The sequence below is a fragment of the Bradyrhizobium sp. TM102 genome (assembly GCF_009176685.1).
In the GTDB taxonomy this organism is placed as follows: domain Bacteria; phylum Pseudomonadota; class Alphaproteobacteria; order Rhizobiales; family Xanthobacteraceae; genus Bradyrhizobium; species Bradyrhizobium ottawaense.
Genome location: NZ_AP021855.1, coordinates 7,024,512 through 7,078,743 on the forward strand (window position 1 = coordinate 7,024,512; position 54,232 = coordinate 7,078,743).

A 54,232-nucleotide genomic window follows, 5' to 3' on the forward strand; every position below is an offset into this window, starting at 1 on the left:
GGGCGAGGCGCTGGTGCAGAAGCTCGCCGGTCTGCAGACCACGCGGATCACCAAGGCGCTCGCCGAAATGGGTCCGCAGGATGCGGAAACCGTCAAGCGCTTCTTGCGCGCGATGATCGATCGCGACGATCCGGACAAGGTGCTCGAGACGATCTTCGCTTCCGTCAACCACGACGCCAAGGAGTGACCGTGACGCTCGCTGCCACTCTCGCCCGCCCGCCGGCGCGCCCGGCCGATGACGCGCCGCATCTGCTGCTCGTCGACGACGACCGCCGCATCCGCGATCTGCTCTCGCGCTTCCTCGCCGCCGAGGGCTACCGCGTCACCACCGCCGCGAGCGCCGGCGATGCACGCTCGAAACTGCTGGGCCTGCATTTCGACCTCTTGATCCTCGACGTGATGATGCCCGGCGAGACCGGCTTCGATCTCGCCCGCTTCATCCGGACATCCTCCTCCGTGCCGATCGTGATGTTGACGGCACGACACGAGGCGGAAGCGCGCATCGAGGGCCTGCAGATCGGCGCCGACGACTACGTGGCGAAACCGTTCGAGCCGCGCGAGCTGGCGCTGCGCATCAACAACATCCTCAAGCGCGCCGCGCCGCCGCCGCAGGCCACGACGGTGGAGAAGATCGCGTTCGGTCCCTACGTCTATCATCTCGATCGCGGTGAACTGCGCCAGGGCGAGGAGGTCATCCACCTCACCGACCGCGAGCGCGAGATGCTGCGCATCCTCTCGGAGACGCCGGGCGAGACCGTGCCGCGCAGTGCGCTGACCGGCAACGGCAGCGTCAACGAGCGCGCCGTCGACGTGCAGATCAACCGCCTCAGGCGCAAGATCGAGACAGACCCCGCCAATCCGCTGTTCCTCCAGGCGGTGCGCGGCATCGGCTACCGGCTGGTAGCCTCGCCATAAATCAGTGAAGCGCGACCGATGAGCACGATCGATACCGGCCTGACGCTGCTCCGAAGCGCCGCCGGCCGCGTCTCCGCCGTCAACGGCTGGATGGGCAACGCGTTCAAGGGGTGGATGCCGACCGGCCTCTACGCCCGCGCGCTGCTCATCATGATTGTGCCGATGGTGGTGCTGCAATCGGTCGTGGCCTTCGTGTTCATGGAGCGGCACTGGAATACGGTGACGCGCCGACTGTCGGCCGCCGTGGTGCAGGACATCGCCGCGCTGATCGACGTCTACAAGGGGTATCCGCAAGACCGGGATCGCGAGCAGATCCGCCGCATCGCCCAGCAGCGCCTCGGCCTCGTCGTCGATTTCCTGCCCGCCGGCGACATGCCGCCGCCGGGACCAAAGCCGTTCTTCTCGCTGCTCGACCAGACGCTGTCGGTGCAGCTCGGCCGCCAGATCGGGCGCTCGTTCTGGATTGACACGGTCGGCCGCTCCAATCTCGTCGAGATCCGCATCCAGCTCGACGATGCCGTGATGCGCGTGTTCGCGCAGCGCAGCGCCGCCTATGCCTCCAACTCGGAGATATTCCTGTTCTGGATGGTCGGCACGTCCTCGATTTTGCTGATCGTGGCCGTGCTGTTCCTGCGCAACCAGATCAAGCCGATCCTGCGTCTTGCCGACGCCGCCGAAAGCTTCGGCAAGGGCCGCGAAGCGCCGAACTTCCGCCCCAGGGGCGCGCGCGAGGTGCGGCGCGCGGCGGTCGCCTTCCTCGAGATGAAGTCGCGCATCGAGCGCACCATGGAGCAGCGCACCGCGATGCTCGCCGGCGTCAGCCACGATCTGCGCACCATCCTGACCCGCTTCAAGCTGGAGCTGGCGCTGATCGGCGACAGCCCCGAGCTCGAGGGCATGCGCAAGGACGTCGACGAAATGTCGATGATGCTGGAGGATTACCTCGCCTTCGCCCGCGGCGATTCCGGCGAGCAGTCGCAGCCGACCGACATGGCGCAGGCGCTCGAGGAGCTGCGCGGCGACGCCGAGCGCCACGGTCACACCGCGACCGTCGCCTTCCACGGCCTGCCCGTCGTGACGGTGAAGCCGGCCTCGTTCAAACGCTGCCTCGCCAATCTCGTCACCAACGCGGCGCGCTACGGCAAGGCCATCGCCATCACCGGCCAGCGCGATCACCGTTATTTGACCGTGACGATCGACGACGACGGCCCCGGCATTCCCGCGCATTTGCGCGAAGAAGTGTTCAAGCCGTTCCTGCGGCTCGACAACGCCCGCAACCAGGATGAAGGCGGCACGGGCCTTGGCCTTGCCATCGCCCGCGACATCGCCCGCTCGCATGGCGGCGACATCACCCTCGGCGACAGTCCGATGGGGGGACTGCGGGCGAGCGTGCGGATACCGGTGTAGCTGTAGCTGTAGCTGCAGCCTCACCTCTCCCCGTAAGAACGGGGCGAGGGAGCGCACCGGTTTCGGGGCAACGCTTACCTACTTCGGCAGCAGCGCCTTCAGCTTATCCATGTCGCGCACGTTCATCTTGAAGCCGCCGGGCATCACGATGTCGCCGGGCTTCTGGTCCGGTTTGCAGGCCCCAAGCCATTTGGCTTGCAGCGTCATGGTGGTATCGCGTCCCGCAGCGCCGGCGACACCGCCTTGTGCGTGCGAGGAGGTCTTCACCGTATAGGCCGAGTTGAAATCGCCCGTGATCTCGGCATGCGAGGTCGTGCTGACGCCGGCGACGCTGCACTCGGAATCGCTGACATAGCCGGTCGCGGTCTTCTTGATCTCCTGCTTGGCGCAGATCTGCTTGGCCATCGGGGAGACGTTGTTGCTCATCTCCTTGTCGACGGTCTCGTCGGTGCAGTGCTGCATGGTCATCTCGGGCACGGGCGAGCCGCTCGTGACCAGCTTCATCTCCCAAAGACCAGCCTTGCGCACCGGCAGGTCGTCGGCAAAGGCACCGCCTGCCGAAACCACGAGGCAAAGGGCCGAGCCGAGCAAAGCGAGTTTGCGCGTCATGTGAAAAGGCTCCCGGCTGAGAGAGTGCGGCGTTACGACAGCGCCTCAGTAGAGCGTGCGGATCGGCTGGTCGGCGGCGCCATAAGGCACCCAGCGGCAGGAGAACGAGATGTAACCGCCCTCATAGGCCTGCACCGCCAGGAATTTCACGACCTTGCCGTAGCGCGCGCAGTGGTCGACCGCGGCCTGCCGGGCGTCGACCTGGGTGGCCATCGAATAGGCGATGATGCCGCCGGTGTCGTTGCCCTTGAACGGCGGCACATAATCGGCGCGCGCCGACTGGCTCGCCATCAGACCCGAGACAACCAGGCTGGCGAGAAGACCCGCGGCCGCAATGATTCGCATTCCCGTCACTCCAATTGGCTGGTCGCCAGTTTACGGTGCCGGAAGGAAAGTGGAAAGAACCCAAGCCCTGCCAACCACGAAGTTGTGGTCAACTCCTGGCGAAGTGTTGCCGCGCTGCACTTGACCTCCCCCGGCCTTCGCGGCACCGTCCAACCTTCGCAAGACTTTAGCTGTCCGGATTGACCATGCGCGCCCCCCTCCTGAAATTGCTCCGCTATGCCGCTGTGCTCGGCCTCATGTTCGGAGCGATGTCGCTCGGTGAGGCCAGGGCCGCCAATCCGCTGGAGCTGAACTTCTGGCTGAGCGGACCGCGCTATGACGGCGCCGTCGCCGATTGCGACAGGGCGCTACCGACCATCGCTACCCAGTTCTGGGAAAAGGAAAGCACGTTCTGGAATTCCTCGTTGAGGATCACCGGCTTCTCCGCCGTTCGCGAGACCGCATTCCGGCCCTGGCAGTCCGACAACATTCCGCGCCGCTATTGCACCGGCGAGGCCATGCTCAATGACGGCAAGGTGCGCAAGGTGCACTTCTCGATCATCGAGGATGGCGGCTTCGCCGGCTATGGCAACGGCGTCGAATGGTGCGTGGTCGGGCTCGACCGCAACTGGGCCTACAATCCGGCCTGCCGCGCCGCCAAGCCCTGATGGGGAGCCCTGATCAGGAAGCCCTGATTAGGAAGCCCTGATTGGTCGCTCGAGGCGCCGAACGGCGGCCGCCGGAATTTTGTTCTTGAAATGTTCCCATCGCCTGCTAGGCTTCCTCGCACAGTCTAGTTGAGGGGCGTCGCCATGTTTCATTCCAGATTGCATTTGTTTTCCCGTCTCGTGATCTCCCTGACCCTTGCCGCCGGACTGGCCTTGCTCGCCGGCAGCGCAAGCGCCCAGGACAAGCGGCAGAACGCGCCCGGCGAATTCGACTTCTATGTGCTGTCGCTATCGTGGTCGCCCTCGTTCTGCGAGGAGGCGGCCGAGCGTGGCGGCCGCTCGCAGATCCAGTGCAGCGGTCGGCCCTACGCCTTCGTGGTGCATGGGCTGTGGCCGCAATATGAGAACGGCTTCCCGGAATATTGCCAGCGGCCCGCACCGCGGCTGAACCGCAGCATCGTCTCCTCGATGCTCGATTTGATGCCGGCGCCGGGCCTGATCTTCAACGAATGGGACAAGCACGGCACCTGCTCGGGCCTCGAGGGCCGCAGTTATTTCGAGACGATCCGCAAGGCGCGCGCTGCGATCAAGATCCCGACCGAATATCTCGATTTGCCGCAGGCCAAGTCCGTGGCGCCGGCGGAGGTCGAGGAAGCCTTCCTCAAGGCCAATCCGGGACTGAGCAATGCCGCCGTCTCGGTCACCTGCAACCGGACGCGGCTGTCCGAGGTCCGTATCTGCCTCAGCAAGGACCTGCAATTCCGCGCTTGCGACGAGATCGAACGCCGCACCTGCCGCCGCGATCAGGTGACCATGCCGCCGATCAGGGGCGGATAGGCCGACTTCTCAGACCGTCATTCCGGGGCCGCGAAGCGCGAAGAATCCATTGTCCCGTATAGCCGGTGGCGAAATGAATTCCGGGCTCGGTGCTGCGCACCGCCCCGGAGAATGACGGCAGTTACTTTCATCGCGCGATGTCGTAACTCTCCGCCATGAATTATCGTCACGCCTTCCACGCCGGCAACTTCGCCGATGTCATCAAGCACATCGTGCTGGCGCGCATCATCACCTATCTGCAGGACAAGCCGGGGGCGTTCCGCGTCATCGACACCCATGCCGGCGCCGGCCTCTACGATCTCGACAGCGACGAGGCGCGCCGGGGCGGCGAATGGCTGACCGGCATCGCGCGGCTGATGCAGGCACGCCTGTCGAACGAGACCCTGGCGCTGGTACAACCCTATCTCGATATCGTCCGCGCCTTCAATCCGAAGGGTGAGCTCAAAGCCTATCCGGGCTCGCCGTTGATTGCGCGCGGCCTGCTCCGGCCGCAAGACCGACTCGTCGCCTGCGAGCTCGAGCCGAAGGCGCGGAAAGCGCTGATCGCCGTGCTGCGCCGCGACGAACAGGCGCGCGTGGTCGACCTCGACGGCTGGGTGGCGCTGCCGGCCTTCGTGCCGCCGAAGGAGCGGCGCGGCCTCGTGCTGATCGATCCGCCCTTCGAGGCCAAGGACGAGTTCGAGCGGCTGGGCGAAGCCTTCTCCACCGCCTTCGCGAAATGGCCGACCGGCATCTATGTCATTTGGTATCCCGCCAAGAACCGGCGTGCCACCGACACACTGGTCCAAACGGTGGCGCGGCTCGCAGCTGCAGCAAAGCCGCCGGGAAATTGTCTGCGCCTCGAGTTCAGCGTCGCGCCTCAGCTCGATGGCGGGGCTCTCGCCTCCACCGGGCTCCTGATCGTCAATCCGCCCTACACGCTGCAGGGCGAGCTCAAGACGATCCTGCCCGAGCTGGAAATGCCGCTCGGCCAAGGTGGTGCTGCCAGATTCCGATTGGAGGTGCCCAAGCCCTAGAGCCAAGAAGCCGTAACACTCCGGCATTCTTGGGAAAAATATGCAGGAGCGGTAGTCAATCTGCAGAGAACCGTATTATGCTGTTTCCGTGACTGGCTTTACGTTCCGCTTCCGCGAATGGTTGCGGCGGAGTGAAGGCCTAAGAAAGATCCGGCCGGACCGCCAGCGGTCCGCCCAAGGATGGCCAGCTCCCGGGCTCCGTAGTGCCCGGTCATGTCGTGACGTGAGTCTGCGTCGCGGCGGAGGAGCAATGAGGGGGAGTTTCCCGATGGCCATGACGGGAACGGTCAAGTTTTTCAACGGCGAACGCGGCTACGGTTTCATCAAGCCTGACGACGGCGGCCGCGACGTATTCGTACATATTACTGCTGTGGAGCGAGCCGGACTGAAGGACCTTGCGGAAGGACAGCGTATTACTTTCGAAGTCGAACCCGACAAGAAGGGGAAGGGACCGAAGGCGGTCAATCTGGTCATCCTGTCCTAGCGGGCCTGACGCACAACATTCGGCGCAATACTTGGCGCAAAAAATACCTGGCGCAAAAAATTCCCGGCCGCGAGCGGCCGGGAGGTTGTGGTCCGGTATTTTCTTCTTCAGCTATCAGAAACGATAGTTCACGCCTGCGCGCACAACGCTGGCGCTATAGCCGTTTGACACCCCTGTAATTGCGAACTGTGTCGTCGACAGATCGATGTAGAGATATTCCAGCTTGGCGCTCCAGTTGGGGGCCAGACCGACTTCCGCACCGGCGCCGATGGTCCAGCCGGCGGTGGTGTGCGATTCCGTCCAGCCGAAGGTCTGCGCACGCAGCTCGCCGAAGGCGAGGCCGGCGGTGCCATAGAACAGCACGTTGCTGAAGGCATAGCCGGCGCGGCCGCGCAGGGTGCCGAACCACGGATTGGAGAATTTCCACGGTGCGAAGGTGTCGTCGGCACCGGCGGCCTGGATGTCGCCCTCGACGCCGAACACAAACGGGCCATTCTGGAAGTTGTAACCGGCTTGCACGCCGCCGACGAAGCCCGACGGCTTCGAGGGGTTGTTGTCCACCGAGCCCCATTCATAGCCGATGTTGCCGCCGAGATAGGGGCCTGCCCAGCTATACGCGTTGAGCGGCTGGTTGACGGTATAGGGCGCGCGCTGACCGTAATTCATGTCGGCGGCCTCCGCCGAAGCTGTCCAGCCGGCGGCAACCAACGCGGCTGCGCCCACAACGAGCCTCTTCATCACACACTCCAACGCAACTGCCGTCACCGGTGCGGCGCCCGCGCCGCCGCGCCAGGCAAACCGCATCGTTACGGAACCACGACCTTTTCGGGTAAGATTTATCGAGAGTTTTAAGTTAAAGGGCTGTTAAGCCGGGTTACCGCGCTGTTAACAGGCTTAAGCAAGCGTTACCGGGAACTGCGCCGCCATCCTGTGCGTGCCGCACGGCCGGAACTTCAAATCGGCACCCCCAGCGCCTAAATTCGCTCCATGGTTCACGATTCCACCGACAATCCGGACGACCGCGCGCCCAAACCCGTGCTTGGCACCGCGCCGGACGTCCCAGCCGAGACGCCTCCGGATCTCGATCCCGCCACCAGCGGCGGCGATGACGAGGACGATGCGCGGCTGCCCGATATCCTGGAAGAGAGCGGCGCCGTCGGCGAAGGCCCGCTGGCGTCCGGCCATGAGGCGATCGAGCGCGCGGTCCGGCTCGCCCCGACCTCGCCCGGCGTCTATCGCATGCTCAATGCGAATGCCGACGTGCTCTATGTCGGCAAGGCCAAGAACGTCAAAAAGCGCCTCTCCAACTATGCGCGCCAGAATGCGCCACAGCCGGCCCGCATCCTGCGCATGATCGCGGCCACGGTCACCGTGGAGATCGTCTCGACCAACACCGAGACCGAGGCGTTGCTGCTGGAAGCCAACCTCATCAAGCAGCTGCGGCCGCGCTTCAACGTGCAGCTGCGCGACGACAAATCGTTTCCCTACATCCTGATCACCGGTGACCATTGGGCGCCGCAGATCCTGAAACATCGCGGCGCGCAGAGCCGGCCCGGGCGCTATTTCGGTCCGTTCGCCTCCGCCGGCGCGGTCAACCGCACCATCACGGCGCTGCAGCGCGCCTTCCTGATCCGCTCCTGCACGGATTCCTTCTTCGAGAGCCGCAGCCGGCCCTGCCTGCTCTACCAGATCCGCCGCTGCGCCGGCCCCTGCACCCGCGAGATCGACTTTCCCGGCTATACGACCCTGGTGCGCGAGGCGAGCGACTTCCTGTCCGGCAAGAGCCATGCGGTGAAGCAGGAGCTTGCGGGCGAGATGGAGAAGGCGTCCGGTGAGCTCGAGTTCGAGCGCGCCGCACTCTACCGCGACCGCCTCGCCGCTTTGTCGGCGATCCAGTCGCAGCAGGGCATCAATCCGCGCACCGTCGAGGAAGCCGACGTGTTCGCCATCCATCAGGAGGGCGGCTTCTCCTGCGTCGAGGTGTTCTTCTTCCGCACCGGCCAGAACTGGGGCAACCGGGCCTATTTTCCGCGCGCGGAGAAGACGTACACCCCCGAAGAGGTGCTCGGCTCCTTCCTCGCCCAGTTCTACGACGACAAGCCGCCGCCGAGGAACATCCTGCTCTCGCACGAGATCGAGGAGAGCGAGCTGCTCGCCAATGCGCTCTCGATCAAGGCCGGCCACAAGATCGAGGTCACCGCGCCCAAGCGCGGCGAGAAGAAGGAACTCGTCGCCCACGCGCTGACCAATGCGCGCGAGGCCCTCGGCCGCAAGCTCGCGGACACCGCCACGCAAAGCCGCCTGCTCGACGCCATCGCCACGACGCTGAGCCTGCCGCATTCGCCCAAGCGCATCGAGGTCTACGACAACAGCCACATCCAGGGCACCAATGCGGTCGGCGCCATGATCGTCGCCGGCCCCGACGGTTTCGTGAAGAACCAGTACCGCAAGTTCAACATCAAGTCGGAAGGGATCACGCCGGGCGACGACTTCGCCATGATGCGCGAGGTGCTGGAGCGGCGCTTCAAGCGCCTGATCAATCCGCCCGAGGAAGGGGCGGCCAAAGCCAAGGACGACGATTTCCCGCAATGGCCCGATCTCGTCATCATCGACGGCGGCCGCGGCCAGCTCAACGCCGTGCGCGAGATCTTTGCAAATCTCGGCCTGACCCAGGTGTCGCTGATGTCGGTCGCCAAGGGACCGGACCGGGATGCCGGCCGCGAGACCCTGTTCATGCCGGAGCGTGAGGCGATCAAGCTGGAGCCGCGCGATCCCGTGCTCTATTTCATCCAGCGGCTGCGCGACGAGGCCCACCGCTTCGTCATCGGCTCTCACCGCAAGCTGCGCAAGAAGGATATCCGCGAGGCTGGTTTGCAGGAAATTCCGGGCATCGGCCCGTCACGCAAACGTGCCTTGCTGCATCATTTCGGAACCCTGAAGGAGATCGAACGGGCCTCGATCGCCGATCTCGGCAAGGTTCCGGGGGTCAGTGCCGAGAGCGCGCGCAGGATTTTCGAGTATTTCCATCCCCAGCCGGGATGAATTAAAGGGGGACCGCAGTCATATGATCGTCGTGTCCGCACCTCATTTGGGGCGCGGGACGGTTGACGTTCAGGCAGCAGCGGTATTGGTAGGACGGATGAACATCGCCACCACACGAGGGACGACCAGCCGCGCGATGTCCCTCCCCAACATCCTGACCTATGGCCGGATCGCCGCGATCCCGGTTGTCGTCGGATGCATCTATGCGCAGTCGATTCTGGATCAGCCGCTCTGGCTGCGCTGGGTGGCGGTGGCCCTCTTCATCGCGGCCGCGGTCACCGATTACCTCGACGGCTATTACGCGCGGATCTGGAATCAGCAATCGGCGTTCGGCCGGATGCTCGACCCGATCGCCGACAAGCTGCTGGTCGCCTCGTGCCTGCTGATGCTGGCCGCCGACGGCATCATCCATGGCTGGTCGTTGTGGGCCGCCATCGTCATCCTGTGCCGCGAGATCCTGGTCTCGGGCCTGCGCGAATACCTCGCCGCGCTCAGGGTCAGCGTGCCCGTGACCAAGCTTGCGAAGTGGAAGACCACGGTCCAGCTGGTCGCCATCGGCTTCCTGCTCGCGGGACCCGCCGGCGACGAGGTGGTGCCCGTCGTCTCGATGATTGGCCTCGCGCTGCTGTGGGCCTCGGCGATCGTGACTATCTACACCGGCTACGATTATTTCCGCGCCGGCATCCATCACCTCATCAAGGAGGACGAGGGATGAAGGTGAAATATTTCGCCTGGGTGCGCGAGCGCGTCGGCAAGGCGGAGGAGACCATCGAGCCGCCGGCGACCGTGCGCACCGTCGAGGAGCTGATCGCCTGGCTGTCCGGCCAGAGCGAGGCCTATGCCTACGCATTCGAGAAGCCGAAGGTGATCCGCACCGCGATCGACCATGCCCATGTCAAATCGGATGCCGCGATCGCGGGCGCCCGCGAGATCGCGTTCTTCCCGCCGATGACCGGCGGCTAGGCCATGACTTCCCCTGTCGCCAGCTGCCCCGTCACCATCCGTATTCAAGAAGACGATTTCGACATCGCGCGCGAGATCGCGGTCCTGACCAAGAGCCGGACCGACATCGGCGCGGTCGTGAGCTTCTCCGGCATCTGCCGCGCGGACGATGACAGCGCCAAGGTCGCCGCGCTCACGCTCGAGCACTATCCTGGCATGGCCGAGGAAGAGATCAGGCGTCATGCCGACGAGGCGACCTCGCGCTGGCCGCTGAACGGCGTCACCGTGATCCATCGCGTCGGCCGCTTCATGCCGGGCCAGAACATCGTGCTGGTGCTGACCGCCTCGCAGCACCGCCAGGCCGCATTCCATGCCGCCGAGTTCCTGATGGACTACCTCAAGACCAGTGCCCCGTTCTGGAAGAAGGAAGAGAGCGAAGCCGGCACCGGCTGGGTCGAGGCCCACGCCCGTGACGACGAGGCCGCCGCGCGCTGGACCCGATCCTGATGGCAAAAGCATCCAAAAAGACCGTCGGCGGCCGCGCCGCGCCCAAGCTCGCCAAAGTCGGCCCGGGCGAACTTCTCACGCTGCTCGATTTCGTCCGCTACGGGGTGAGCCGCTTTGTCGAAGCCGAGCTCGCCTTTGCGCACGGGACGACCGATCCGATTGCCGAAGCAGCCTTCCTGGTGAGCGAAGCGCTGCATCTCAATCCCGAGCAGTTCGAGATTTTTGCCAACGCACGGGTCACGGCGGCGGAGGGCAAGACCATCCTCGACCTCGTCCATCAACGCGTCACCACGCGCAAGCCGGCCGCCTATCTCGTCAACAAGATCTACATGCGCGGCCTGCCCTTCTATGTCGACGAGCGCGTCATCGTTCCACGCTCCTTCATCGGCGAGCTCCTCGAGTCGCATTTCGGCGGCGAAGGCAATGCTGGAGCGCTGATCGACGACCCTACGGGCGTCGAGCGCGTGCTCGATCTCTGCACGGGATCGGGATGCCTCGCCATCCTCGCCGCGCATCATTTCCCGAACGCCGCCGTCGATGCCGTCGACATCTCCAAGGGCGCGTTCGAGGTCGCCACGCGCAATGTCGGCGAATACGGGCTCGAGGACCGGATCAGCCTGTATCGCGGCGATCTGTTCGCCCCGCTCGGCGATGCGCGTTACGACCTGATCATCACCAACCCGCCCTATGTCGACGCAGAAGGCATGGCCGCACTGCCGCCTGAGTGCCGGGCCGAACCCAAGCTCGCGTTCGACGGCGGCGCCGATGGCCTCGACGTGGTCCGCCGCATCCTGGCTGAGGCGCCCGATCACCTCACCCCGGACGGCGGACTGATCTGCGAGATCGGCCGCGGCCGGGAATTGGTCGACGAGGCCTTTCCGGAACTGCCGCTGCTCTGGCTCGACACCGAGGACTCCGAGGGCGAGGTGTTCTGGATCGCGGCCGCCGATCTCGCCTGATTCACCAAACGGACGGAGCTCCGTCGGAACAAGTCAAATTCCGCCACGTTCATCCCCCGAACGAATTTTCTCGCTCTCGGAGGATGTCCGCATGCTCGCGCCATCGGGCGAATTGCTGCGCGCCGGCATGGCGCTGAAACTCAACCACCTCAAGCGCGCCGCGCAATCCTATTTGCGTGACCGCACCAGCCAGGCCACCGGGCGCGCGACGTCCTACGCGGTCGCGGCCGGTCTGTTCGCGGTCGCCGGGCTGTTCGTGATCGCGACCTTCTTCGTCGGCCTGATCGCCCTCTACCGCTGGGTTGCAATCACCTACGGACAGTTCTGGGGCTTTGGTGCCGTCGCCGCCGTGCTGCTGGTGCTCGCCGCGGTTTGCGCCGGCGTCGCCATGGCGATGATGAAGCGGCCGACCAAGCAGATCGTACCGCTCGCCAGCCGGATGCGCGTTGCGATCGCCTCCCCTCGGATTCCGCGCGGAACGGTCAAGCAGGCGGTGAAGGAGGTCGCGACGACGATTCCCCTGGTGCCGCTCGCGCCGGGCGAGCGCGGCCATGGCAGAAGGGCCTCACCCGTTCGCACCAACCGGCCCGTGCAGCTTGGCCTGATGCTCGCGGCGATTGGGCTGGCGGGGTTTACGGCGGCGCGCCGCAGACGTCACGGTCAAAGATTGGACGCTTGAATGCTGCTGCGGCGCTCCGAACAGCTCGACTCCTGGCTGCTGGTGGCAGCGACGGCCGTCTTCGTGCTGACGGCGGAGCGCTACTTTCAGGACAGGGACCTGGTCCCATCGGGGCCGCCGCAAGACCATCGCAAAGGCGAGGCGAATTCTCCGGAGACGCACCCCGCGCACGCGGCCGTGCAGCCCGGCCATGGCCGCCGCGCGAAGAGCCCGCTTGAGATCCCCTGGAAGGGCTGGAAGGATATCTTCTGGCGGACCTATCAGCGCATCGACGAGGATCGCCTTCTGGCGACAGCGGGCGGCGTCGTGTTCTTTGGGCTGCTCGCGATCTTTCCGGCGGTTACGGCGCTGGTTTCCTCCTACGGCCTGTTCGCCGATCCTAAGACGATCAGCGCCAATCTGCAGACGCTCGCGACGATGCTCCCTGAGGGCTCGTTCCAGATCGTCGAGGAGCAGGTGGCGCGCGTGGTCTCACATGGCAGTACCACGCTCGGTGCGACGTTCCTGTTCGGCCTTGTGCTGGCGATCTGGAGCGCCAATGCGGGCGTCAAGGCGATCTTCGATGCACTCAACGTCGCTTATGAGGAGCGCGAGAAGCGCAGCTTCATCAAGCTTAACATGGTGTCTCTGGCCTTCACGGTCGGTGGCATCGTGGCGCTGCTGGTGATGGTGGGGCTTGTCGTTGCCTTCCCGCTGGCGCTCAATCATCTCGGCATGGCGCCCGAAAGCAAGCTGATCGTGGCGCTGGCACGATGGCCGCTCATGTTCCTCGTCCTGCTGGTGGCGCTTGCCATCCTCTACCGCTTCGCGCCCAGCCGCGATGCGCCGCGCTGGCAATGGCTCAGCCTCGGCGCGGTGATTGCCGCCATTCTCTGGATTGCCGGCTCGGCGCTGCTCTCCTGGTATCTCTCCGAGTTTACCAACTACAATGCGACCTACGGCTCGCTCGGCGCCGCAATCGGTTTGATGACCTGGATGTGGATGTCGGCAATCGTCATCATGTTCGGCGCCGAGCTGAATTCGGAGATCGAACGGCAGACGCTGAAGGACACGACCGAAGGGCCATCCAAGCCGCTCGGCACCCGCGACGCCGTCTCGGCCGACACGGTCGGAGCCGCCGCGCCAGCCTGACCGCGCCCGGGACCGGGCTGCTATCCCCTCGAATCAACAATGATGCTAAGCTCATACGGCCTAGGGGGAGCATGAGGCGTGACGGGTTCGCACAGTGACCCGTGTTTTCCCGGGTGAGGCAGTCAGCTCTTTGAGGCGTAACGCGCGGCATGATTCGCATTTCGACGATCTTCATCGCCATCTGCATGGTACTGGTCGCGGCCTCGCTCGGGCTTGTGCTCTACGCCGTCGCCGGCATCAGCGGAACCGAATCCGCGATCGTGGCGCTGACCGCGCTGACCTTCCTGATCCTCTACAACGCGGTGTCGATGCGGCTGCGCGACCGCAGCGACGTCGGCGGCCAGATCGCCGATTTGTCGCGCGGCACCGCCGATCTGGCCCGCCAGGTGGCGGAGTTCGGCCGCCGGTTAGCCGCGATCGAGGGACGCATCGCCTCGTCCAATTCGACCAACTCCGACCGCATCCAGTCGGTGGTCGGCGAGATCAACGAGCTCGGCGGATTGGTCAGGCAGCTCGCCACCACCGTATCGACCCATGAGGATCTGTTGGCCGGCCATGCGCCAGCGCCGGCTCCCGTTCCCGCTCCGATCGCCAGGCTGGAGCCGGAGGCGCCGATCGACCTGATTGCGCCGTTCGAGGAGCGGCCGGCGGCCCCTCCCCCGTTGCCCGCACCGCCGTCACGACCGGCACCGGCGATCCAGACCCAGGCCGCCAATCCGGTTCCGGCAGTCACCGGGCGCAACCAGACCCAGCTGCTGGCGACGCTGCGCAACGCGATCGACGAAAACCGCATCGACATCTTCCTGCAGCCGATGGTGACACTGCCGCAACGTAAGGTGCGGTTCTACGAGGCGGTGACGCGCCTGCGTGACGAGCGCGACCAGCTGATCGCCGCCGAGGAGTTCATCAGCATCGCGGAAGCGTCCGGGCTGATCGGTCGCATCGACAACATGGTGATGCTGCGCTGTGTGCAGGTGCTGCGGCGCCTGATGGTGCGCAACAAGGACGTCGGCGTGTTCTGCAACGTCGCGGCCTCCACGCTCGGTAATTCCACCACCTTCGCGCAATGCCTCGACTTCCTCGAAGCCAACCGGGCGCTGGCGCCCTCGCTGGTGCTGGAGTTCAAGCAATCGACCTTCCGCAGTCTCGGCCCGGCCGAGACCGAGAATCTCGCGGCGCTCGCTCAGCGCGGCTTCCGTTTCTCGATCGACCATGTCACCGATTTGCGCATCGAGCCGCGCGAGCTGGCCGACCGCGGGGTGCGCTTCATCAAGGTGCCGGCCACGCTGCTGCTCGACCCCAGGCAGGCCTCGGCCTCGGACATCCATCCCTCCGACCTCTCCGACCTGCTCGGCCGCTTCGGCATCGACCTGATCGCGGAGCGGATCGAAGGCGAGCGCGCGGTCGTGGACCTGCTCGACTATGACGTGCGGTTCGGCCAGGGGTTCCTGTTCGCGCCGCCCCGGCCATTGCGGCCTGAGGGGGCATCTGCTACCGGCGGGGCCTCGCCGAACCAGGCGCAGGACATTCAGGGATCCAATGGCTCCGCTCCCCCCAGCCAAGATACGAAATCTGGCGCGACACCTGGCGCAACGTCAGCCACTCCTCCGGCGCAACGCATCACCGGCAACGCGGCGCTCGCGCGCCGCATCTGATCGGCGCTGCGCATCATGACCACGCTGCATTTCGCCGAAAGCCTGCGCGAGCTCGTGGGCGGTGTCGATGTCGTGCTCAGCGACATCTGGGGCGTGGTCCATAACGGCCTCGAATCCTTCCCCGAGGCCTGCGAGGCGCTGCACACTTATCGCAGCCGCGGGGGTACGGTGATCCTGATCACCAACGCACCGCGCCCGGCCGATAGCGTGCAGCGGCAATTGCGCAAGCTCGGCGTCGCCGACGAGACCTATGACGCGATCGTCTCTTCGGGCGACCTGACCCGGCTCTATGTCGCCGAGCATCCCGGCCGCAAGATGTTCTGGCTCGGCCCCGAGCGCGACAACTCGATCTATCGCGGCCTCGATGCGAAAACCGCGCCGCTGGAGGAAGCCGACTACATCGTCTGCACCGGCCTCTATGACGACGAGACCGAAACGGCGGAAGACTATCGCGGCATGATGCTGAAGGCGCGCGAGCGCAAGCTGACGCTGGTCTGCGCCAACCCCGACATCGTGGTGGAACGCGGCGACCGGCTGATCTATTGCGCCGGCGCCATCGCGGAGCTCTATCGCGAGCTCGGCGGCGAGGTGATCTTCTACGGCAAGCCGCACCGACCGATCTACGAGCGCGCGATGGCACTCGCCGGCGAACGCCAGGGCCATCCGATCGACCGGAAAAAAGTGCTGGCGATCGGCGATTCCGTCCGCACCGACTTAACCGGCGCGCGCGAATTCGGCATCGACTGCCTGTTCGTGACCCGCGGCATCCATGCCGAGGAGTTCGAGGGTCTCGACCAGCTCGACCCGGCATCGGTGATGGAATTGTTCGGCCACCCGCCGAAGGCGCTGATGCGCGAATTGAAGTGGTGACGGCTGGGCGTGAACTGACGCCGGCTTAGACTAATTGCTTAGCTCTCAACACCGTCATGGCCGGGCTTGACCCGGCCATCCACGACTTGCTTCTAGCGTCCAAGAACGTAGATGCCCGGGACAAGCCCGGGCATGACGATCTCTTTTGAAAGCTGTGTTTGGATCAGGCGGCGCTTTACGCGCTCGCCATGTCCGGGAAGACCGCCTCGATCTTGGTCTTCAGCGTCGCCGCGTTGAACGGCTTGACGATGTAGTTGTTCACGCCGGCCTTCTTGGCTGCGATCACGTTCTCGGTCTTGGATTCCGCGGTGATCATGATGAAGGGCGTGGTGGCGAGGTTCGGATCCGCGCGCACTTCGCGCAGCAGGTCGTAACCCGTCATCGGCTCCATGTTCCAGTCGGAGATCACGAGCCCGTATTTCTTGCCGCGCATCTTGTTCAGTGCTGCCGAACCGTCGCTGGCATCATCGATGTTCTCGAAGCCAAGCTGCTTCAGCAGATTCCTGATGATACGGATCATGGTGCTGTAGTCATCCACCACCAGAACCGGCATCGACAAATCAACCGCCATCTCGACTCCCCCAACACAAACGCAGGAATATTACGATCGGACCTGCCCAAGCCGGAGCCCGGCAGTTCCACGCTCAAGGACTAGCACCAAGGCGTTAAACAGCGCGTTAATTGGGGACGCCTCCCAAGAACTGAAATCGCGTTCGATGCGGCCGCCCCCTCCCGCTTGACTTCATCCGGCCGCTCGCGCCACGGTCCCGGCCGGTCCTGCCGGTTTGAGAATTCCCCTGATGGCTCCGCATTTTACCATTATCCGCGACACCACGCCGGTCTCCGCTATTCCAAGGGGTGCCGTGGTTGCCATGGGCAATTTCGACGGGGTTCATCTCGGCCACCGCGCCGTGATCGCCGCAGCCCTGGAAATGGGCCGGGCGCAGGGCCGCCCTGCGCTGGCATTGACCTTCGAGCCGCATCCGCGGCGTTTTTTCAGCCCCAACACCCCTCAATTCCGTCTGACGGACGAGCGGGCCAAGTTGCGGCTTCTGGCCGGCACCGGGCTTGCCGGCGCCGTGGTCATGACCTTCGACAAGGCCCGTGCCGGAACCAGCGCGCAAGACTTCATTCACCATGACCTGATCGGGCGGCTCGGCGTCAGCGGGATCGCGGTCGGCTATGACTTCCATTTCGGCAAAGGCCGCGTCGGCTCGCCGAGCCTTCTGGTCAACGAAGCGCCCCGGCTCGGCATCGAGGTCGACGTGCAGCCCCATGTCGATATCGACGAGCGGCCGGTGTCCTCCAGCGCGATCCGGATCGCACTCGCCGAAGGCCAGCTGGACGAGGCCACCACCATGCTGAGCGCACCCTGGTTCGTCACTGGCGAGGTGATCCACGGCGAGAAGCGCGGCCGCGATCTCGGCTACCCCACCGCCAACATCCGCCTCGACGCCAATTGCGGATTGAAGCACGGCATCTATGCGGTGCGCGTCGGCCGCGGGCCTGAGCGGCTGGACGGGGTGGCGAGCTTCGGCCGCCGCCCGACCTTTGATAATGGCGCTCCCCTCCTCGAGATCTTCCTGTTCGACTTCAAGGGCGACCTCTACGGGCAGGCTCTGGACTGCGCCTTCGTCGGCTTCATTCGCGAGGAGCTGAAATTCGACAGTCTGGAGGCCTTGATCCGGCAGATGGACGACGATTCCGCCCGTGCCCGCGCCATCCTGGCGGCCGCCCCGGACGCGTTTCCGCGGCTCGGCACCATCGATTGAGCCCGAACCCGGCTTCCCCGAACCTTTGCGCTTCCCTTGGCCCCCTGCTATGGAGAGCCCATGTTTGCGCGGCGCATCATAGGGATTAGCGGCCCGGCTTCCGCCTGAGCCTGAGGGCTCGGCGCAAGACCGGGATTTTGTCGTTTCACCCCGCGATTCCGCATCGCCATCCGTTCCCGCGCCCTTCCGAGCCAGTCAGCCTCATGTCCGAAAAGCCGCAAAAGTCCCCAAAGTCTGAAGCCAAAGACTATTCGAAGACCCTGTTCCTGCCGCAGACCGAATTCCCGATGCGCGCCGGCCTGCCGCAGCGCGAGCCGGAGATCCTCAAGCGCTGGTACGAGATCGGCCTCTACGAGAGACTGCGCGAGAGCGCGAAGGGCCGCGCCAAGTTCGTGCTGCATGACGGCCCGCCCTATGCCAACGGCAACATCCATATCGGCACGGCGCTGAACAAGATCCTCAAGGATCTCGTCACCAAGAGCCAGCAGATGCTCGGCTTCGATTCCAACTACGTGCCAGGCTGGGACTGCCACGGCCTGCCGATCGAATGGAAGGTCGAGGAAGAGCATTATCGCAAGAAGGGCAAGCAGAAGCCCGATTTCCGCGACTCCACCGCGATGATCGACTTCCGCAAGGAGTGCCGCGCCTACGCCACGCATTGGCTCGGCGTGCAACGCGAGGAGTTCAAGCGCCTCGGCGTCATCGGCGATTGGGATCATCCCTACGCCACCATGAGCTATCCGGCCGAAGCCCAGATCGCGCGCGAGCTGATGAAGTTCGCCGCCAACGGCACGCTCTATCGCGGCTCCAAGCCGGTGATGTGGAGCGTGGTCGAGAAGACCGCATTGGCCGAAGCCGAGGTCGAGTACGAGGACCACACCTCCGATACGGTGTGGGTGAAATTCCCGGTTACGTCGCCCGCGCACGGCGCTCTCGCCTCCGCAAGCGTCGTGATCTGGACCACCACGCCGTGGACCCTGCCGGGCAACCGCGCCATCTCGTTCTCGCCGAAGATCGCCTACGGCCTGTACAAGGTGACGGACGCGCCCGCCGACAATTGGACCAAGACGGGCGACCTCCTGATCCTCGCCGATGCGCTCGCTGAAGAGGTCTTCAAGCAGGCCCGCGTGACGGCCTTCGAGAAGGTGCGCGATATCCCCGGCGACACCATGGACGCGATCGAATGCGCCCATCCGCTGAAGGGCCTTGCCGGCGGCTACGACTTCATCGTGCCGCTATTGCCCGGCGACCACGTCACCGACGACACCGGCACCGGCTTCGTGCACACCGCGCCTGGCCATGGTCGCGAGGACTTCGATGCCTGGATGGCGCAGGCGCGCGATCTCGATGCACGCGGCATCACCACGGCAATCCCCTATACCGTCGACGAGAACGGCGCCTACACCGATCATGCGCCGGGCTTTGCCGGCAAGCGTGTCATCAACGACAAGGGCGAGAAGGGCGACGCCAACGAGGCCGTGATCAAGGCGCTCGTCGAAAGAGGCATGCTGCTGGCGCGCGGCCGGCTCAAGCACCAATATCCGCACTCCTGGCGCTCCAAGAAGCCGGTGATCTTCCGCAATACGCCGCAATGGTTCATCGCGATGGACAAGGACGTTGCGGCGAGCGGCAAGGCGAAGAGCGGCGACACGCTGCGGGCCCGCGCGCTGCACGCGATCTCGGTGACGCAATGGGTGCCGCCTTCAGGCGAAAACCGCATCAACGGCATGATCGAGGCGCGGCCCGATTGGGTGATCTCGCGCCAGCGCGCCTGGGGCGTGCCGATCGCCGTGTTCGTGCGCGAGAAGGGCGACGGCTCCGCCGAGATCCTCCAGGACGAGGCCGTCAATACCCGTATCGGCGATGCCTTCGAGCAGGAAGGCGCCGATGCCTGGTACGCGAAAGGCGCGCGCGAGCGCTTCCTTGGCGTGCGTGCCAATGAAGACTGGCAGAAGGTCGACGACATTCTCGACGTCTGGTTCGATTCCGGCTCGACACACGCCTTCGTGCTCGAAGACCCCGTGCAGTTTCCCGGGCTCGCCGGCATCAAGCGCAAGGTCGACGGCGGCACCGACACGGTGATGTATCTGGAAGGCTCGGACCAGCATCGCGGCTGGTTCCACTCCTCGCTGCTGGAGAGCTGCGGCACGCGCGGTCGGGCTCCTTACGACATCGTGTTGACCCACGGCTTCACCCAGGCCGAGGACGGCCGCAAGATGTCGAAGTCACTCGGCAACACCATCGAGCCGCAGGCCGTCATCAAGGAATCCGGCGCCGACATCTTGAGGCTCTGGGTCGCGTCTTGCGACTACACCGACGACCAGCGCATCGGTCCCGAGATCCTGAAGAACACGGTCGAGACCTACCGCAAGCTGCGCAACACCGTGCGCTGGATGCTCGGCACGCTGCATCATTACAAGCCGACTGAGGCGGTCGCGCCCGCCGAGATGCCCGAGCTCGAACGGCTGATGCTGCACGAGCTCGCGATCCGCGCCGCCGCCATCGGCAAGGCCTATCAGGAGTTCGACTTCAAGTCGGTGGTCGCGATCCTGTCCGCTTTCCTGAACAGCGAACTCTCGGCGTTCTATTTCGACATCCGCAAGGACACGCTTTATTGCGATCCGCCGTCGTCGCCGACGCGCAAGGCGGCGCTGACGACGATCGACCTGTTGTGCGCCTCGGTCCTGAAATGGCTGGCGCCGATCCTAAGCTTCACCGCGGAGGAAGGCTGGCGCATGTATCGCCCCAACGCCGAACCGTCGGTGCATCTGACCCAGTTCCCGAACGATCTCGAAGCCTTGCGCGACGACAAGCTCGCCGCGAAATGGGAAGCGATCCGTAACGTCCGCCGTGTCGTCACGGGCGCGCTCGAGCTCGAACGCGCCGCCAAGAACATCGGCTCGTCGCTGGAAGCCTCGCCGGTGATTTATGTCGCCGACCGGGACATGCTGATGACGCTGTTCGACGTCGACCTGGCCGAAATCTGCATCACCTCGAACTACGAGGTGCGTGAGGGCGAGGCTCCCGCCGATGCATTCCGGCTCGATGCCGTGCCCGGTGTCGCGGTCGTGGTGGAGAAGGCGGTCGGCACCAAATGCGCCCGCTCCTGGAAGATCTCCCCGACGGTCGGCGAAGACGCTGAATACCCCGACGTCACCCCGCGCGACGCACAAGCACTGCGCGAGTGGAAGGCGTTGGGCGTGAGCGTCTGATCGGCACCCCATGACCCCGCTCCGCGCCGGCATCCTCGCGGCCCTGGTCACGCTTGTGGCCGACCAGGCCTCGAAGCTCTGGCTGCTGAACGGGTTCGACCTCGCCCGTCGCGGCGTGGTGAAGGTGACGCCGTTCTTCGACCTGGTGCTGGCCTGGAATATCGGCATCAGCTTTGGCTGGCTCCAGAACGACAGCCAGGCCGCGCAGCTCGCGCTGATGGCCGTCAAGGCCATCGCCGTGGTCGCGCTGGCGATCTGGATGGCCCGCTCGCACACCCGGCTTGCCACGGTCGCGCTGGGGCTGATCATCGGCGGCGCCATCGGCAACGGCATCGACCGCCTCGCCTATGGCGCGGTGGTCGATTTCGCCCTGCTCCACATCGAGATCGGCGGAAATACCTATAATTGGTATGTGTTTAACCTCGCCGACGTGGCCATCGTTGCTGGGGTGGCGGGGCTATTGTATGATTCCTTCCTGGGGGTACCCGCCGCAAAAGCGCCCTGATCCCGGTCGATACGGACCGGCAGGTGGAACCCGGCCTTTGCGAGGGTTTGCCGCGTGCGAGCGGCGATCTGACACAATATGGAACAGGTACAGTAATGCGCAGCTCGAAGACCAGCTTTTCGATGGTTCGAGACCCCCGATCGGGGCATTGGCAGGCGTTGAAATTGTCCGCCGTCGCGCTCTGCATCGGTCTCGTCATGTCGGTCGGCGCAGCGCGTGCCGGTGATGACGACGATGATGATGACGGGATGACCTTCGAAGAGAAGATCATCGACAATCTGATGTCCGGCATCGGCGCCAAGAGCATGGAAAAGCCCGGCATCGAATACCGCGAGCGCTCGCCGCTGGTGGTGCCGCCCAAGCTCGACCTGCCGCCTCCCGCGACCCAGGCCAAGGCCGCTCCGAACTGGCCCAAGGACCCCGAGGAGAAGCGCCGCAAGGAAGCCATCGCCGCGCGCAAGAAGGCAACCAAGGAAACGGAAAACTGGCAGGCCGCCCGACAGCTGACGCCTGCCGAGATGAAGGCCGGCCAGGTCGCCGCAGCCCCCCGGACAAGCAATGACCCGATCCAGCCGGGCACCAACGGCAATCCGTCACTCAGCCCCGCCGAACTCGGCTTCTCCGGCGGCCTGTGGAATATGATGAAGGGCGGCAACGCCACCGAAGAAAAGAAATTCACCGAGGAGCCGCCGCGCCAGTCGCTGGTCGAGCCGCCGCCGGGCTATCAGACGCCGTCTCCGAACTACTCCTATGGCGCCGGACCGGACAAGTCGCGGCGGACCTATTTCGACATCATGTCCGGCAAGGACAAGGAACAATAGCGTTCCTGTTCCACAGACCCGAAACCCCGCGCCGGCGCTTCATGTACGCCGGCCGAGGCGCATAAATTGCTGATCAGTAACTTGCCTATGCGTTGGGTTCTCTGCTTCGTGACGCGAAGCCACAGCCGCACGGTGTAGCATGCCGTGCCGTCCGAGCCGGATATCCGGACCTCGGCCTTTCAAAAGGATCATAATGTCCTCTTACCGATCGGCTGCCTGCCTCCTTGCCGCTTTGCTTTCGACGAGCATCCTCTCGGCCGGCGCGGCCCTTGCCCAGACCACGGTAACATCGGCCCCGCCCGCCAGCTTCACGCTCAGCAACGGCATGCAGGTCGTGGTGTTCCCCGACCACCGCACGCCCGTCGTCACCGAGATGATCTGGTACAAGGTCGGCTCGGCCGACGAGACGCCGGGCAAGTCCGGCCTCGCCCACTTCCTCGAGCACCTGATGTTCAAGGGCACCTCGAAGCATCCCGTTGGCGAATTCTCCCAGACCGTGCTTCGCGTCGGCGGCAACGAGAACGCCTCGACCTCGGTCGACTACACCAACTATTACCAGCGCGTGCCGAAAGAGCAGCTGCCGACCATGATGGAGTTCGAGGCCGACCGCATGACAGGCCTCATCCTCAAGGACGAGAACGTGCTGCCCGAGCGCGACGTCGTGCTCGAAGAGTACAACATGCGCGTCGCCAACAATCCGGACGCGCGGCTGAACGAGCAGATCATGGCCGCGCTCTATCTCAATCATCCCTACGGCCGTCCCGTGATCGGCTGGCATCAGGAGATCGAGAAGCTCGACCGCGAGGACGCACTCGCCTTCTACCGCCGCTTCTATGCGCCGAACAACGCGATCCTGGTGATCGCCGGCGACGTCGAGGCCGCCGACATACGCCCGCTGGTGGAGCGCAATTTCGGCTCCATCCCGGCGCAATCAACGATTCCGGCGCGGCGCGTCCGTCCGCAGGAGCCGGAGCCCGCCGCCCCGCGCACCGTCACGCTGGCCGACCCGCGCGTCGAGCAGCCGAGCATGCGGCGCTATTATCTGGTGCCCTCGGCAACCACGGCTGCGGCCGGTGAAAGCGCGGCACTCGACGTGTTGGCGCAGCTGATGGGCAGTGGCAGCAATTCCTATCTCTACCGCGCCCTCGTCGTCGACAAGCCGCTCGCGGTCTCCGCCAACGCCAGCTATTCGAGCATCTCACTCGACCCGACCCAGTTCGCCATCTCGGCCTCACCAAAACCCGGCGTCAGCTTTGCCGAGGTCGAGCAGGCGGTCGACGGCGTCATCGCCAATGTCGCGCAGAACCCGATCCGCGCCGAGGATCTGGAGCGGGTCAAGACCCAGCTGATCGCGGAGGCGATCTACGCCCAGGACAATCAGGCGGTGCTGGCACGCTGGTATGGCGGCGCGCTGACCACGGGCCTGTCGATCGAGGACATCAGGAGCTGGCCCGACCGCATCCGCGCGGTCACCGCCGAGCAGGTCCGCGCCGTTGCGCAGAAATGGCTCGAGAAGAAGCGCTCGGTGACGGGCTATCTGATCAAGGACACTGCCGCCACCAAGCGCGAGGAGAAGCGTTCGTGACCTATCCCTTCCTTCGACGCGCTGCATTCTCCCTTGCCACCGGCGCTGCGCTCGCGCTCGCTGCGGTCTCGCCGTCACAGGCGGCCGCAAAGATCCAGCACCTGATCTCGCCGGGCGGTATCGAAGCCTGGTTCGTGCAGGACGCAACCGTGCCGCTGATCGCCATGGAATATTCCTTTGCCGGCGGCTCGGCGCAGGATCCCAAGGACAAGCCGGGCGTCGCCAACCTGGTCGGCGACCTGCTCGACGAAGGCTCCGGCGATCTCGACTCCAAGACCTTCCACGAGCGGCTCGACCGCCGCGCCATCGAGCTCTCCTTCAGCGCCACCCGCGACACCTTCCGCGGCAGCCTGCGCATGTTGCGCGACAACAAGGACGAGGCCTTCGACCTGCTCAGGAGCGCGTTGACCTCGCCGCATTTCGACACCGCCGATGTCGAACGCATCCGCTCGCAGGTCGTCTCGGGCCTGCGCCGCGAGACCACCAATCCGACCTCGCTGGCGAGCCGCAAGTTCCTGGAGGTCGCCTTCGGCGATCATCCCTATGGCCGGCAGACCAACGGCAACCTCGACAGCGTGCCGACCATTACGGTCCCCGACATGAAAGACTATGTCGGCCGCGTGCTTGCAAAGGATGGGCTGAAGATCGCTGTCGTCGGCGACGTCGATCCGGCGACCCTCGGCAAGCTGCTCGACCATACATTCGGCAGCCTGCCCGCCAAGGCCAACCTCACGCCGGTTCCGGACGTCGAGGCCGCAAAGCCGCCGCAGCGCGCCTTCGTGACGCTCGACGTGCCGCAGACCGTGATCACATTCGGTGGCCCAGGGGTGAAGCGCAGCGATCCGAACTTCATGGCGGCCTATGTCGTCAATCACATCCTCGGCGGCGGTGGCTTGTCCTCCAGGCTCTATCGCGAGGTCCGCGAGAAGCGAGGCCTGGCCTATTCGGTGTTCGAATCGCTGCTCTGGATGGAGCATTCGGCGGTGTTCATCGGCAATACCGGCACGCGCGCCGACCGCGCCGGCGACACCATCGACGCCATCGACAAGGAAGTGCGCCGGATCGCCGAGGAAGGCCCGACGCAGAAGGAGCTCGACGAGGCCAAGTCCTACCTCAAGGGCTCGCAGATGCTGGCGCTCGACACCTCCTCCAAGCTGGCGCAGGCGCTGCTGCAGTACCAGCAGGACAAGCTGCCGATCGACTATATCGAGAAGCGCAATGCCATCGTCGACGCCGTGACGCTGGACGACGCCAAGGCCGCCGCCAAGCGCCTTTGGGGCCAGGGTCTCCTGACCGTCGTCGTCGGCCGCGCCCCGCAGGCCGCGGCGCAGCCGTCCGCGGCTCCGGCGACGAAGTCGAACTGACGTCCCTCTCGGATGTCCTGAAATGGCCGGGCTCGCCCGGCCATTTGCGTTTCCACCAAGCACCATTGCCCAATGCAGACGTCCGCGATATGTCCGGACATCACGAATGGTGCCATCATGCTGCGGATATCCCGCGATCTCGTCATCGACGAGGACGACATCGAGATCGGCTTTGTCCGTGCTTCCGGCCCGGGCGGGCAGAACGTCAACAAGGTCGCGACCTCGGCGCAGCTGCGCTTCGACGCGCGCAAGCTGACCCTGCCGGAGGATGCGGCGATTCGGCTCGCCCGCCTCGCCGGTCAGCGCATGACCAAGGACGGCGTGATTGTGATCCAGGCGCAGCGCTTCCGTACCCAGGAGCGCAACCGCCAGGATGCCATCGACCGCCTCACGGAGATGCTGCGCGAAGCCATGGTGCGGCCAAAGCCGCGTCGGGCGACAAAGCCGACTTTTGGCTCAAAGCAGCGCCGGCTCGACGGCAAGAAGCGCCGCAGCGACGTCAAGGCCGGACGCGGCGGGCGCTTCGACGACTAATTAGCGCGGCAAAAAACTCCGGCCGCGAGGCGACCGGAGTTGTGCCGTCTTACGCGGCTGGACTAGTAACGCTTGGAAGGGGCTGCGCCGCCCGTCGCCGCATCGTCGGCCGTTCCCTTGTGCGCAGCGCTGCCTGTGGTGCCGACCGTACCCCTGGTGCCCTTGGTCGATTTCATGCCGGCCTTCTCGCCCGCCGCGCCCGGCTGAGCATTCATCTCCTCGTCGCCGTTGCCCATCGTGCTGCCTTGCATGGGTTTGCTCTGCACGGTGCCGCCCGGCTTGGCGGTGGGGGGCGCGCTTTGCGCGAGAACGGGCGTCGCAATGAGAGCCGACAGAGCGCATGCGATCATCGAGGTCTTGACCAACTTCATCCATTTCTCCTGGATTTTTTCGCGATGAATGGCCCGGCGGCTTTCACGCCGCTCGTCTGTACCGGGCCATTGCATCGCGTCGAGAATTCGAGCGGCGCAATCGTCATGCAATGCGCATGGTGTGGTGATCGTTTAGGGATTTGACGGCGGTTTCGCGGAATTGTGCTCCGCATATAAGGCGGCGCGGAACAGTGCGCATCACGAGCATCTCCGCGCGCTACGAAACAGCCCGCTACTACCACCGCCCATCTGACGCCGCCTAGAGTTTGCGCAGGTTGATGTGGATGGGCGGCTCTAGACGATGCGCGCGTTCGTGCTGGGATTGTGCACCGCGATGGTGCTGATGGTGCGGGTTGCCGACGCGCAAATGCCTTTGCCGGCCGCGATGCCGCCAGCTGGCGCGACACTCTTCAAGCAACAATGCGCGGCGTGCCACACGTTGAGCCTGTCGGAGCCGGCGCGCCAGGGACCGCCGCTGCTCAAGGTCGTGGGCCGTCCCGCCGGCAAGGTCGAGGGCTTCAGGTATTCGCAAGGCCTCGCGAACGCGGATTTCACCTGGGACGAAGCCCGGCTCGACGCGTGGCTGACCAATCCGCAAGCCGTCATTCCCGGCGTCGTCATGGCCTACCGGCAAGGCAAGCCGGAGACGCGCGCCGCCATCATCGCTTACCTGAAGGAGCAGCACTGAATGGCAAAGCCGGTGCATTCCATGATCCGCGTGCTTGATGAAGCGCGCTCGCTCGACTTCTACCGGCGTGCCTTCGGCCTCGAAGTCGCCGACCATCTGAAATTCGCGGACTTCGCCCTGATCTATCTGCGTCATCCCTCCTCACCTTTCGAGGTCGAGCTGACGGTGAATTTCGATCGCAAGGAGCCGTACCAGCCCGGCGACGGCTACGGCCATCTCGCCGTCGTGGTCGAGGATCTCGAGACCGAGCATGCCCGCTTCGAGCGCGAGAAGCTCGCGCCAGGGCCCTTACGCGATTTCAAGCACGACGGCAGGACGCTGGCGCGCTTCTTCTTCGTCAGCGATCCCGATGGCTACAAGATCGAGGTGATCCAGCGGGGCGGACGTTTCAACTGATCCAATCATAAAATCAAAATTGACGGAGGAATGCCATGAGAGAAGTCGATCGTCGAAGCAAGCACAGCCGCCGCGTCTTTCTCAAGGGCGCGGCGACCGCCGTGCCGGTCGTGGCCGTCGCGACCAGCGTCGCTGTGAGCATCGAGGATGCGTGGGCCGATGATTCCAGCGCGCTCTCGCCCGCAACGATGAAGACATTGCTGAAAGTCGCGCGCGACATCTACCCGCACGACGTGCTCGGCGACAACTACTACATCACCGCGATCAAGCCGTGGGACGGCAAGGCGGCGAAGGATCCCGTCGTCAAGTCGCTGATCAGCGACGGCATCACGCGGCTAGATCAGAATGCGCGGGATCGCCACAAGCTGCCCTATGTCGAAGTGCCATGGGAAGCCGACCGTGTGGTGCTCTTGAAGGAGATTGAGGGAAGCGACTTCTTCCAGAAGGTGCGCGGCGACCTCATCGTGTCGCTCTACAACCAGAAGGAGGTCTGGCCACGCTTCGGCTACGAGGGCTCCTCGGCCGAGCACGGCGGCTACATCAACCGTGGCTTCGCCGACATCGACTGGCTGCCGAAGGCTTGAGACCCACCCCAACGGTTCAGGAGAACGCATATGGCAAAATTCGATCTGAACGACTCCAGCGTTGTGGTGATCGTCGGCTCCGGTGCCGGCGGCGGCACGCTGGGCAACGAGCTCGCGCAGAAGGGCGTCAAGGTGGTTATTCTCGAAGCGGGTCCCCGCATCGAGAACCACGACTTCGTCAACGACGAATGGGAGAGTTTTTCCCAGCTCGCCTGGACCGATGCACGCACCACGTCGGGCACGTGGCGCGTCGCCAAGGATTTTTCCGGCCTTCCCGCCTGGATCGTCAAGGCGGTCGGCGGCTCGACGACCCATTGGGCCGGCGCCTCGCTGCGCTTCGACGAGCACGAGTTCAGGGTGAAGAGCACCTACGGCAACCTTCCCGGCGCAAACCTCCTCGACTGGCCGGTTACCCTCGCCGAAATGGAGCCGTGGTACGCCAAGGCCGAGAACAAGATGGGCGTGACCCGCACCAACGGCATTCCCGGCCTTCCCGGCAACAATAATTTCAAGGTGCTGGAAGCCGGCGCCAGGAAGCTCGGCTACAAGACCGTGCACACCGGCAACATGGCGATCAACAGCCAACCGCGCGACGGCCGCGGCGCCTGCCAGCAGATCGGCTTCTGCTTCCAGGGCTGCAAATCCGGCGCGAAATGGTCGACGCTCTATACCGAGATCCCCAAGGGCGAGGCGACCGGCAATCTCGAAGTGCGACCGAGCAGCATGGCGATCAAGATCGAGCATGACGCTGGGGGCAAGGTCACCGGCGTCGTCTACGCCGACGAGAACGGCGCGATGCAACGGCAGAAGGCGCGCATCGTCGCGGTCGCCGGCAATTCGATCGAGAGCCCGCGGCTGCTGCTCAACAGCGCCTCGACCATGTTCCCCGACGGCCTTGGCAACTCATCGGGCCAGGTCGGCCGCAACTACATGCGGCACATGACCGGCAGCGTCTATGCCGTATTCGAGAAGTCCGTGCACATGTATCGCGGCACCACCATGGCCGGGATCATCCGCGATGAAGCCGCCAACAATCCGAAGCGCGGCTTCGTCGGCGGCTACGAGATGGAGACGCTGTCGATCGGGCTGCCGTTCATGGCGGCGTTCCTCAATCCCGGCGCCTGGGGCCGTCCATTCACCGCAGCGCTCGACGGTTATCCCAGGATGGCCGGCATGTGGCTGGTCGGCGAGGACATGCCGCAGGAGACCAACCGCATCACGCTCGACCCTCGCGTGAAGGACAAGTTCGGGCAGCCGGTCGCGAGCGTACATTTCGACGATCATCCCAACGATCTCGCGATGCGCGCGCACGCCTACAAGCAGGGCGCTGCGGTCTACGACGCCGTCGGCGCCACCGTGACCTATCCGACGCCGCCCTATCCGAGCACCCACAATCTCGGCACCAACCGCATGAGCGAGAAGCCGCGCGACGGCGTCGTCAACAAGTTCGGACAGAGCCACGACGTCAAGAACCTGTTCGTCTCGGACGGCAGCCAGTTCACCAGCGGGGCTGCCTGCAACCCGACGCTGACCATCGTCGCGCTGGCGATCCGGCAGGCGGATTACATTGCGGGGGCGATGCAGAAGAAGGAGATTTGAGGAAGGGGTGTTGTCACCGCGCCAGCGATGGCGACGTTGAGGGATTGCGTATCCACACCCAAGGTGTCGTCCCGGCGAACGCCGGGACCCATAACCACAGGGAGACATTTGGCGAAGATTGATCGTTCGGTACACCGACCTTCTGCAACACCGAGATCACGCGGTATGGGTCCCGGCGTTCGCCGGGACGACATTGTGGAAGCGTGCTCGCGCCTACCTGCTACTCCGCCGCATCGAGAATCGGTGCCACCGTCGCCTTGAACTCCGGCACCGTCGCCATGCTCTTCGAGCGATAGATCAGACACGAGCAGCGCAGCAGCGAGGCGAAATTGTTGACCTCGCCGTGATGGTCGAGGACCTCGTTGTAGAGCGTGGTCAGGAACTTGCCGACGCTCATATGCTCCCTGGCAGCGATCTCCTCCAGCGTATCCCAGAACGCCATTTCCAGCCGGATAGAGGTGCAATGGCCGCCGATCCGCAAGGAGCGGGTCTGGGATTCGTAGTCGCCCTGGGGCTGATGCGCAAAGAGATGGCACATGGCGTCCTCCCGTCCTGTTACCGTTTTTTCACGATGCTACACCGCTGCCCGGCGCCTCACAATCCGGACCGTCGTCGGATGTCGGCCGATCCCGGTTGCGCAACTTTCTCGAACGCTCAATGTCTTCAATGTGATAGGTAGCCCTCTTCCCCAGGCGGCTGCACCGCTGTTGCCCAACACATGCTTTTGACGCAACACGGCCTAGAATAGCGCCGTCCGCGAATCCAGATTCGTAAGCCTAAACTCAGAACCTCATGCCCGTCCGCCAATTGCCAGAACAGGTCGTCAACCGCATCGCCGCCGGTGAGGTGGTCGAGCGGCCGGCGAGCGTGGTCAAGGAGCTGGTCGAGAACGCCATCGATGCCGGCGCGAGCCGGATCGACGTCTTCACCGACGGCGGCGGGCGGCGGCGGATCGGCATCACCGATGACGGCGGCGGCATGACCGCGAAAGACCTCGCGCTCGCGGTCGAGCGCCACGCCACGTCCAAGCTCGACGACGAGGATCTGCTGCAGATCCGCACGCTCGGGTTCCGCGGCGAGGCGCTGCCCTCGATCGGCTCGGTGGCACGACTGTCCATCACCACCCGGCATGCCGGTGAGCCGCACGCCTGGGCGCTCACGGTCGAGGGCGGCGAGAAGTCCGAGATCATGCCGGCGGCGCTGGCGCATGGCACCCGTGTCGAGGTTGGCGACCTCTTCTATGCGACGCCGGCCCGGCTGAAATTTTTGAAGACCGACCGCACCGAGGCCGAGGCGATCCGCGAAGTGGTCAGGCGCCTCGCGATGGCGCGGCCCGATATCGCCTTCACGCTCGCGGGCGAAGAGCGCGCACCGGTGACTTGGGCTGCCGCGCTGCCCGGCGCGGCCGGACGGCTGACGCGGCTCGGCGACATTCTGGGCGCTGAGTTTCGCAGCCATGCCTTCGAGGTCCATGCCGAACGCGAGGGCGTGGTGGTCAGCGGCTATGCCGCAGCTCCCGCACTGACCAAAGCCAATGCGCTCGGGCAATATCTCTTCGTCAACGGCCGCCCGGTCCGCGACAAGCTGATCCTGGGCGCGGTGCGCGGCGCCTATGCCGACTATCTGCCACGCGACCGGCATCCCGTGCTGGCGCTGTTCGTCACGCTGGATCCGCGCGAGGTTGACGCCAACGTCCATCCGGCCAAAACCGAAGTGCGCTTCCGCAACGCCGGCCTCGTCCGCGCGCTGATCGTGCACGGGCTGAAGGAAGGCCTCGCGCGCGAGGGCCGGCGCACCGCCGCCAACAGCGGTGAGAGCGCGTTGTCCTCGTTCCGGCCGGCCTTCACGCCGCCGCGCCCCGCAAGCTGGGACTGGCGGGCTTCGCCGTCCGCGCCCGTTGCGCCGATGCCGTCATTTGAAGGTGCCGCCGCACCCGCTTTCGCAGAGCGCACGCAGGCCGCCTTCGACGTCGGCACGCCCAGTGCGGACGTGAGGATCGAGTCGCAGCCCGTCAGCGACCTCGTCGACCGCCCGCTCGGCGCGGCCCGCACGCAGATCCACGAGACCTACATCGTCTCGCAGACCCGCGACGGATTGATCATCGTCGACCAGCACGCCGCGCATGAGCGCATCGTCTATGAGCGGTTGAAGGCCTCGCTGGCTGCGAACGGCGTGCAGCGGCAGATCCTCTTGATCCCCGAGATCGTCGAGATGGACGAGGCGACGGTCGAGCGCCTCCTGGAGCGCAGCGAGGAGCTCGCATCGTTCGGCCTCGCCATCGAATCCTTCGGCCCCGGCGCGGTCGCGGTGCGCGAGACACCCTCGCTGCTCGGCAAGACCAATGCGGGCGGCCTCTTGCGCGATCTCTCCGAGCACATGGCCGAATGGGACCAGGCGCTGCCGCTGGAGCGCCGCCTGATGCACGTCGCGGCGACCATGGCCTGCCACGGCTCGGTGCGCGCCGGCCGCAGGCTGCGGCCGGAAGAGATGAACGCCCTGCTCCGCGAGATGGAGGACACCCCGAACTCCGGGCAGTGCAACCACGGCCGGCCGACCTATGTCGAGCTGAAGCTGAGCGATGTGGAGAAACTGTTCGGGCGAAGGTGACGGTGCCGTGGTGACGGTGCCGTAGGGTGGGCAAAGCGTAGCGTGCCCACCACCTCTCTCGATCATGCGGAGATCGTGGGCACGGCGCGTTGCGCCTTTGCCCACCCTACGAGAGCGAGACTACGGCTTCCTCAAAAACACGAACTCCGTGTCGTCATACGCCCGCCGCTCCAATTCCTCGTAACCTTCCGGCGTCGCGAACTGCGCGGCCTTCGCCTCCTCCACCACCAGCAGCGCGCCGGGCGTGAGCCAGCCGCCATCGCGCAAGCTTGCCAGCGCCTTCTCCGCAAAGCCCTTGCCATAGGGCGGATCGAGGAACGCGAGCGAGAACGGCTCGACGGGATGCGCGGGGCCGAGATCGGTCGCATCGCGGCGATAGACTTTCGTCACGCCGCCGAGGCCGAGCGACTCGACGTTATTGCGCAGCAGCGCCCGCGCTTCCGCGCCATTATCGACGAACAGCGTGAACTTCGCCCCGCGCGACGACGCCTCGATGCCGAGCGCGCCGGTGCCGGCGAAGAGATCGAGCACGCGCGCGTCTTCAATCGGATCGTCATAGGCATGCACGAGGATGTTGAACACGGACTCGCGCAGGCGGTCCGCCGTGGGGCGGATGTCGCGCGAGGACGGTGAGGCGAGATTGCGCCCCTTCAAACGACCGCCGACGACGCGCAAGCTAGTCCTCCTTCGGCGTCAGGTCGCGCTTGCCGTGATACCCGCGTTTCGGACGGCGCGGCGGGCCGTAGCCGTTGGCTTCCTCCTCGTTGCGCTCGCGCGCCTCCTCGCTGCCGGTGCGCTGCACCAGCACGCGGCGGCCCTTGCGGTCGTTGATCACCGCGCGCTTGCTGGCGGGCTTCGCCTCGCGCGGCGCATCGTCGACGCGCGACGAGGATTTCGAGGGCACGTCGAACTGCGCCCCCGACTTCTCGATCACCTTGTCGCCGAGCTGGTCGCGCAGCACGCGCGACTTGATCTCCTCGACCTGACCTTCGGGCACCTCGCCGAGCTGGAACGGACCGTAGGAAACCCGGATCAGCCGGTTCACCTCGAGCCCGAGATGGGCGCAGACATTGCGCACCTCGCGATTCTTGCCTTCGCGGATCGCGAACACCAGCCAGACGTTGGCGCCCTGGTCGCGCTCCAGCGTCGCTTCGATCGGACCGTATTTGACGCCCTCGACCTCGATGCCGTTCTTGAGCTCGTCGAGCTGCGCCTGGGTGACGTCGCCATGGGCGCGGACGCGGTAGCGGCGCAGCCAGCCGGTGTCCGGCAGCTCGAGCGTCCGCGCGAGGCCGCCGTCATTGGTGAGCAGCAGCAGGCCCTCGGTATTGAAATCGAGCCGGCCGATCGAGATCAGCCGCGGCAGGCCTTCGGGCAGATTGTCGAACACGGTCGGACGACCCTCGGGATCGTCATGCGTGGTCATCAGCCCGCGCGGCTTGTGATAGAGGAACAGCCGCGTGCGCTCGCGCTCCGGCAACGGCTTTCCGTCGACCAGAACGACGTCGTTCTTTGTAATGTCGAGCGCCGGCGAGTTGATGACGCGGCCGTTGACGGTGACGCGGCCCTGCGTGACCATCTCCTCGGCATCGCGGCGCGAGGCAAGCCCCGCGCGGGCCAGCGCCTTGGCGATGCGCTCGCCGGCCTTCTTCGGCTTTGGCTCTTCTTCCCGGCGCGGCCGCCGGTCGAAATCACGGTCGCGCTCGCGATAGGCGCCGCGGCCGCCGAAGGCGGGGCGTTTCTCGAAAATCCTGCTATCGTCTTCGTTTTCACGGCGCGGGCGATCACCGAAACGGCCTTCGCTGCGCGGATGCTCGTGCCAATCGGAACGGCCTTCCGACCGCTCGCGCGGACGATTGAATTTCGGCCGGTCACCGCCACGCCCGCCGCGGTCGCCATCGCCATCGCGACGGGGCCGATCGAATTTCGGACGGTCCTCGCGCGGCCGATCGAATTTGGGCCGCTCGCGGAACGGACGATCGCCCGATGTGCGATCGTCGCGCGAGCGCGAGAACCGCGGACGGTCCTCGCCGCTACCTTGACGGTCGTCGCGCTTCTGCCAGGGCTTGTCCTCGCCGCGATCACGGCCGCCGAAATCCTTGCGCGGGCCTTTGCCAAAATCCTTGCGCGGCGGACGATCGCCACGCGGACGGTCGTCGCGCTTCTGCCACGGCTTGGAATCGGAGCGCTCGCCGCGGTCGCGATCAGGACCGCCCCGCGAGAACTTCCGCTCGCCGTCGAACTTGCGTTCCGGGCGATCGCCACGCGGCGCATAGGGCTTCTTGTCGCCAAACTTTCTGTCACCGGTCCGGCCGGCGGGGCGGGAATCGTCGCGATCCCTGCGCGGCGGACGGTCGTCGCGGCCATAGGAGGGGCGATCACCGCGCGGCTTGAAGGGACGCTTCTCGCCATCACGCGAGGAGCGATCGGAAAACGGACGGTCGCCACGCGGCTTGAAGCTGCGCTCGCCGCGACCCTCGCTGCCGCGGTCATCGCGCTTGAAGCGGGGACGGTCGGAAAAATCGCGGCGCGGGGCATCGCCCTCCTCGCGGCGGCGGAAGGGTTGACCCTCGCGGGGCGCGCGGCTGTCGCGGTCGCCACGGGGCGGGCGGCTGTCGCGATCGCCCCTCCCTTCGCTCTTGCCCTCAAAACCGCGCTTGGCGAACTTCTTCTCGGGGCCGCGCGCCTTGCCGGAACGGCCGCCTTTGGCCGGGCCTCGCCGGCCGCGGGAATCGTTGTCTTTGTCGCTGTCGCGAGGCATGAATAATCTCACTCAAGGGGGTGGCCGTTAGGCATTGTGCGCGCTCGTTCGGAGCCGCATGCCCAGGCAAAACCGGTAAGCACTTCTGCTGAAGGCGCAGCTACTAGCAGGTTTCTGGCGATGATACGAGGCTTGAAAGCCCCCTCCTTCATGGATTTGGCGCTCAGAACGGCCGAAAATGCCGGAAAAGCGGGCGAAGTTCCGATCGGGTGCGTGGTGGTCCGCAATTACGAGGTGATCGCCACCGCGGCGAACCGGACGCTGACCGATTATGACCCCACCGCCCATGCCGAGATCGTCGCGCTGCGCGAGGCCGCGAAAAAGATCGGCAGCGAGCGCCTCGTCGACTGCGACCTCTACGTGACGCTGGAGCCCTGCACCATGTGTGCGGGCGCGATCTCGTTTGCAAGGGTGAGGCGCCTCTATTACGGCGCCGCCGATCCCAAGGGGGGCGCGGTCGAATCCGGCGTGCGGTTCTTCGCCTCCCCGACCTGCCACCACGCGCCGGACGTCTATTCCGGAGTCGGCGAGAGCGAGGCGGCGCGGCTGCTCAAGGAGTTCTTTCGCGAGCGGCGCTAGCTGCCTGCGAAAAACTCGCGCAGCGCTTGGGCTGTCACATCCGGGTTCTCCTCCGTGAGGAAGTGGCCGGAATCCACCGGCATCCCCACGACGTTCGTCGCCCATTGCTGCCAGGTGTCGAGCGGCGTCGCCGCGGCCTGTGCCACGCCGGCGTTGCCCCACAGCGCCAGCATGGGAATGGTGATCTTCTTGCCGGCTTCGAAATCGGCCTTGTCGAGGTCGTAGTCGAAATAGGCGCCGGCGCGATAGTCCTCGCACATCGCATGCACGCGGGCGGGATCGCGGAACGGGGCGATGTAGTGCTCGAGCGCGCGCGGGTCGATGGCATCCAGCGTCCTCGACCTGGTCTGGCTCGCCATCTTGAAGCGCAGGAAGAACTCGCCATTGCTCGAGATCAGCGTCTCCGGCAGCGGATAGGGCTGCGCCAGGAAGGTCCAGTGATAGATCTTCAGCGCGTAGGCGCGGTTCATCCGCTCCCAGTAATTATAGGTCGGCAGGATATCGAGCACCGCGAGCTTCGACAGCCGGCCGGGATGGTCGAGCGCGAGGCGATAGGAGACGCGGCCGCCGCGGTCGTGGCCGGCCAGCGCGAAGTGCACGTGACCGAGCCGCTCCATCACCTCCACCATCGCCTTGGCCATCGCGCGCTTGCTGTAGGGGATGTGCAGCGCATCGCTCTCGGGCATGTCGGACCAGCCATAGCCCGGCAGATCGGCGATGATCAGCGTGAAGTGCTTGGCCAGCTCAGGCGCGACCTGGTGCCACATCACATGGGTCTCGGAGAAGCCGTGCAGGAGCAGCAGCGGCGGCCCGCTGCCGCCGACGCGGGCGAAGATCCGGCCGAAGGAGGTGTTGATCCATTCGGAGGCAAAATCCGGATAAAGGTCGGCGAGATCGGACATCTTGTTGCATCCTTGAGAGGTCAGTCGGGGCCTGCCCCCGACACCTAAAATTGCGAAAACAACCCCATGCACAGTACCGGTATCATCATCGGGGTCAGTAAGCCCCACGACTGATTACACATTCTGGGGTGCACATGTGGCCATCCGGTGACGACGACCGCGCCAAGCTAGCTCTGGACGAGCCCTCGCTCAGCCCTTGGCCTTCTCCGCCTCCACCGCCTGCCAGCCGATGTCGCGGCGGCAGAAGCCCTCGGGCCAGCTGATGCGGTCGACGGCCTGATAGGCGCGGGCCTGGGCCTCCGTCACGGTCTTGCCGAGCGCGCAGACATTGAGCACACGGCCGCCATTGGCGAGGATCGCGCCGTCCTTCTCGACCGTGCCGGCGTGGAAGATCTCGACGGTGTTCACCTTCGCCGCGTCATCGAGTCCGTCGATCCGCGTACCCTTCTGGTAGTCGCCGGGATAACCCTTCGCCGCCATCACCACCGTGAGCGCGGAGTCCGGATGCCAGCGCAGATCGAAATTCTTCAGCTGGCCGTCGCAGGCGGCGAGGAAGGCCGGCACGATGTCCGACATCATGCGCAGCATCAGCACCTGGCACTCGGGATCGCCGAAGCGGACGTTGAACTCGAACAGTTTTGGCCCCTGCGTCGTCAGCATGATCCCGGCATAGAGGATGCCGCGGAACGGCGTGCCGCGCTGCTTCATGCCTGATACCGTCGGCAGGATGATCTTGGCCATGATCGCGTCGTGGATCCCGGGCGTGACCAAAGGCGTCGGCGAATAGGCGCCCATGCCGCCGGTGTTCGGCCCGACGTCGTGGTCGAACACGCGCTTGTGGTCCTGGGCGGAGGCCAGCGGAATCGCCGTCTCGCCGTCGCACAGCGCAAAGAAGCTGATCTCGCGGCCCGGCAAGAACTCCTCGATCACGACTTCAGTGCCGGCCTCGCCGAAAGCGCCCTCGAACATCATGGCGATGGCGTCCTCGGCCTCGCGCACGGTCTTGGCGACGACGACGCCCTTGCCGGCGGCGAGCCCGTCGGCCTTCACGACGATCGGCGCGCCCGTGCTCTGCACGTAGGCACGCGCGTCATCGGCGTTGGTGAAGCGCTTGTAGGCGCCTGTGGGAATACCGAACTCGGTGCAGAGCGCCTTGGTAAAACCCTTGGAGCTTTCGAGCTGGGCGGGGATCTTGCTCGGGCCGAACGCCTTGATGCCGGCAGCGGCGAGATCATCGACGATGCCGGCCGCCAGCGGCGTCTCCGGCCCGACCACCACGAGCTCGACCTTGTTCGTCTTGCAGAAGTCGATCACCGCGGCATGGTCGGCGATATCGAGCGCCACGCATTCCGCCTCCCGCGCGATGCCGGCATTGCCGGGCGCGCACCAGAACCTGGTCACCAGGGGGGAAGCCGCGATCTTCCACGCCAGGGCATGTTCGCGGCCGCCGGAACCGAGCAGGAGAATGTGCATCGAAGGCTCAGAATGAAGGATTTGCTGGGGGCGGAGGTCGCACGAATCGGCTCGCGTCTCAAGGGGCTTGTCCCGAACTCCCCGCCATTCAATCTGCCCGTCATTCAGGGTACGCCCGCTCGGACCACGACTTTTCGCCGTGCGCACGATCAGGTACACGGTCTGCCGTCCCACAGCGCGCTTGCCGGGGCGGATCGTACAAGGGCTGATGGATGAACCCTGAGAAGCTGCAGCCGGGCGCTCCGGCCCTGGAGAAGGGACTGGACCTGTTGGAAGCGCTGGCGGGCGCGTCGCGCGGGCTCAGCCAGAAGCAGCTCGCCGAGTGCGTCGGCCGCTCCGTCAGCGAGATTTTCCGGATGCTGGTGGCGCTGGAGCGCCGCGGCTATGTCGCGCGGGACCCGGCGACCGGCGAATACACGTTGACGCTGAAACTGTTCCGGATCGCCTCGCAATTCCCGCCGACCGAGCGGCTGCTGAAGGCGGCGCTGCCGGTGATGGAGCAGCTCGCTTCCCGCGTGCAGTTGTCTTGCCACCTCACGGTGTTGCACGGCGAGCAGTTCATGGTGATTGCCCGCATCGAGCCGGAATGGTTGATGGGCTGGTCGGTCAAGGTGGGAGCAGTATTTCCCCTCACCCAGCAATACGCTTCTGCGAAGGTCCTGGCCGCATTTCAGCTCGAAGGCCGGCGCCAGGAGCTTGCCCATGTCATCGCTGAACACGATCGCATCAGCGCCAAGAAGGCGCTGGCAGCGCTAGACCGCATTTCCTCGGAGGGAGGAAACTTCTCCAATGACGACGGCTACACGCGCATCCTGGCCTATAGCTGCCCGATCATCGAAGCCTCCGGCCGCGCGGCCGCCGCATTGACCGTTCCACTGGTGAGGCAGGATCGGATTCCCGCGAACGAAGCCGACACCATTGCGGCCGAGCTGCGCAGCGCCGCCAGGATCGTTTCCGAGAAGATCGGCGGCGTCGCTTAAGCGACCGTGGTACCGCCGTCGACGACCCAGGCCGCACCGTTGACATGCGCGGCCTCGTCGGAGGCCAGAAACGCCACGATATTGGCGACATCCCGCGGCCGGCCATGAACAACCGCGCCGTTTCGGCGCAACGAAACGGCGTTATCGCGCGCCTGTCCCTCCAATTCCCGGATCATGCGCGACTCGATCGGTCCGGGGAGAACGGCATTGACCCTAATGCCGGTCCCGCTCACCTCGAGCGCCGCCGTCCGCGTCAGTCCAAGCACCGCGTGCTTGGACGCGACATAGCCGGCGAGCCCCGCACGCCCGCGGATCGCCGACGTCGACGCCGTATTAATGATCGCGCCCGCGCCACGTTGCGTCATTCGTGCAAGCACATGCTTGAGGCCGAGAAAGACCCCCTTTACGTTGACCTGCAGCAGCCGATCAAATGTCTCGTCGGGATATTCGTGGAGAGGAGCGACAACGCCCTCGATGCCTGCATTGTTGGCGAATATGCCGATCGGCCCCAACTCTGCTTCGACCGTTTCGACGAAGGCCGCCGTATCGAGGGCACTGGAGACATCGGCGCGGATGGCAAGCGCCCTCACGCCGGCGTCCTCGACAAGGCGCGCACTGGCGTTTGCCGCCACTTCATCGCGGTCGACGATCGCGACCGCAGCGCTCATCTGTGTCAACCTCAGCGCAATGGCCCGACCAATATCGCCCCCGCCGCCGGTGACGAGCGCCACCGGCCGCCGGTCATTTGCGGTCATGATTTCAGGAACTCGCAGCCGCCCTCCTCCAGAGGCCGCCAGGCCTCGGACGGTGCAATGGTCTTGACCAGCTTGTAGTAATCCCAGGGCTGCTTGGATTCCGCGGGCGTCTTCACCTCGAACAGATACATGTTGTGCAGCTTGCGACCGTCAGCCCGCACGCTGCCCTTGCCGAACAGGGGATCATCGGTCGGCAGCTTCTTCATTTGTTCGACGACGGCCTTGCCGTCGCTGGAAGCGCCGAGCGCATCGACCGCCTTCAGGTAATGCAGGGTCGTCGCGTAGGCACCGGCATGCAAAGCGGTCGGGTAGCGGCCGTTGTTGCGCGGTGCAAACCGTTTGGTCCAGGCGCGGGTATCCTCGTTCAGGTCCCAGTAGAAGGATTCGGTGAACTGCAGCCCCTGCGCGATCTTGAGGCCGAGCGAATGCACATCGCTCAGATAGAGCACCGTCGCAACCACGCGCTGGCCGCCCTGCGGAATACCGAACTCCACCGCCTGCTTGATGGAATTGATGGTGTCGCCGCCGGCATTGACCAACGCGATGATTTCCGCCTTCGAAGCCTGGGCCTGCAGCAGGAAGGAGGAGAAGTCCTGTGTATTGATCGGCGTACGCACCCCGCCGAGGATCTTTCCGCCGAATTTCTGCACGACATTCTTGATGTCGCCTTCCATGGCGTGGCCGAACGCGTAGTCCGCAGTCAGCAGGAACCAGCTCTTGCCGCCACTCTCGACCACCGCGCGCGCAACGCCCGACGAGAGCGCATAGGTATCGTACGTCCAGTGCACGAGATTGGGCGAGCAGGACTTGCCGGTCAGATCGGACGAGGAGGCGCCCGATACCAGCAGCGTCTTGTTGTTCTGCTGCACGACGCTGCGCACCGCGAGTGCGACGGCTGAATTCGGCGCATCGACAAAGACGTCGACACTCTGGCGATCGATCCACTCGCGCGCGATGTTGGCGCCGAGATCGGCCTTGTTCATGTGGTCGCCGCTGATGACTTCGATCGGTCGGGTCATCTTGTGAGCCGAGGCCTGAAAATCCTCGACCGCCATTTTGGCTGCCAGCAGCGAGCCCGGGCCGGTGACATCGGCATAGAGGCTGGACATGTCCGTCAACACGCCGATCCGAAGCGGCTTTGCCTCCTGCGTCTGCGCACCGAGGCCCGTCATGCCCAACGCAAGGCCGCCGGCGCCGGCCAACAGTCGGCGGCGGCTTACACGATATTGTCCTGCCATGTCCGAACCCTCCCTTGCTTTGCCCGCGCTTTCCGCGCGCTATTAGCCGCCCGCACGTACATCGCGCGCAGGCTGATCTTTTGTTTACGGGGTAAGCCGCTCGATGAGCCGCCGGTCCTCGACCTCGAACCCGCCGCCATAGACGTCCGACACCATGAAATGCGCGCCGAGGATTTCCGGATTCAGTTCGGCGATGGGATCGTACGCGCTGGCGTGCAGGGTCATGGAGGCGCGGCCCGGCACCGGCTTGGAGTATTTCAATGGCGTGCGGCGATAGACGATGTCGGCATAGGCCGTGCCGAGCCGCTCGGGATGCGGCAAGCGGCGCACGTGGATTTCACCGGCCGGCAGCTCATCGCCGTCGACGATCCTGACGACCGGTGCGGACGCGTCAGGCGTGAAGGAGAAATCGGCAAGTGAAATGCCGCGACGACGGACCCACCCGGTGATTGATCCGTCCGGATGCTCATCGAAGGCGTAGTGGGTATCCTTCTTGGTGTAGCCGAACACCTCGCGCCCCGCGCAGATCCCCATGGGATCGCTGCAATACATGAAGATATGCGTCTCGGTGAACAGCCCGTTGTAGCGCACCGGCACCGAGATCATCAGATCGAACATCTCTCCGGCGTGCACGGCCAGGGAATGGCCGGGCGAGCGCATGAAGCGGAAAGCGACGCGATCGCTCGCGATCTCGAACGGCGTGTCGGCAAGCAGTGTTGAGACCTTGCCCGGGGCGACGCGGGTCATGATCTCGACGGTGCGCAAGGTGCAGCCCCACTCCACCGGATAGGCCGGCGAATAGGGCGGATTGACCCCGCTGTTCGGCTTGAGCCGGTATTCGCCAAACACGCGCCGACGCGGATCGTCGGGATCGGTGATCACATCGCTCATCGGCTCGGCTCGCTCTGTTTTTATATATGATTTTATAATTGCATATATGAAATTAAGGCTGAGTCAAGCCGCGGCTTTCCGACCGCATGCGAGGCGCGCACGGTCGCGCGAGCATGGCGGTCTCCGGCAAGGCTTCGGCTGGCAGCCTCTATCGGCTGACGGCCTAAACCTGGCTCCCCGCAATAATCTCCTGCAGCGTCGCCACGTGCCTTGCGAACGCCCCACGGCCCGCAGCGGTGGCGGTGACCGTGGTCTGCGGCTTCTTGCCCACGAACGCCTTGTCCACCTGGACGTATCCCGCCTTCGCCAGGGTCTCGATGTGCGCGCCGAGATTGCCGTCGGTGGCGCCGGTCAGCTTCTTCAGCCGCGAGAACTCCAGCCCCGCTGTCGCAGGCAGCGCGTTCAGCGCTGCCATGATCTTCAGCCGCAGCGGCTGGTGGATGATGTCGTCGAACTCCGCCACGGCTAGCCCCGCCGCATCCAGAGGGTACCCGCAATCAGCGCGCCGCCATTGACGGCCGCCATCCACGGCAACAGCGGTACACCCGGGATAGTGAAATATCCGATCAGCGTCAGCGCGATGATGGTCGCGCCGAGCGGTGCAAAGGCGTAGCCGAACCGAAGCCCCGCCGTCAGGTAGACCAGCGTGATGTAGACCTGCCAAAACACCGTTTGCTGCCGCGGCGAGAACCTGCCGAAGTAGCAGCAGACGAGGCCGAAGGCGGCGATCAGCACAAGCGCCAGCAGACTGCGCCTGTCGAACAGACGAATTCCGTTTCGCGAAAGATGATAGGCGCCGAGAGCAACGAGGCCGAGGGCCGAGACGACGTAGAGTGCAAACCAGAAATACAGCCCGTCATTCACCACGAACCAGCTGTTCCAATAATGGGCCCCGTAGCGCGGCCAGAACCAGATCAGGGCATCGTCGGCAAACGGCAGCACGGCCCACAGCAGCAGGACGAGGCCAGAGACCAGGTAGATCTGCGACCGCCGCACAGGACGAATGGTATTCTCGCGCTCGTTCAGCGCATCGGAAGCCCGCTTGCTGTCGGTCACGGGAGCGCTCCTTCCTGGGTCTTGGCTGCAGGCCGGTGGATGATGTCGTCGAGCCCGGGCATGCGCTAGATCCGCCGCATCCAGAGGCCGCCGAGGACGAGGCCACCGCCGTTGACGAAGGCCATCCAGAGCGGGAACGCCTCGCCGATGTAGAAGAAGCCGAACAGCGTCAGCGCCGTGATGCCGAGGCCGATCGCAACGAACACGTAGCCGAACCAGAGCCCGGCGAGTGTGTAGAACAGCATGAAATAGATCGGCCAGAACGTTCCCAACTGGCGCGGACCAAAATGACCGACGACGCTGGTGACGAGATAGCCGAACGCGAAGAACAGTGCGAATACCAGGAACAGCCTGATGCCAACGCCGGCGCCAAAGGGGTGGCTTTTCGGATCGAACACGCGAAGTGCAATCAGGCCGCCGACGCCCAGAACGTCTACAGCAACCCAGGCGTAGGCCGCGTAGATCGGCCAAAGCCAGGTCACGAGATTGGCCGCGAACACCAGCACGCCCCACCAGACCGCTGCGAGGCTCGCCAGCTCATAGAGCTGCGATTGCTTCACGCGCTGGACGATATCGTCGATATCGGCCAGCGCTGCGGACGCCTCCCTGCTGTCGATCATGACTGCCCTGCCCCGCGCGTTGCCACGTCCTCGGCGATCACCAAGATCGCCTTCGGATGGGTGACGATGCCCATATGATTGATGCCGTCAATGACCTTGACGTCGACCGACGGCTTCACCGCCTGCACGGTCTCGGCATATTTGTCCGAGATCATCATCTCGTCCTCGGCACCGCCGAAGATCGTGATCGGACGCGTGGTTGCCGGAAGATCGACGCGATAGCCGCGCGTCGCGAAATTGCGCATCAGGCGGTCGGAATAGGTCGAGGTGAGATACTTCGCCGAACTTGCCGGCACCGCGAAGGCGAGCACCGGAAGCTGCGCACAGCAGTCGATGCCGAGCTTGCGCAGGGCCGTCAGTCCCAGGAAACGTGGAATGTCGGCACTGACCCAGCCACCGTTGCTCGGCCGGTTGGTCGGTGCGTCATAGCCGAGATAGGGCGCGAGCAGCACGGTGCGCACGAACATGTCCTGCATGATCGGCGTCGCGGCGACTCGCAGCGAGAAGCCGGCGCCGGCGGAATGGCCGATCAAGGTGAGCGGCAGGTCCGGCGCGGTCTTGCGAATTTCGGCGACGAAATCGACGAGATCGTCCTCGAGCTGGCCGACATAGCCGATATCGCCGCGGGTGCCGGAGCCGCCATGGCCGCGGATGTCGAGCGCCCAGGTCTCCACCCCGCGCGCGGCGATCGCGTGGGTCAGCGCATGGTTGACGGTGCCGCTGGAGCCGGACGAGCCATGGATGAAGATCGCGCCGCGGCCCGCCGCCGGGCCCCCGGAGCCATTTCCGTTCCGATGGGATCGGGCTCCGGATTCCTGTTTTGACGCGTTTTCTTCACGCGAACCGGCTTCCACTTCGCTTGAAAACGCTTTGGGCGCGTAGTGGCGATAGCCGATCCAGGTGCCGTCGCGGGCCTGGAAGCGCTCCAGCGCAGGCAGGCTGGACCAGTCGATCCCCTTGGCGGAGTCGGAGACCGACCGCATCTCGGGCGGCCGCTCCAGCGGCGTGGCGATCATCGCAATCAGGATCAGCGCCACGCCGCCGACCGCACACAGGGCCCATTTCAGGCCGCTCAAAACGCCGCGCAGCAACCGCATGGCCATGGCTTACTCCCGTAAATGCACCAATCAATAGAGAACTCTATATTACAGAGTACTCTCCCGATCAATCCCTGGATTGGCGCCGCGCGGCGAAAATCCTTAACGTCGGGTCTGACCCCAAAATGCCGAATCGTTTGCCGATGCCGCCTGCGGAACAACTGAACAACGCGTTTGAATTCACCGTCTCCGAGCTCTCCCAATCCCTGAAGCGGACGGTGGAGGACACCTACGGCCATGTCCGGGTCCGCGGTGAGATCTCGGGGTTCCGCGGCGCGCACTCCTCCGGCCATTGCTATTTCGCGCTCAAGGACGAGAGCGCCAAGATCGAGGCGGTGATCTGGAAGGGCGTGCACGGCCGGATGCGCTTCAAGCCCCAGGAAGGGCTCGAGGTCATCGCCACCGGCAAGCTGACGACCTATCCGGGCTCCTCGAAGTACCAGATCGTGATCGAGGCGCTGGAGCCCGCCGGCATCGGCGCGCTGATGGCGCTGATGGAGGAGCGCAAGAAGAAGCTCGCCGCGGAAGGGTTGTTCGACGAGGCGCGCAAGCAGCTGCTGCCGTGGTTGCCGGAGGTGATCGGCGTCGTGACCTCGCCGACCGGCGCGGTGATCCGCGACATCCTGCACCGGCTGGAGGACCGCTTCCCCCGCCGCGTGCTGGTGTGGCCGGTGAAAGTTCAGGGCGACGGCTCGGCCGAGCAGGTCGCGGCCGCGATCCGCGGCTTCAACGCGATTGCCCCGGGCGGCAAGATTCCGCGCCCCGATGTGCTGATCGTCGCGCGCGGCGGCGGCTCGCTGGAGGACCTCTGGTCGTTCAACGAGGAGATCGTGGTGCGGGCGGCAGCCGAGAGCATGATCCCGCTGATCTCGGCGGTGGGGCACGAGACCGACATCACGCTGATCGACTTCGTCGCCGACAAGCGCGCGCCGACGCCGACGGCGGCGGCCGAGATGGCGGTCCCCGTGCGCAGCGAATTGTTCGTCGAGGTCGCCGATCTCGGACGCCGCACCCGCGCCTATTGGCAACGCAGCCAGGAGAGCCGCCGCAGCGAGCTGCGCGCCGCCGCACGCGCGCTGCCAGCGGCGGGCGATCTGCTGGCGATTCCGCGGCAGCGGCTGGATTCGGCAGGAAGCGCCCTGCCGCGCTGTCTCAAGGCCAACACGCACGCGCATTTCCGCCGGTTTACCGCCGCAAGTTCAAAGCTGACGCTGCGGGTGCTGCACGGCCAGATCACGCAGGCCGACCACCGCCTCACCGTGTGCGGCGAACGGCTGGGTCTGTCCGCGCGCTCGCTGCTGCGGCGGCGGCGCGACCGCTTTGCCGGACTCGAGGTTCGCTTGCGCGCGTCGAAGCTCTCCAATGCGCAGGCGCAGCGCAACGCCATCGCCCGGCAGCGCGAGCGCACGCATCGCCTCAGCGAGCGCGCCGGCCGCGCACTCGTCACCTTGCTGCAGCGGCTGGAGGCCCGCGTCGAGAACAGCGGCAAGTTGCTGTCGGCTTTGTCGTATCGCAGCGTGCTCGCGCGCGGCTTTGCGCTGGTGCGGGACGAGGCGGGACATCCGCTGCATGCGGCGGACAGCATCGGGCCGAATGCGCGGCTCGAGATCGAGTTTGCCGATGGCCGTGTCGGCGCAACGGCGGACGCGGATCGGCCGGCGCCAACGGCAAAGCGCGCACCAGCGCAGCCAAAGTCGGCTGCGGCGGACGCAAAGCCCGCGCCGAAGCGCGTGGCCAAGCCGGTGGATCAGGGCAGCCTGTTCTGAGGTGTGAGAACGGCGCTCCACCCTCGGTGTCATTCCCCGCGAAAGCGGGGAATCCAGTACGCCGCAGCTTCTCGATGACTCACAGCCGCCTCGGCGTACTGGATCCCCGGTCAAGCCGGGCGATGACAGCGATTGTGTGGGACGCGCGTGTATTCCCAAAGCGTCATTGCGGGGAGCTCGCGACAAAATTGCGTAGCAATTTTGCGCCGAAGCGACGAAGCAATGACGGAGCATGTCGGGACAGCATGCCCCTACCTACACGACAATCCCGCATCGATCGTGGTCCAGAAGCCGCAATGTTCCGGCGCGCGCTGTGGCGCGCCGGCGTGGGCCTCGTACAGGAAGATCGCGACGGTGAAGACGGCCAGTGCGGAAGCGAAGAGGACGATGCGCATGAGGACTGCGTTTAATCGACATCGTGGTCGAACTAAGGCGCCGTCACGTGCTGAAACCGGCGCCGCATGCGATCCGTAGATTCCCGGTCGGCCATCAAGTCCGTGCAGGGCGGTGGTCGATGCGGGGCTGTCCGCCTGAATTTGTTCCTCGGGCGGCCGCTTCCGCCTTCGCTTCGACCGAGCTACGGCGCGACAAGTCCGCTCATCCGAGCTAGCGCGCCAGCCACTGCGCGACGTCCTTCTGCGACTCCGCGCGCGCCTTGGCATCCGTGCCGAGATGGCCGCGCTCGGGCACGGCGGCATCGTTGCTGCCGCCGGCTGCGTGCAGCGGCGTGTTGGCGCGGTCGAAATCGTGATAGGCGCCGGGATAGACCACGATGCGTGCGAGCGCGCTGCGGCCATGCGCGCCCTCGACCATCTGGCGGCAGGCCGGCGGCGAGGAGACGTCGTCATTGGCGCCGATCAGCACCAGGGTCGGCACCCGCGTGCTCCAGCCGAGACCGGCGGAGATCCGGCAGTCCGGATAGAACGCGATCGCGGCGCGGAAATCCGGCTCCAGGTCACGCGCCGCGCCCTGCGGCCGCACGGCCCACAGCAGCGCACTCGCGCCGTTGGCCCAGCCCATCAGGCTGACGCGATCGCGCGCCACCCAGGACTGCTTCATCAGCCAGGCGCGCGATGCTGCGACGTCGGTGACGCGCTCGCGCCGCGCCTTGACGTGCATCTCCTTGACGCGGCATTGCGGCCCGAGCTCACGCGAGCCGTAGCTGTCGGGCAGCAGCACGGCATTGCCCGCCCTGAGCAGGCGCTCGGCCCAATCGCGATAGCGCGGCAGCACGGGATCGGAATGGCTGCCGAGGCCGCCGCAGCCGTGCAGCGCGACCACGGCCGGAAACGGCCCCGGACCTTCAGGCTTGTAGAGCTGCGCGTGCAGCACGCCGGACGCCAGCGGAATGTCGACCGGCTGCGGCGCCGGCGCGGCACGCGCGGCCGACATCAGCAGCATCAGGAACAGGGTGGTCAGTCGAAGGCGCATCGGACTCTGCCATAGGAGATGCCGGAACCAGCGATCCTTCGCCCAAGCACTATCACGCGGAAACGGCGGCAAAACATCACAAACCGGTGGGTTTACCGGGCGGACAAGCCACCCTATCTATGCTACATCCCGTCCAACACATCGTGCCCTCCAGTTTCCACGGAGCGGCCTTCCACGGAGACTTTCGACCGTGCTGAACAAGTTCGGCCCCTCGGGCCATGGCGAAGCGCAAGTGCAATATCTCGACGGCGACTTCCGCGTGATCTCGCCGGGGACCTTCGTGCGCTGTGCCATCACCGACACGCGGATTCCGCTCGACGAGCTGAAGTACTGGAGCGTGGATTTGCAGGAGGCCTACGCCACACCCGCCGCCGTGCTGCAGCGGCATTTCCCCGGCGCGCCGAAACCGCAGCAATGAGCTTTCCGCTCTCCTAGGGTGGGCAAAGGCGCAAAGCGCCGTGCCCACCATCTCTCGATGACCGCGATGGACAAGGTGGGCACGCGTTGCTTTGCCCACCCTACGAGAGCGAGTTCGTGGCGTCGTTCTGCTATTGCTGCTCGTGACCATCCGCACCCACACAAGTCTTGATCGCGCTCTTCCTGGCTTCGCCGACGACCTTCTGATCGATCGCCTGCTTCAGGCAATCGAGCCGCGCCTGCGCCATGCAGAGCTGCAGCTGGTCGCGCTTGTCCTGCCCCTTCAGGCTCGCCGTCGCGGCAAGGCACGTCACGCGCTTGGTCGCGGGAACCGGCACCGTGCTGGTTGGCGCAGCGGGAGAAGCCGCAGGCGGCGTTTGTGCGAACACGGGCGCAACGATCAGACACACAAGGCTGGCGGCAACGGTCGCAGACGGCAGTTTCATCGAATTCTCCTGATCGTCGGGAACCGATAGGCGTTTTGCGATGAATGTCGCCTGAATGGCAGGCTGCTGCAGGTTGGGCAAAGCGCAGCAGTGCGGCATGGCACGAGCGGTGCAGCTTTTGCACATCATCGGGATGAGGTGATGTTCGCATGCACCTGAACTGCGAGTCTCACAGAGGAAAAAATCTCCATCGTGCCGATCCGCGTTGCATCGAAGAATACTTGCACTCCGTAGTTAGTCATTTCGCGTTGTGGTTGGATTCTTTGTCGCGATCCGGCGCCCTTAAGTTGTTTGACGAAGTCTTGTTGAAACAGAGAGCTGCTACAGTGTTCGTTAGGTAATTGGCCCTGTTCCTTTTATCGCACAGACAATCAGGTCAACCAAACGGCCCTCGAGCTTTGGAATTGGCGCAGTCTGTGAACGGGCTCATATCGAAAGAGCCATCTGACGGGCTACGATCACCTCGAAAATTTGCGGTGGAATATCTGTAAATCGAGAGTCAAACGATGGGGGTGATCATGCCCACCATATTGGACCTGCTCTATCGTGAATATTGTCGCGCCCGTCTCGCTGAAATGCGCAAACAGCTTCTGATCGCGGCTGAACGCGCCGAAGCTCTCGAAGCGCATCATCATCCTGCGGATCAGGTTGACGATGAGAGGACGGACGCACATCGCAAGACCGGTCTCGGCCTGCCGCATTGAAAGTGGCCCGCAACCGGCGATCTCTCCCGCGTAGCAGTGACCAAGCAATTGGCAACAGTTTGGGAGTGAACAATGAATACGCCCGAATGCTATACCGTCGTGGTGGCCTGCGTCTCGTGCCTGACCATTATTGGATTAATGGCCGTTGGGGCGTGGTGAGCATGACTGATTGCCGAGCCGATACCGGTTCACGTGAAGAAGACGCGTCAAGAACGGGAATTCAGAGCTCCGGTTCTGCTCATCAGAACCGAAGCTCCAAAGCGCGATGCGATTAGGATGAATCGTCATCGCGCTTTGGGTTGGTTTAAGCATGATCTTTTCGGAAAACCGCTGCGCACTTTTCCGGATTATGCTCCAGGTCCGGATGTCAGCTTCCGGGCGGGGTATACGAAGAACGCAGCTTCGCCGCGTTCTGGCGAACCTGCTTGATCTCGTCCTGCGTGAACAACCTGGTCAGTTTCACATTCTGCAGGGTGCCGGCGGTGACGGTCAGGCCGGAAATGGCCGGCGCCGCACCCGGATCAGGCACATCGAAAATCACCAAAACGCCTGGGCCGTCGGCCGCAACGCTGTACATCGAAAGCAGCTTTCCGCCGGCCGCTTCGATGAGCTTTCGTGCCGCCTCCTGGCGATCGGTCGTGGGATTCTCCAAAATGGCATTGAGAGCGCGTGGGGTGTACTGTCCGGTGAGGCAAAAATGCATGGCATGTTCTCCTCTGGTTTTTTGGCAATGATTCTCCCTGCCGTTCCGAACTGATCGTTACGGCCGCTGCATCTGAAGTGATGAAGGTACTGCCCGCCGTGGGCATAAACGCCGCCGATGATTTCCGGGAGGTCGGCACGTCCCGGTGACGGCTCTCATGGAAGGCTACATCAACTCCCGAACGTGCGGAAGAGAATTCATCAGCCGCGACATGTCGACCGATCAGTTATCGAATACCGCATGGCGATGGATGAATTGTTTTTCCATCCTTTGCTCTTTCGCTACGGCGGACTAGCTTGCCCACTCAACGAGATCATCGCCTGCTGAACCGCCGCTCGCGCGCCTTGTAGAGATGATCGCTGATCAATTGCCGGAGCGCTGCCGGATCATCGAATTCGAGCTGCACGGCGAACGGCACGATGCTGTCAGGCACGCCTTCACGGCCGCGGAGGCGCGCGAGATCCTTTTCCGTCGTCACCAGTGTGTGCTGCTCGCGCTGCGCCTCCGCTGCGAGAGCTGCGATCTCGTCGTTTGAAAACATGTGGTGATCGGCGAAGGCGCGCGTGCGCGCGACCTCGATGCCGCAGGCGCGCAAGCTGCGGAAAAATCGTTCGGGATCGCCAATGCCCGCGAATGCGAACACCGGCTTGCCCAAAAGTCTTGCGACCGACCCGGCGTCCGGCTTCAGGCGCGCACGCAGCTCCGGCTTGTCGCGCTTGGCAAGCTCGGTCGCGACATCGTTGGCGGCGCAGCCGTCGCCGATCAACACCAGCGCGTCGGTGCGCGCAAGCTGCGCCTTCAGCGGCGCGCGCAGCGGGCCGGCGGGAAATACCTTGCCGTTGCCGAGGCCACGTTCGCTATCGATCACGATCAGCGAGGTGTCCTTGACCAGGCGCGGGTTCTGAAAGCCATCGTCCATCAGGATGACGGTGGCGCCTTGCGATTTGGCGAGCGCGACACCCTCGAGGCGGTCCCGCGCGACAGCGACCGGGACGTCGCACGCCATCATCAAGGGCTCGTCGCCGACGTCGGAAGCGGTGTGGCGCGCGCGGTCGACCATGACCGGGCCCTTCAGCCGTCCGCCATAGCCGCGACTGAGCACCACCGGCGTCTCGCCGAGCTCGCGCAAAAGCTTCGTCAGCGCCAGCACGGTCGGCGTCTTGCCGGCACCGCCGACGTGATAATTGCCGACGCAGATCACGGGGATGCCGGCATCCACGCCTTTGCGCAGCATGCGCCGTTCGGTGATCGCGCCGTAGAGCGCTCCGAGCGGCCATAACGCGTACGACTGGAGGGAACGTGGCCGGTACCAGAAGGCCGGCTCACGCATTGGCGGCTCCCATCTCGATCCGCAGCTGCAGCAGATACGGCTCGAGTGCGATCATGGTGCGATCGAGCGCGCCGCCGAGCTCCTCGACCACGCCGCTGCCTGCGCGCTGCATCTTGTCGCGCAAGGTGGGATCGGCCAGCAGCTGGCCGAGCTGCTTGACCAGCGCCTCCTGCGTGTCGGTCTGGCGCGCACCGCCGCTGCCGTCGAGCGCCTCATAGACATCGGCGAAGTTGAAGACGTGTGGGCCATGCACGATCGCGGCCCCGAGCTTGATCGCCTCGATCGGGTTCTGCCCGCCATGACGGATCAGCGATCCGCCCATGAACACGATCGGCGACAGCCGGTAGAACAGGCCGAGCTCGCCCATGGTGTCGGCGACATAGATATCGGTGGTCGCGGTCGGCAGCTCCTCGCGCGAGCGCAATGCCGGCTTCAGGCCTGAGGCCGTGATCAGGCCGGCGATCGAGGAGCCGCGATCGGGATGCCGCGGCACGATCACGGTGAGGAGCTGCGGGAAGAAGCCGGAGAGGCTGCGATGCGCGTCGACCAGCATCTCGTCCTCGCCCGGGTGGGTCGAGGCCGCGACGATGATGGGGCGCCCGCGCGTCATCGCCATCAGCCGTTCGAGCTTGGCGGGATCGGCCGGCGGCGCCGGCACGTCGAGCTTGAGGTTGCCCGTGGTGACGACGTCGCGGCCGCCGAGCGTGGCGAAGCGCTCGGCATCGGTCTTCGACTGCGCAAGGCAGATGTCGAAACGCGACAACAGCGCCGAGATGGTGCCCTGCATGCGCCGCCAGCGCGGGAAGGAGCGCGGCGACATCCGCCCGTTGATCAGCACCATCGGCACCCGGCGCGTCGCGCCCGCCAGGATCAGGTTCGGCCACAGATCGGATTCGATGAACAGCGCCAGCGACGGCTTCCAATGATCGAGGAAGCGCGCGACATAGCGCGGCGAATCATACGGCACGTATTGATGGATGACGTCGGGCGGAAAGCGCTTTGCGACCACGGCGGCCGAGGTGACGGTGCCCGAGGTGAGCAGGATGCGTAAGTTGAGATCGCGCAGGCGCTCGATCAGCCCCGCCGCGGCCAGCACCTCGCCGACACTGGCGCCGTGGATCCAGACCAGCGGACCATGCGGCCGCACGTCCCGGGACAGGCCGCGCCGCTCGCCGACGCGCGCGGGATCCTCCTTGCCCTGCTTCAGCCGCCGCTTGATCAGCGCCGGCGCAAGCGGCACCAGGCCGGAGGCCAGGCGCCGGTACATCCGCAGCGTGATCGGCAGCGCAATGGGCAGCGATTTAGGCATCTTCCGGTCCCGGGCGGCCGAGTTGCGCATAGGCGCGGCGGGTCGCCTCGTTCAACGTGTCTTCCAGCTCCTGCCGCAGCGCTTCCATCATGGCGGCGTCGGCGTCCGGCGGAACGTGGATTTCCTTGATGCCGACCAATGCGCCCCGCCCGAATGGCAAATTGATGGTGGTGCGGTCCCAGTTCTTGAGCCGGACGAAGCGGCTGGTCGCCATCGCGAAAGGCATGATCGGCCGCCCCGATTCCCGTGCCAGCATGATGATGCCGAGCCCGGCCACGCGCGAGCGCTTGGGGACATCGGCGGTCAGCGCGACATTACAACCGGTCTGGAGCGTGCGCACCATTTCCTTGAAGGCGCCGACCCCGCCCTTGCGGTGGAAGGCGCCGCCATGATCGCCGGAACCGCGGATGGTGCCGATGCCGAGCCGCTCGGCGGCGATCGCATTGAACTCGCCGTCGCGGTGGCGCGAGATCAGGACCTTGGCGCGATAGGAAGCCTTGTTCTGGTTCTTGATGAAGGGCGTGAGGAAATGCTGGCCGTGCCAGAACGCGAAGATCGCAGGGAGCTGCGGCTCAACCTGCGCATAGACGTCGGGCGGATCCAACGTGAATTTGTTGGTCCGCCAGACCAGACGCAGATATTCGGCCGCCAGGACCCCGACGGCACGCTGAACGAAGCTGCTTCGCAGCGTATTGCGAAGCAGTTTTTTCAACGCGCCGGTTCTTGATTCGGGTCGAGCAACCGGTGGAGATGGACGATGAAATAGCGCATCTGCGCGTTGTCGACCGTGCTCTGCGCCTTGGCCCGCCAGGCGGCATGCGCGGTCGCATAATTCGGATAGAGGCCGACGATCTCGACGTCGTCGAGATTCTTGAAGACGTTCTGCTCGAGATCGACGAGCTCCCCGCCGATGACGAGGTGAAGCAGTTGTTGCGGGGCACTATCTGGCATGAGTTCTGTTCCTAGCGGGCTGCCCGGCAAAAGCAGTGTTCGACGAGCACGACGAAAAGCGCTTTAGGCCAAGGGACGGTTTCGAAAATGCGCGACAATGCCCGCATGACGATCGCGTCCCGCTGCCACCAGCACCCCGTGCGCCACTTCCCGGCGGTTATAGAGGATGGGTTCTCCGGAGAGGTCGCTCATCCTACCATCGGCTTCCTGCACGATCAAATCGGCCGCCGCAAGGTCCCAATCATGGCTGTTGCCCCCCGCAAAAGCCGCATCCAGCGCGCCGTGGGCGACCCGGCACAGGCGTAGCGCGAGCGAACCGATTCGCGGATGCAGCTTGATCTCGCGGCCGGAGCTGTTGAGCCGCTCGACCATGGGTTTCGGGCCGGCGACACGGGAGAAGTCGAGCGCCGATCCGGGCGAAGCCTGCACGGCTGCGCCGTTGAGCGTGGTGCCCTGGCCGCGTGCGGCGAAGAAGAACTCATCGGTCGTCGGCGCGAACACCGCGGCCAGCACGGGCGCGGCATCCTCGACCAGCGCGACGCTGACGCACCAATCGTCGTGGCCGTTGAGGTAGTTGCGCGTGCCATCGATGGGATCGACGATCCAGGTCAGCCGCCGCGACAGCCGGGCCGCATCGTCGGCGCTCTCCTCCGAGAGCCAGCCATAATCCGGCGTCGCACTGCGCAAGCGCGTTTCGAGCAGGTCGTTGACGGCGATGTCGGCTTCCGAGACCGGCGAGG

Annotated in this window: 59 protein-coding genes (2 of these 59 only partly in view); 33 read left to right on the forward strand and 26 right to left on the reverse strand. The window is 65.1% G+C overall.

The window, feature by feature from the left end; translation table 11 throughout:
- The 3 genes in view from GDN70_RS33200 to GDN70_RS33210 are tightly spaced (at most 18 nt apart) and all read left to right on the forward strand, a layout consistent with a single transcriptional unit that may run on beyond the window.
- Nucleotides 1-187, forward strand: the end of a protein-coding gene (locus GDN70_RS33200) for a MarR family winged helix-turn-helix transcriptional regulator (protein WP_028140157.1). It extends 356 nt beyond the left edge of the window; only the last 187 of its 543 coding nucleotides appear in the window; its start codon lies off the left edge, out of view; the stop codon is at nt 185-187.
- Nucleotides 184-915, forward strand: coding sequence for a response regulator (locus GDN70_RS33205; protein ID WP_038971144.1), 732 nt, complete (start codon nt 184-186; stop codon nt 913-915). The genes GDN70_RS33200 and GDN70_RS33205 overlap by 4 nt, the downstream gene beginning before the upstream one ends.
- Nucleotides 916-933: 18 nt before the next feature.
- Nucleotides 934-2,322, forward strand: a complete 1,389-nt coding sequence (locus GDN70_RS33210; RefSeq protein ID WP_028140155.1) for an ATP-binding protein — start codon at nt 934-936, stop codon at nt 2,320-2,322.
- Nucleotides 2,323-2,400: 78 nt separating this feature from the next.
- Here the strand turns inward: GDN70_RS33210 and GDN70_RS33215 are convergent, their stop codons facing one another.
- Complete coding sequence (locus GDN70_RS33215) at nt 2,401-2,931, reverse strand: DUF3617 family protein (protein ID WP_028140154.1); 531 nt, start codon at nt 2,929-2,931, stop codon at nt 2,401-2,403.
- A gap of 45 nt (nt 2,932-2,976) precedes the next feature.
- Entirely contained in the window at nt 2,977-3,276 is a 300-nt protein-coding gene (locus GDN70_RS33220; protein WP_028140153.1) for a hypothetical protein, read from the reverse strand.
- A 185-nt stretch (nt 3,277-3,461) separates the two neighbouring features.
- Between GDN70_RS33220 and GDN70_RS33225 the strand changes: the two genes are divergently transcribed.
- The 4 genes from GDN70_RS33225 to GDN70_RS33240 all read left to right on the forward strand — a co-directional run bounded on the left by GDN70_RS33225 (nt 3,462) and on the right by GDN70_RS33240 (nt 6,260).
- Complete coding sequence (locus tag GDN70_RS33225) at nt 3,462-3,923, forward strand: hypothetical protein (RefSeq protein ID WP_028140152.1); 462 nt, start codon at nt 3,462-3,464, stop codon at nt 3,921-3,923.
- 144 nt (nt 3,924-4,067) lie between these two features.
- Nucleotides 4,068-4,760, forward strand: a complete 693-nt coding sequence (locus GDN70_RS33230; protein ID WP_152103570.1) for a ribonuclease T2 — start codon at nt 4,068-4,070, stop codon at nt 4,758-4,760.
- Between the two features lie 155 nt (nt 4,761-4,915).
- Nucleotides 4,916-5,776, forward strand: coding sequence for a 23S rRNA (adenine(2030)-N(6))-methyltransferase RlmJ (locus tag GDN70_RS33235; protein WP_095424814.1), 861 nt, complete (start codon nt 4,916-4,918; stop codon nt 5,774-5,776).
- Nucleotides 5,777-6,044: 268 nt separating this feature from the next.
- A complete protein-coding gene (locus GDN70_RS33240) occupies nt 6,045-6,260 on the forward strand; it encodes a cold-shock protein (protein WP_008544396.1) in 216 nt (71 codons plus the stop codon).
- Between the two features lie 114 nt (nt 6,261-6,374).
- Here GDN70_RS33240 and GDN70_RS33245 read toward each other — a convergent pair whose 3' ends face one another.
- A complete protein-coding gene (locus tag GDN70_RS33245; protein WP_028140149.1) occupies nt 6,375-6,998 on the reverse strand; it encodes an outer membrane protein in 624 nt (207 codons plus the stop codon).
- A gap of 249 nt (nt 6,999-7,247) precedes the next feature.
- On the opposite strand from GDN70_RS33245, the gene uvrC reads away from it, so the two are divergent.
- The 9 genes from uvrC (at nt 7,248) to GDN70_RS33290 (ending at nt 16,045) form a co-directional block, all read left to right on the forward strand.
- Nucleotides 7,248-9,302 carry an excinuclease ABC subunit UvrC gene (gene uvrC, locus GDN70_RS33250; protein ID WP_028140148.1) on the forward strand — a complete coding sequence of 685 codons (2,055 nt, stop codon included), beginning with the start codon at nt 7,248-7,250 and terminating at the stop codon, nt 9,300-9,302.
- A gap of 97 nt (nt 9,303-9,399) precedes the next feature.
- A complete protein-coding gene (gene pgsA / locus GDN70_RS33255) occupies nt 9,400-10,017 on the forward strand; it encodes a CDP-diacylglycerol--glycerol-3-phosphate 3-phosphatidyltransferase (protein ID WP_018318354.1) in 618 nt (205 codons plus the stop codon).
- Nucleotides 10,014-10,265, forward strand: a complete 252-nt coding sequence (gene moaD / locus GDN70_RS33260) for a molybdopterin converting factor subunit 1 (RefSeq protein ID WP_018318355.1) — start codon at nt 10,014-10,016, stop codon at nt 10,263-10,265. Before pgsA ends, moaD begins: the two co-directional genes overlap by 4 nt.
- A 3-nt stretch (nt 10,266-10,268) precedes the next feature.
- Nucleotides 10,269-10,751: a molybdenum cofactor biosynthesis protein MoaE gene (locus GDN70_RS33265; RefSeq protein WP_028140147.1), complete on the forward strand. Its 483-nt coding sequence runs from the start codon at nt 10,269-10,271 to the stop codon at nt 10,749-10,751.
- Nucleotides 10,751-11,710 (forward strand): 50S ribosomal protein L3 N(5)-glutamine methyltransferase, encoded by a 960-nt coding sequence (prmB, locus tag GDN70_RS33270; RefSeq protein WP_038947474.1) that lies wholly within the window; start codon nt 10,751-10,753, stop codon nt 11,708-11,710. The genes GDN70_RS33265 and prmB overlap by 1 nt, the downstream gene beginning before the upstream one ends.
- Before the next feature lie 91 nt (nt 11,711-11,801).
- Nucleotides 11,802-12,389 carry a hypothetical protein gene (locus tag GDN70_RS33275; protein WP_028140145.1) on the forward strand — a complete coding sequence of 196 codons (588 nt, stop codon included), beginning with the start codon at nt 11,802-11,804 and terminating at the stop codon, nt 12,387-12,389.
- The gene (locus tag GDN70_RS33280; RefSeq protein ID WP_028140144.1) at nt 12,390-13,520 is read left to right on the forward strand and encodes a YihY/virulence factor BrkB family protein; all 1,131 of its coding nucleotides are present in this window, start codon (nt 12,390-12,392) and stop codon (nt 13,518-13,520) included.
- A gap of 149 nt (nt 13,521-13,669) precedes the next feature.
- The gene (locus GDN70_RS33285; protein WP_152103571.1) at nt 13,670-15,175 is read left to right on the forward strand and encodes an EAL domain-containing protein; all 1,506 of its coding nucleotides are present in this window, start codon (nt 13,670-13,672) and stop codon (nt 15,173-15,175) included.
- A 15-nt stretch (nt 15,176-15,190) separates the two neighbouring features.
- On the forward strand, nt 15,191-16,045 hold the full coding sequence (locus GDN70_RS33290; protein WP_028140142.1) for a TIGR01459 family HAD-type hydrolase: 855 nt from the start codon (nt 15,191-15,193) through the stop codon (nt 16,043-16,045).
- A gap of 175 nt (nt 16,046-16,220) precedes the next feature.
- Here the strand turns inward: GDN70_RS33290 and GDN70_RS33295 are convergent, their stop codons facing one another.
- Complete coding sequence (locus GDN70_RS33295; RefSeq protein WP_008567674.1) at nt 16,221-16,616, reverse strand: response regulator; 396 nt, start codon at nt 16,614-16,616, stop codon at nt 16,221-16,223.
- A 229-nt stretch (nt 16,617-16,845) separates the two neighbouring features.
- Here GDN70_RS33295 and GDN70_RS33300 point away from each other — a divergent pair, with 229 nt between their 5' ends.
- The 7 genes from GDN70_RS33300 (at nt 16,846) to arfB (ending at nt 25,838) form a co-directional block, all read left to right on the forward strand.
- Nucleotides 16,846-17,817 carry a bifunctional riboflavin kinase/FAD synthetase gene (locus GDN70_RS33300; protein WP_028140141.1) on the forward strand — a complete coding sequence of 324 codons (972 nt, stop codon included), beginning with the start codon at nt 16,846-16,848 and terminating at the stop codon, nt 17,815-17,817.
- 203 nt (nt 17,818-18,020) lie between these two features.
- Nucleotides 18,021-21,029: an isoleucine--tRNA ligase gene (gene ileS / locus GDN70_RS33305; protein ID WP_038971148.1), complete on the forward strand. Its 3,009-nt coding sequence runs from the start codon at nt 18,021-18,023 to the stop codon at nt 21,027-21,029.
- Nucleotides 21,030-21,039: 10 nt separating this feature from the next.
- Complete coding sequence (gene lspA, locus GDN70_RS33310) at nt 21,040-21,534, forward strand: signal peptidase II (RefSeq protein ID WP_028140139.1); 495 nt, start codon at nt 21,040-21,042, stop codon at nt 21,532-21,534.
- 95 nt (nt 21,535-21,629) lie between these two features.
- Nucleotides 21,630-22,355, forward strand: coding sequence for a hypothetical protein (locus GDN70_RS33315; protein WP_038947479.1), 726 nt, complete (start codon nt 21,630-21,632; stop codon nt 22,353-22,355).
- Between the two features lie 193 nt (nt 22,356-22,548).
- Nucleotides 22,549-23,940, forward strand: a complete 1,392-nt coding sequence (locus tag GDN70_RS33320; protein ID WP_152103572.1) for a pitrilysin family protein — start codon at nt 22,549-22,551, stop codon at nt 23,938-23,940.
- Nucleotides 23,937-25,304, forward strand: coding sequence for a pitrilysin family protein (locus tag GDN70_RS33325; RefSeq protein WP_028140136.1), 1,368 nt, complete (start codon nt 23,937-23,939; stop codon nt 25,302-25,304). The genes GDN70_RS33320 and GDN70_RS33325 overlap by 4 nt, the downstream gene beginning before the upstream one ends.
- Before the next feature lie 117 nt (nt 25,305-25,421).
- The gene (gene arfB, locus GDN70_RS33330; protein WP_028140135.1) at nt 25,422-25,838 is read left to right on the forward strand and encodes an alternative ribosome rescue aminoacyl-tRNA hydrolase ArfB; all 417 of its coding nucleotides are present in this window, start codon (nt 25,422-25,424) and stop codon (nt 25,836-25,838) included.
- 62 nt (nt 25,839-25,900) lie between these two features.
- On the opposite strand, the gene GDN70_RS33335 is transcribed toward arfB, so the two are convergent.
- Complete coding sequence (locus GDN70_RS33335) at nt 25,901-26,209, reverse strand: hypothetical protein (RefSeq protein WP_152103573.1); 309 nt, start codon at nt 26,207-26,209, stop codon at nt 25,901-25,903.
- 301 nt (nt 26,210-26,510) lie between these two features.
- Between GDN70_RS33335 and GDN70_RS33340 the strand changes: the two genes are divergently transcribed.
- The 4 genes from GDN70_RS33340 to GDN70_RS33355 are packed head-to-tail and all read left to right on the forward strand — an operon-like array spanning nt 26,511 to nt 29,476.
- The gene (locus GDN70_RS33340; RefSeq protein ID WP_152103574.1) at nt 26,511-26,897 is read left to right on the forward strand and encodes a c-type cytochrome; all 387 of its coding nucleotides are present in this window, start codon (nt 26,511-26,513) and stop codon (nt 26,895-26,897) included.
- Entirely contained in the window at nt 26,898-27,293 is a 396-nt protein-coding gene (locus GDN70_RS33345; protein ID WP_028140132.1) for a VOC family protein, read from the forward strand. It abuts the gene before it with no gap.
- Between the two features lie 35 nt (nt 27,294-27,328).
- The gene (locus GDN70_RS33350; protein ID WP_097669105.1) at nt 27,329-27,877 is read left to right on the forward strand and encodes a Twin-arginine translocation pathway signal; all 549 of its coding nucleotides are present in this window, start codon (nt 27,329-27,331) and stop codon (nt 27,875-27,877) included.
- A gap of 30 nt (nt 27,878-27,907) precedes the next feature.
- Nucleotides 27,908-29,476, forward strand: coding sequence for a GMC family oxidoreductase (locus tag GDN70_RS33355; RefSeq protein WP_038971149.1), 1,569 nt, complete (start codon nt 27,908-27,910; stop codon nt 29,474-29,476).
- Between the two features lie 220 nt (nt 29,477-29,696).
- Here GDN70_RS33355 and GDN70_RS33360 read toward each other — a convergent pair whose 3' ends face one another.
- Entirely contained in the window at nt 29,697-30,014 is a 318-nt protein-coding gene (locus GDN70_RS33360) for a ribbon-helix-helix domain-containing protein (protein ID WP_097669104.1), read from the reverse strand.
- A 254-nt stretch (nt 30,015-30,268) separates the two neighbouring features.
- Between GDN70_RS33360 and mutL the strand changes: the two genes are divergently transcribed.
- Nucleotides 30,269-32,083 carry a DNA mismatch repair endonuclease MutL gene (gene mutL, locus GDN70_RS33365; RefSeq protein ID WP_097669103.1) on the forward strand — a complete coding sequence of 605 codons (1,815 nt, stop codon included), beginning with the start codon at nt 30,269-30,271 and terminating at the stop codon, nt 32,081-32,083.
- A gap of 120 nt (nt 32,084-32,203) precedes the next feature.
- Here mutL and rsmD read toward each other — a convergent pair whose 3' ends face one another.
- Both rsmD and GDN70_RS33375 read right to left on the reverse strand, forming a co-directional pair.
- Nucleotides 32,204-32,758: a 16S rRNA (guanine(966)-N(2))-methyltransferase RsmD gene (rsmD, locus tag GDN70_RS33370; protein ID WP_097669102.1), complete on the reverse strand. Its 555-nt coding sequence runs from the start codon at nt 32,756-32,758 to the stop codon at nt 32,204-32,206.
- A 1-nt stretch (nt 32,759) separates the two neighbouring features.
- Nucleotides 32,760-34,844: a pseudouridine synthase gene (locus GDN70_RS33375; RefSeq protein WP_173015921.1), complete on the reverse strand. Its 2,085-nt coding sequence runs from the start codon at nt 34,842-34,844 to the stop codon at nt 32,760-32,762.
- Nucleotides 34,845-34,964: 120 nt separating this feature from the next.
- Here GDN70_RS33375 and GDN70_RS33380 point away from each other — a divergent pair, with 120 nt between their 5' ends.
- The gene (locus GDN70_RS33380) at nt 34,965-35,423 is read left to right on the forward strand and encodes a nucleoside deaminase (RefSeq protein WP_038947486.1); all 459 of its coding nucleotides are present in this window, start codon (nt 34,965-34,967) and stop codon (nt 35,421-35,423) included.
- Here the strand turns inward: GDN70_RS33380 and GDN70_RS33385 are convergent.
- Both GDN70_RS33385 and purD read right to left on the reverse strand, forming a co-directional pair.
- Complete coding sequence (locus GDN70_RS33385; RefSeq protein ID WP_097669100.1) at nt 35,420-36,325, reverse strand: alpha/beta fold hydrolase; 906 nt, start codon at nt 36,323-36,325, stop codon at nt 35,420-35,422. The two genes, GDN70_RS33380 and GDN70_RS33385, sit on opposite strands and share 4 nt — an antisense overlap.
- A gap of 189 nt (nt 36,326-36,514) precedes the next feature.
- Nucleotides 36,515-37,798, reverse strand: a complete 1,284-nt coding sequence (purD, locus tag GDN70_RS33390; protein WP_152103575.1) for a phosphoribosylamine--glycine ligase — start codon at nt 37,796-37,798, stop codon at nt 36,515-36,517.
- Nucleotides 37,799-38,010: 212 nt separating this feature from the next.
- Between purD and GDN70_RS33395 the strand changes: the two genes are divergently transcribed.
- Entirely contained in the window at nt 38,011-38,778 is a 768-nt protein-coding gene (locus GDN70_RS33395; RefSeq protein ID WP_049801865.1) for an IclR family transcriptional regulator, read from the forward strand.
- On the opposite strand, the gene GDN70_RS33400 is transcribed toward GDN70_RS33395, so the two are convergent.
- The 7 genes from GDN70_RS33400 to GDN70_RS33430 all read right to left on the reverse strand — a co-directional run bounded on the left by GDN70_RS33400 (nt 38,775) and on the right by GDN70_RS33430 (nt 44,441).
- Entirely contained in the window at nt 38,775-39,533 is a 759-nt protein-coding gene (locus tag GDN70_RS33400) for an SDR family NAD(P)-dependent oxidoreductase (protein WP_028140123.1), read from the reverse strand. The genes GDN70_RS33395 and GDN70_RS33400 overlap by 4 nt on opposite strands.
- Nucleotides 39,530-40,705, reverse strand: coding sequence for an ABC transporter substrate-binding protein (locus tag GDN70_RS33405; RefSeq protein ID WP_085967869.1), 1,176 nt, complete (start codon nt 40,703-40,705; stop codon nt 39,530-39,532). Before GDN70_RS33405 ends, GDN70_RS33400 begins: the two co-directional genes overlap by 4 nt.
- Before the next feature lie 150 nt (nt 40,706-40,855).
- A complete protein-coding gene (locus GDN70_RS33410; RefSeq protein ID WP_197742267.1) occupies nt 40,856-41,662 on the reverse strand; it encodes an acetoacetate decarboxylase family protein in 807 nt (268 codons plus the stop codon).
- A 163-nt stretch (nt 41,663-41,825) separates the two neighbouring features.
- Nucleotides 41,826-42,125 carry a transcriptional regulator gene (locus GDN70_RS33415; RefSeq protein WP_152103576.1) on the reverse strand — a complete coding sequence of 100 codons (300 nt, stop codon included), beginning with the start codon at nt 42,123-42,125 and terminating at the stop codon, nt 41,826-41,828.
- A 2-nt stretch (nt 42,126-42,127) separates the two neighbouring features.
- Nucleotides 42,128-42,718 carry a hypothetical protein gene (locus GDN70_RS33420; RefSeq protein ID WP_028140119.1) on the reverse strand — a complete coding sequence of 197 codons (591 nt, stop codon included), beginning with the start codon at nt 42,716-42,718 and terminating at the stop codon, nt 42,128-42,130.
- Nucleotides 42,719-42,783: 65 nt separating this feature from the next.
- A complete protein-coding gene (locus tag GDN70_RS33425) occupies nt 42,784-43,338 on the reverse strand; it encodes a hypothetical protein (RefSeq protein WP_028140118.1) in 555 nt (184 codons plus the stop codon).
- A complete protein-coding gene (locus tag GDN70_RS33430) occupies nt 43,335-44,441 on the reverse strand; it encodes an alpha/beta hydrolase (RefSeq protein WP_038971158.1) in 1,107 nt (368 codons plus the stop codon). The genes GDN70_RS33425 and GDN70_RS33430 overlap by 4 nt, the downstream gene beginning before the upstream one ends.
- 137 nt (nt 44,442-44,578) lie before the next feature.
- Here GDN70_RS33430 and xseA point away from each other — a divergent pair, with 137 nt between their 5' ends.
- Nucleotides 44,579-46,201 (forward strand): exodeoxyribonuclease VII large subunit, encoded by a 1,623-nt coding sequence (gene xseA, locus GDN70_RS33435; RefSeq protein WP_028140116.1) that lies wholly within the window; start codon nt 44,579-44,581, stop codon nt 46,199-46,201.
- A 251-nt stretch (nt 46,202-46,452) separates the two neighbouring features.
- Here xseA and GDN70_RS35330 read toward each other — a convergent pair whose 3' ends face one another.
- Together GDN70_RS35330 and GDN70_RS33445 are read right to left on the reverse strand one after the other, a co-directional pair.
- Entirely contained in the window at nt 46,453-46,596 is a 144-nt protein-coding gene (locus tag GDN70_RS35330; protein WP_018321928.1) for a hypothetical protein, read from the reverse strand.
- Between the two features lie 211 nt (nt 46,597-46,807).
- A complete protein-coding gene (locus GDN70_RS33445; protein WP_152103577.1) occupies nt 46,808-47,632 on the reverse strand; it encodes a dienelactone hydrolase family protein in 825 nt (274 codons plus the stop codon).
- A gap of 190 nt (nt 47,633-47,822) precedes the next feature.
- Between GDN70_RS33445 and GDN70_RS33450 the strand changes: the two genes are divergently transcribed.
- Nucleotides 47,823-48,050 carry a DUF2093 domain-containing protein gene (locus GDN70_RS33450; protein ID WP_018321926.1) on the forward strand — a complete coding sequence of 76 codons (228 nt, stop codon included), beginning with the start codon at nt 47,823-47,825 and terminating at the stop codon, nt 48,048-48,050.
- A gap of 130 nt (nt 48,051-48,180) precedes the next feature.
- Here GDN70_RS33450 and GDN70_RS33455 read toward each other — a convergent pair whose 3' ends face one another.
- Nucleotides 48,181-48,495 carry a hypothetical protein gene (locus tag GDN70_RS33455; RefSeq protein WP_152103578.1) on the reverse strand — a complete coding sequence of 105 codons (315 nt, stop codon included), beginning with the start codon at nt 48,493-48,495 and terminating at the stop codon, nt 48,181-48,183.
- Nucleotides 48,496-49,001: 506 nt separating this feature from the next.
- Here GDN70_RS33455 and GDN70_RS35335 point away from each other — a divergent pair.
- On the forward strand, nt 49,002-49,199 hold the full coding sequence (locus GDN70_RS35335) for a hypothetical protein (RefSeq protein WP_162832262.1): 198 nt from the start codon (nt 49,002-49,004) through the stop codon (nt 49,197-49,199).
- Nucleotides 49,200-49,566: 367 nt separating this feature from the next.
- Here the strand turns inward: GDN70_RS35335 and GDN70_RS33465 are convergent, their stop codons facing one another.
- The 6 genes from GDN70_RS33465 to GDN70_RS33490 all read right to left on the reverse strand — a co-directional run.
- Complete coding sequence (locus GDN70_RS33465) at nt 49,567-49,902, reverse strand: GYD domain-containing protein (protein WP_018321923.1); 336 nt, start codon at nt 49,900-49,902, stop codon at nt 49,567-49,569.
- A 313-nt stretch (nt 49,903-50,215) separates the two neighbouring features.
- Nucleotides 50,216-51,232, reverse strand: coding sequence for a tetraacyldisaccharide 4'-kinase (gene lpxK / locus GDN70_RS33470; RefSeq protein ID WP_152103579.1), 1,017 nt, complete (start codon nt 51,230-51,232; stop codon nt 50,216-50,218).
- Nucleotides 51,225-52,571, reverse strand: coding sequence for a 3-deoxy-D-manno-octulosonic acid transferase (locus GDN70_RS33475; RefSeq protein WP_152103580.1), 1,347 nt, complete (start codon nt 52,569-52,571; stop codon nt 51,225-51,227). The genes lpxK and GDN70_RS33475 overlap by 8 nt, the downstream gene beginning before the upstream one ends.
- A complete protein-coding gene (locus GDN70_RS33480; protein ID WP_028140110.1) occupies nt 52,534-53,253 on the reverse strand; it encodes a lysophospholipid acyltransferase family protein in 720 nt (239 codons plus the stop codon). Before GDN70_RS33480 ends, GDN70_RS33475 begins: the two co-directional genes overlap by 38 nt.
- Nucleotides 53,250-53,492 (reverse strand): DUF4170 domain-containing protein, encoded by a 243-nt coding sequence (locus GDN70_RS33485; protein WP_028134338.1) that lies wholly within the window; start codon nt 53,490-53,492, stop codon nt 53,250-53,252. The genes GDN70_RS33480 and GDN70_RS33485 overlap by 4 nt, the downstream gene beginning before the upstream one ends.
- Nucleotides 53,493-53,555: 63 nt before the next feature.
- A protein-coding gene (locus tag GDN70_RS33490) for a 3'(2'),5'-bisphosphate nucleotidase CysQ (RefSeq protein WP_370126368.1) crosses the window boundary here: on the reverse strand, nt 53,556-54,232 show its 3' portion. Its footprint extends 70 nt past the window's final position; the window shows 677 of its 747 coding nt (coding positions 71-747); the start codon falls outside the window, past its right edge; the stop codon is at nt 53,556-53,558.

What these genes read in the sequence shown, in the direction of transcription:
- GDN70_RS33210 (WP_028140155.1), top strand. Translation starts at nt 934, where the DNA reads ATGAGCACGATCGATACCGGCCTGACGCTGCTCCGAAGCGCCGCCGGC.
- GDN70_RS33215 (WP_028140154.1), bottom strand. Translation starts at nt 2,931, where the DNA reads ATGACGCGCAAACTCGCTTTGCTCGGCTCGGCCCTTTGCCTCGTGGTT.
- GDN70_RS33220 (WP_028140153.1), bottom strand. Translation starts at nt 3,276, where the DNA reads ATGCGAATCATTGCGGCCGCGGGTCTTCTCGCCAGCCTGGTTGTCTCG.
- GDN70_RS33225 (WP_028140152.1), top strand. Translation starts at nt 3,462, where the DNA reads ATGCGCGCCCCCCTCCTGAAATTGCTCCGCTATGCCGCTGTGCTCGGC.
- GDN70_RS33230 (WP_152103570.1), top strand. Translation starts at nt 4,068, where the DNA reads ATGTTTCATTCCAGATTGCATTTGTTTTCCCGTCTCGTGATCTCCCTG.
- GDN70_RS33235 (WP_095424814.1), top strand. Translation starts at nt 4,916, where the DNA reads ATGAATTATCGTCACGCCTTCCACGCCGGCAACTTCGCCGATGTCATC.
- GDN70_RS33240 (WP_008544396.1), top strand. Translation starts at nt 6,045, where the DNA reads ATGGCCATGACGGGAACGGTCAAGTTTTTCAACGGCGAACGCGGCTAC.
- GDN70_RS33245 (WP_028140149.1), bottom strand. Translation starts at nt 6,998, where the DNA reads ATGAAGAGGCTCGTTGTGGGCGCAGCCGCGTTGGTTGCCGCCGGCTGG.
- uvrC (WP_028140148.1), top strand. Translation starts at nt 7,248, where the DNA reads ATGGTTCACGATTCCACCGACAATCCGGACGACCGCGCGCCCAAACCC.
- pgsA (WP_018318354.1), top strand. Translation starts at nt 9,400, where the DNA reads ATGAACATCGCCACCACACGAGGGACGACCAGCCGCGCGATGTCCCTC.
- moaD (WP_018318355.1), top strand. Translation starts at nt 10,014, where the DNA reads ATGAAGGTGAAATATTTCGCCTGGGTGCGCGAGCGCGTCGGCAAGGCG.
- GDN70_RS33265 (WP_028140147.1), top strand. Translation starts at nt 10,269, where the DNA reads ATGACTTCCCCTGTCGCCAGCTGCCCCGTCACCATCCGTATTCAAGAA.
- prmB (WP_038947474.1), top strand. Translation starts at nt 10,751, where the DNA reads ATGGCAAAAGCATCCAAAAAGACCGTCGGCGGCCGCGCCGCGCCCAAG.
- GDN70_RS33275 (WP_028140145.1), top strand. Translation starts at nt 11,802, where the DNA reads ATGCTCGCGCCATCGGGCGAATTGCTGCGCGCCGGCATGGCGCTGAAA.
- GDN70_RS33280 (WP_028140144.1), top strand. Translation starts at nt 12,390, where the DNA reads ATGCTGCTGCGGCGCTCCGAACAGCTCGACTCCTGGCTGCTGGTGGCA.
- GDN70_RS33285 (WP_152103571.1), top strand. Translation starts at nt 13,670, where the DNA reads ATGATTCGCATTTCGACGATCTTCATCGCCATCTGCATGGTACTGGTC.
- GDN70_RS33290 (WP_028140142.1), top strand. Translation starts at nt 15,191, where the DNA reads ATGACCACGCTGCATTTCGCCGAAAGCCTGCGCGAGCTCGTGGGCGGT.
- GDN70_RS33295 (WP_008567674.1), bottom strand. Translation starts at nt 16,616, where the DNA reads ATGGCGGTTGATTTGTCGATGCCGGTTCTGGTGGTGGATGACTACAGC.
- GDN70_RS33300 (WP_028140141.1), top strand. Translation starts at nt 16,846, where the DNA reads ATGGCTCCGCATTTTACCATTATCCGCGACACCACGCCGGTCTCCGCT.
- ileS (WP_038971148.1), top strand. Translation starts at nt 18,021, where the DNA reads ATGTCCGAAAAGCCGCAAAAGTCCCCAAAGTCTGAAGCCAAAGACTAT.
- lspA (WP_028140139.1), top strand. Translation starts at nt 21,040, where the DNA reads ATGACCCCGCTCCGCGCCGGCATCCTCGCGGCCCTGGTCACGCTTGTG.
- GDN70_RS33315 (WP_038947479.1), top strand. Translation starts at nt 21,630, where the DNA reads ATGCGCAGCTCGAAGACCAGCTTTTCGATGGTTCGAGACCCCCGATCG.
- GDN70_RS33320 (WP_152103572.1), top strand. Translation starts at nt 22,549, where the DNA reads ATGTCCTCTTACCGATCGGCTGCCTGCCTCCTTGCCGCTTTGCTTTCG.
- arfB (WP_028140135.1), top strand. Translation starts at nt 25,422, where the DNA reads ATGCTGCGGATATCCCGCGATCTCGTCATCGACGAGGACGACATCGAG.
- GDN70_RS33335 (WP_152103573.1), bottom strand. Translation starts at nt 26,209, where the DNA reads ATGAAGTTGGTCAAGACCTCGATGATCGCATGCGCTCTGTCGGCTCTC.
- GDN70_RS33340 (WP_152103574.1), top strand. Translation starts at nt 26,511, where the DNA reads ATGCGCGCGTTCGTGCTGGGATTGTGCACCGCGATGGTGCTGATGGTG.
- GDN70_RS33345 (WP_028140132.1), top strand. Translation starts at nt 26,898, where the DNA reads ATGGCAAAGCCGGTGCATTCCATGATCCGCGTGCTTGATGAAGCGCGC.
- GDN70_RS33350 (WP_097669105.1), top strand. Translation starts at nt 27,329, where the DNA reads ATGAGAGAAGTCGATCGTCGAAGCAAGCACAGCCGCCGCGTCTTTCTC.
- GDN70_RS33355 (WP_038971149.1), top strand. Translation starts at nt 27,908, where the DNA reads ATGGCAAAATTCGATCTGAACGACTCCAGCGTTGTGGTGATCGTCGGC.
- GDN70_RS33360 (WP_097669104.1), bottom strand. Translation starts at nt 30,014, where the DNA reads ATGTGCCATCTCTTTGCGCATCAGCCCCAGGGCGACTACGAATCCCAG.
- mutL (WP_097669103.1), top strand. Translation starts at nt 30,269, where the DNA reads ATGCCCGTCCGCCAATTGCCAGAACAGGTCGTCAACCGCATCGCCGCC.
- GDN70_RS33375 (WP_173015921.1), bottom strand. Translation starts at nt 34,844, where the DNA reads ATGCCTCGCGACAGCGACAAAGACAACGATTCCCGCGGCCGGCGAGGC.
- GDN70_RS33380 (WP_038947486.1), top strand. Translation starts at nt 34,965, where the DNA reads ATGATACGAGGCTTGAAAGCCCCCTCCTTCATGGATTTGGCGCTCAGA.
- GDN70_RS33385 (WP_097669100.1), bottom strand. Translation starts at nt 36,325, where the DNA reads ATGTCCGATCTCGCCGACCTTTATCCGGATTTTGCCTCCGAATGGATC.
- purD (WP_152103575.1), bottom strand. Translation starts at nt 37,798, where the DNA reads ATGCACATTCTCCTGCTCGGTTCCGGCGGCCGCGAACATGCCCTGGCG.
- GDN70_RS33395 (WP_049801865.1), top strand. Translation starts at nt 38,011, where the DNA reads ATGAACCCTGAGAAGCTGCAGCCGGGCGCTCCGGCCCTGGAGAAGGGA.
- GDN70_RS33400 (WP_028140123.1), bottom strand. Translation starts at nt 39,533, where the DNA reads ATGACCGCAAATGACCGGCGGCCGGTGGCGCTCGTCACCGGCGGCGGG.
- GDN70_RS33405 (WP_085967869.1), bottom strand. Translation starts at nt 40,705, where the DNA reads ATGACGGGCCTCGGTGCGCAGACGCAGGAGGCAAAGCCGCTTCGGATC.
- GDN70_RS33410 (WP_197742267.1), bottom strand. Translation starts at nt 41,662, where the DNA reads ATGAGCGATGTGATCACCGATCCCGACGATCCGCGTCGGCGCGTGTTT.
- GDN70_RS33425 (WP_028140118.1), bottom strand. Translation starts at nt 43,338, where the DNA reads ATGATCGACAGCAGGGAGGCGTCCGCAGCGCTGGCCGATATCGACGAT.
- GDN70_RS33430 (WP_038971158.1), bottom strand. Translation starts at nt 44,441, where the DNA reads ATGGCCATGCGGTTGCTGCGCGGCGTTTTGAGCGGCCTGAAATGGGCC.
- xseA (WP_028140116.1), top strand. Translation starts at nt 44,579, where the DNA reads ATGCCGCCTGCGGAACAACTGAACAACGCGTTTGAATTCACCGTCTCC.
- GDN70_RS35330 (WP_018321928.1), bottom strand. Translation starts at nt 46,596, where the DNA reads ATGCGCATCGTCCTCTTCGCTTCCGCACTGGCCGTCTTCACCGTCGCG.
- GDN70_RS33445 (WP_152103577.1), bottom strand. Translation starts at nt 47,632, where the DNA reads ATGCGCCTTCGACTGACCACCCTGTTCCTGATGCTGCTGATGTCGGCC.
- GDN70_RS33455 (WP_152103578.1), bottom strand. Translation starts at nt 48,495, where the DNA reads ATGAAACTGCCGTCTGCGACCGTTGCCGCCAGCCTTGTGTGTCTGATC.
- GDN70_RS35335 (WP_162832262.1), top strand. Translation starts at nt 49,002, where the DNA reads ATGGGGGTGATCATGCCCACCATATTGGACCTGCTCTATCGTGAATAT.
- GDN70_RS33465 (WP_018321923.1), bottom strand. Translation starts at nt 49,902, where the DNA reads ATGCATTTTTGCCTCACCGGACAGTACACCCCACGCGCTCTCAATGCC.
- lpxK (WP_152103579.1), bottom strand. Translation starts at nt 51,232, where the DNA reads ATGCGTGAGCCGGCCTTCTGGTACCGGCCACGTTCCCTCCAGTCGTAC.
- GDN70_RS33475 (WP_152103580.1), bottom strand. Translation starts at nt 52,571, where the DNA reads ATGCGCAACTCGGCCGCCCGGGACCGGAAGATGCCTAAATCGCTGCCC.
- GDN70_RS33485 (WP_028134338.1), bottom strand. Translation starts at nt 53,492, where the DNA reads ATGCCAGATAGTGCCCCGCAACAACTGCTTCACCTCGTCATCGGCGGG.